Origin of the sequence: Clostridium zeae (assembly GCF_017312485.1) — a bacterium.
GTDB classification, from domain to species: Bacteria; Bacillota; Clostridia; order Clostridiales; family Clostridiaceae; genus Clostridium_AR; species Clostridium_AR zeae.
In genome coordinates this window covers 346,029-403,699 of sequence record NZ_BMBA01000001.1, presented here as the reverse complement: position 1 = coordinate 403,699, position 57,671 = coordinate 346,029, and the positions used below count along the sequence as shown (strand labels likewise).

Annotated in this window: 57 protein-coding genes, 1 riboswitch and 2 other annotated features (2 of these 60 cut by a window edge); of the genes, 41 read left to right on the top strand and 16 right to left on the bottom strand. The window is 29.9% G+C overall.

Translation table 11 applies throughout. The features are described 5' to 3' along the window. Window positions 1-208, top strand: partial view of an SDR family NAD(P)-dependent oxidoreductase gene (locus J3477_RS01875; RefSeq protein WP_206867859.1) — the end only. It extends 671 nt beyond the left edge of the window; the window shows 208 of its 879 coding nt (coding positions 672-879); the start codon falls outside the window, past its left edge; the stop codon is at window positions 206-208. A gap of 104 nt (window positions 209-312) precedes the next feature. Continuing rightward, window positions 313-1,299 (top strand): HD-GYP domain-containing protein, encoded by a 987-nt coding sequence (locus J3477_RS01870; protein ID WP_206867858.1) that lies wholly within the window; start codon window positions 313-315, stop codon window positions 1,297-1,299. A 78-nt stretch (window positions 1,300-1,377) separates the two neighbouring features. On the opposite strand, the gene J3477_RS01865 is transcribed toward J3477_RS01870, so the two are convergent. Then, on the bottom strand, window positions 1,378-1,614 hold the full coding sequence (locus tag J3477_RS01865) for a TIGR04540 family protein (protein WP_206867857.1): 237 nt from the start codon (window positions 1,612-1,614) through the stop codon (window positions 1,378-1,380). A gap of 373 nt (window positions 1,615-1,987) precedes the next feature. Then, window positions 1,988-2,071, top strand: a riboswitch (cyclic di-GMP riboswitch). Window positions 2,072-2,219: 148 nt separating this feature from the next. Between J3477_RS01865 and J3477_RS01860 the strand changes: the two genes are divergently transcribed. The 5 genes from J3477_RS01860 to J3477_RS01840 all read left to right on the top strand — a co-directional run bounded on the left by J3477_RS01860 (window position 2,220) and on the right by J3477_RS01840 (window position 8,536). After that, window positions 2,220-4,193 (top strand): LPXTG cell wall anchor domain-containing protein, encoded by a 1,974-nt coding sequence (locus J3477_RS01860; protein ID WP_206867856.1) that lies wholly within the window; start codon window positions 2,220-2,222, stop codon window positions 4,191-4,193. Window positions 4,194-4,418: 225 nt separating this feature from the next. Beyond that, complete coding sequence (locus J3477_RS01855) at window positions 4,419-6,032, top strand: spore germination protein (RefSeq protein WP_206867855.1); 1,614 nt, start codon at window positions 4,419-4,421, stop codon at window positions 6,030-6,032. Further along, on the top strand, window positions 6,016-7,209 hold the full coding sequence (locus tag J3477_RS01850; protein WP_206867854.1) for a Ger(x)C family spore germination protein: 1,194 nt from the start codon (window positions 6,016-6,018) through the stop codon (window positions 7,207-7,209). Before J3477_RS01855 ends, J3477_RS01850 begins: the two co-directional genes overlap by 17 nt. After that, a complete protein-coding gene (locus J3477_RS01845; protein ID WP_206867853.1) occupies window positions 7,206-7,424 on the top strand; it encodes a hypothetical protein in 219 nt (72 codons plus the stop codon). The genes J3477_RS01850 and J3477_RS01845 overlap by 4 nt, the downstream gene beginning before the upstream one ends. A gap of 23 nt (window positions 7,425-7,447) precedes the next feature. Continuing rightward, on the top strand, window positions 7,448-8,536 hold the full coding sequence (locus J3477_RS01840) for a GerAB/ArcD/ProY family transporter (RefSeq protein WP_206867852.1): 1,089 nt from the start codon (window positions 7,448-7,450) through the stop codon (window positions 8,534-8,536). Here J3477_RS01840 and J3477_RS01835 read toward each other — a convergent pair. The 3 genes from J3477_RS01835 to J3477_RS01825 form a co-directional block, all read right to left on the bottom strand. Then, window positions 8,533-8,697: a hypothetical protein gene (locus J3477_RS01835; protein WP_206867851.1), complete on the bottom strand. Its 165-nt coding sequence runs from the start codon at window positions 8,695-8,697 to the stop codon at window positions 8,533-8,535. The two genes, J3477_RS01840 and J3477_RS01835, sit on opposite strands and share 4 nt — an antisense overlap. A 183-nt stretch (window positions 8,698-8,880) precedes the next feature. Continuing rightward, complete coding sequence (locus J3477_RS26035; protein WP_228731181.1) at window positions 8,881-9,579, bottom strand: YsnF/AvaK domain-containing protein; 699 nt, start codon at window positions 9,577-9,579, stop codon at window positions 8,881-8,883. Between the two features lie 68 nt (window positions 9,580-9,647). Further along, window positions 9,648-10,127 (bottom strand): YsnF/AvaK domain-containing protein, encoded by a 480-nt coding sequence (locus J3477_RS01825; protein WP_206867850.1) that lies wholly within the window; start codon window positions 10,125-10,127, stop codon window positions 9,648-9,650. A gap of 221 nt (window positions 10,128-10,348) precedes the next feature. Between J3477_RS01825 and J3477_RS01820 the strand changes: the two genes are divergently transcribed. The 4 genes from J3477_RS01820 to J3477_RS01805 all read left to right on the top strand — a co-directional run bounded on the left by J3477_RS01820 (window position 10,349) and on the right by J3477_RS01805 (window position 12,876). Continuing rightward, complete coding sequence (locus J3477_RS01820; protein ID WP_228731180.1) at window positions 10,349-11,551, top strand: MFS transporter; 1,203 nt, start codon at window positions 10,349-10,351, stop codon at window positions 11,549-11,551. Then, a complete protein-coding gene (locus J3477_RS01815; RefSeq protein ID WP_206867849.1) occupies window positions 11,544-12,185 on the top strand; it encodes a TetR/AcrR family transcriptional regulator in 642 nt (213 codons plus the stop codon). Before J3477_RS01820 ends, J3477_RS01815 begins: the two co-directional genes overlap by 8 nt. A gap of 76 nt (window positions 12,186-12,261) precedes the next feature. Then, the gene (locus J3477_RS01810) at window positions 12,262-12,447 is read left to right on the top strand and encodes a PspC domain-containing protein (protein WP_206867848.1); all 186 of its coding nucleotides are present in this window, start codon (window positions 12,262-12,264) and stop codon (window positions 12,445-12,447) included. 114 nt (window positions 12,448-12,561) lie between these two features. Then, window positions 12,562-12,876 (top strand): nucleotide pyrophosphohydrolase, encoded by a 315-nt coding sequence (locus tag J3477_RS01805; RefSeq protein ID WP_206867847.1) that lies wholly within the window; start codon window positions 12,562-12,564, stop codon window positions 12,874-12,876. Window positions 12,877-12,993: 117 nt separating this feature from the next. Here the strand turns inward: J3477_RS01805 and J3477_RS01800 are convergent, their stop codons facing one another. Then, a complete protein-coding gene (locus J3477_RS01800; protein ID WP_206867846.1) occupies window positions 12,994-13,926 on the bottom strand; it encodes a DMT family transporter in 933 nt (310 codons plus the stop codon). A 342-nt stretch (window positions 13,927-14,268) separates the two neighbouring features. Further along, window positions 14,269-14,448: an H-type small acid-soluble spore protein gene (locus tag J3477_RS01795; protein WP_206867845.1), complete on the bottom strand. Its 180-nt coding sequence runs from the start codon at window positions 14,446-14,448 to the stop codon at window positions 14,269-14,271. A 425-nt stretch (window positions 14,449-14,873) separates the two neighbouring features. Here J3477_RS01795 and J3477_RS01790 point away from each other — a divergent pair, with 425 nt between their 5' ends. The 10 genes from J3477_RS01790 (at window position 14,874) to J3477_RS01745 (ending at window position 29,300) form a co-directional block, all read left to right on the top strand. Continuing rightward, window positions 14,874-15,851: an ABC transporter ATP-binding protein gene (locus J3477_RS01790; RefSeq protein ID WP_206867844.1), complete on the top strand. Its 978-nt coding sequence runs from the start codon at window positions 14,874-14,876 to the stop codon at window positions 15,849-15,851. After that, entirely contained in the window at window positions 15,851-17,365 is a 1,515-nt protein-coding gene (locus J3477_RS01785) for an ABC transporter permease/substrate-binding protein (protein WP_206867843.1), read from the top strand. The genes J3477_RS01790 and J3477_RS01785 overlap by 1 nt, the downstream gene beginning before the upstream one ends. A gap of 501 nt (window positions 17,366-17,866) precedes the next feature. Then, window positions 17,867-20,029: a chitobiase/beta-hexosaminidase C-terminal domain-containing protein gene (locus J3477_RS01780; protein ID WP_206867842.1), complete on the top strand. Its 2,163-nt coding sequence runs from the start codon at window positions 17,867-17,869 to the stop codon at window positions 20,027-20,029. Between the two features lie 426 nt (window positions 20,030-20,455). Beyond that, complete coding sequence (locus J3477_RS01775; RefSeq protein WP_206867841.1) at window positions 20,456-21,085, top strand: non-canonical purine NTP pyrophosphatase; 630 nt, start codon at window positions 20,456-20,458, stop codon at window positions 21,083-21,085. A gap of 29 nt (window positions 21,086-21,114) precedes the next feature. Next, window positions 21,115-23,373: a glycoside hydrolase family 3 protein gene (locus J3477_RS01770; RefSeq protein ID WP_206867840.1), complete on the top strand. Its 2,259-nt coding sequence runs from the start codon at window positions 21,115-21,117 to the stop codon at window positions 23,371-23,373. A 120-nt stretch (window positions 23,374-23,493) separates the two neighbouring features. Then, window positions 23,494-24,105, top strand: coding sequence for a YkgJ family cysteine cluster protein (locus tag J3477_RS01765; protein ID WP_206867839.1), 612 nt, complete (start codon window positions 23,494-23,496; stop codon window positions 24,103-24,105). A 150-nt stretch (window positions 24,106-24,255) separates the two neighbouring features. Beyond that, window positions 24,256-24,462: a binding site (T-box leader), on the top strand. Between the two features lie 294 nt (window positions 24,463-24,756). After that, entirely contained in the window at window positions 24,757-26,034 is a 1,278-nt protein-coding gene (serS, locus tag J3477_RS01760) for a serine--tRNA ligase (RefSeq protein ID WP_206867838.1), read from the top strand. A 268-nt stretch (window positions 26,035-26,302) separates the two neighbouring features. Next, window positions 26,303-26,716, top strand: a complete 414-nt coding sequence (locus tag J3477_RS01755; RefSeq protein ID WP_206867837.1) for a hypothetical protein — start codon at window positions 26,303-26,305, stop codon at window positions 26,714-26,716. 148 nt (window positions 26,717-26,864) lie between these two features. Further along, window positions 26,865-28,610 (top strand): sensor histidine kinase, encoded by a 1,746-nt coding sequence (locus J3477_RS01750; RefSeq protein ID WP_206867836.1) that lies wholly within the window; start codon window positions 26,865-26,867, stop codon window positions 28,608-28,610. Window positions 28,611-28,862: 252 nt separating this feature from the next. Beyond that, complete coding sequence (locus J3477_RS01745) at window positions 28,863-29,300, top strand: MarR family winged helix-turn-helix transcriptional regulator (RefSeq protein ID WP_206867835.1); 438 nt, start codon at window positions 28,863-28,865, stop codon at window positions 29,298-29,300. A 155-nt stretch (window positions 29,301-29,455) separates the two neighbouring features. Here the strand turns inward: J3477_RS01745 and J3477_RS01740 are convergent, their stop codons facing one another. Further along, entirely contained in the window at window positions 29,456-30,775 is a 1,320-nt protein-coding gene (locus J3477_RS01740; RefSeq protein WP_206867834.1) for an FAD-binding oxidoreductase, read from the bottom strand. Between the two features lie 259 nt (window positions 30,776-31,034). Beyond that, entirely contained in the window at window positions 31,035-32,018 is a 984-nt protein-coding gene (guaC, locus tag J3477_RS01735; RefSeq protein ID WP_206867833.1) for a GMP reductase, read from the bottom strand. Window positions 32,019-32,345: 327 nt separating this feature from the next. Between guaC and J3477_RS01730 the strand changes: the two genes are divergently transcribed. After that, window positions 32,346-32,897 (top strand): GNAT family N-acetyltransferase, encoded by a 552-nt coding sequence (locus J3477_RS01730; protein ID WP_206867832.1) that lies wholly within the window; start codon window positions 32,346-32,348, stop codon window positions 32,895-32,897. Between the two features lie 76 nt (window positions 32,898-32,973). Here the strand turns inward: J3477_RS01730 and hflX are convergent, their stop codons facing one another. Further along, window positions 32,974-34,770 carry a GTPase HflX gene (gene hflX, locus J3477_RS01725; RefSeq protein ID WP_206867831.1) on the bottom strand — a complete coding sequence of 599 codons (1,797 nt, stop codon included), beginning with the start codon at window positions 34,768-34,770 and terminating at the stop codon, window positions 32,974-32,976. A gap of 792 nt (window positions 34,771-35,562) precedes the next feature. Between hflX and J3477_RS01720 the strand changes: the two genes are divergently transcribed. Beyond that, window positions 35,563-36,474: a hypothetical protein gene (locus J3477_RS01720; protein WP_206867830.1), complete on the top strand. Its 912-nt coding sequence runs from the start codon at window positions 35,563-35,565 to the stop codon at window positions 36,472-36,474. Between the two features lie 235 nt (window positions 36,475-36,709). Here the strand turns inward: J3477_RS01720 and J3477_RS01715 are convergent, their stop codons facing one another. After that, entirely contained in the window at window positions 36,710-37,162 is a 453-nt protein-coding gene (locus J3477_RS01715) for a hypothetical protein (protein ID WP_206867829.1), read from the bottom strand. A 144-nt stretch (window positions 37,163-37,306) separates the two neighbouring features. Further along, on the bottom strand, window positions 37,307-38,233 hold the full coding sequence (locus J3477_RS01710) for an AEC family transporter (RefSeq protein ID WP_206867828.1): 927 nt from the start codon (window positions 38,231-38,233) through the stop codon (window positions 37,307-37,309). 563 nt (window positions 38,234-38,796) lie between these two features. On the opposite strand from J3477_RS01710, the gene J3477_RS01705 reads away from it, so the two are divergent. From J3477_RS01705 to J3477_RS01690, 4 genes are all read left to right on the top strand, one after another. Next, window positions 38,797-39,237, top strand: coding sequence for a YiiD C-terminal domain-containing protein (locus J3477_RS01705; RefSeq protein ID WP_206867827.1), 441 nt, complete (start codon window positions 38,797-38,799; stop codon window positions 39,235-39,237). Between the two features lie 190 nt (window positions 39,238-39,427). After that, entirely contained in the window at window positions 39,428-39,730 is a 303-nt protein-coding gene (locus tag J3477_RS01700; RefSeq protein WP_206867826.1) for a DUF3795 domain-containing protein, read from the top strand. A gap of 298 nt (window positions 39,731-40,028) precedes the next feature. Beyond that, window positions 40,029-40,280, top strand: a binding site (T-box leader). Window positions 40,281-40,405: 125 nt separating this feature from the next. Beyond that, the gene (lysS, locus tag J3477_RS01695) at window positions 40,406-41,926 is read left to right on the top strand and encodes a lysine--tRNA ligase (RefSeq protein WP_206867825.1); all 1,521 of its coding nucleotides are present in this window, start codon (window positions 40,406-40,408) and stop codon (window positions 41,924-41,926) included. 86 nt (window positions 41,927-42,012) lie between these two features. Further along, window positions 42,013-42,570 (top strand): beta-class carbonic anhydrase, encoded by a 558-nt coding sequence (locus tag J3477_RS01690; RefSeq protein ID WP_206867824.1) that lies wholly within the window; start codon window positions 42,013-42,015, stop codon window positions 42,568-42,570. A 176-nt stretch (window positions 42,571-42,746) separates the two neighbouring features. On the opposite strand, the gene J3477_RS01685 is transcribed toward J3477_RS01690, so the two are convergent. After that, on the bottom strand, window positions 42,747-43,349 hold the full coding sequence (locus J3477_RS01685) for a hypothetical protein (protein WP_206867823.1): 603 nt from the start codon (window positions 43,347-43,349) through the stop codon (window positions 42,747-42,749). A gap of 262 nt (window positions 43,350-43,611) precedes the next feature. Between J3477_RS01685 and J3477_RS01680 the strand changes: the two genes are divergently transcribed. Continuing rightward, complete coding sequence (locus J3477_RS01680; protein WP_206867822.1) at window positions 43,612-44,118, top strand: hypothetical protein; 507 nt, start codon at window positions 43,612-43,614, stop codon at window positions 44,116-44,118. Between the two features lie 115 nt (window positions 44,119-44,233). Here J3477_RS01680 and J3477_RS01675 read toward each other — a convergent pair whose 3' ends face one another. After that, window positions 44,234-44,923: a GntR family transcriptional regulator gene (locus J3477_RS01675; protein WP_206867821.1), complete on the bottom strand. Its 690-nt coding sequence runs from the start codon at window positions 44,921-44,923 to the stop codon at window positions 44,234-44,236. Between the two features lie 251 nt (window positions 44,924-45,174). Between J3477_RS01675 and J3477_RS01670 the strand changes: the two genes are divergently transcribed. The 7 genes from J3477_RS01670 to J3477_RS01640 all read left to right on the top strand — a co-directional run bounded on the left by J3477_RS01670 (window position 45,175) and on the right by J3477_RS01640 (window position 51,676). Next, the gene (locus J3477_RS01670; protein ID WP_206867820.1) at window positions 45,175-46,575 is read left to right on the top strand and encodes a glycoside hydrolase family 1 protein; all 1,401 of its coding nucleotides are present in this window, start codon (window positions 45,175-45,177) and stop codon (window positions 46,573-46,575) included. 406 nt (window positions 46,576-46,981) lie between these two features. Next, window positions 46,982-47,524, top strand: coding sequence for a GNAT family N-acetyltransferase (locus J3477_RS01665; RefSeq protein ID WP_206867819.1), 543 nt, complete (start codon window positions 46,982-46,984; stop codon window positions 47,522-47,524). 191 nt (window positions 47,525-47,715) lie between these two features. Next, window positions 47,716-48,417 carry an HAD family hydrolase gene (locus J3477_RS01660; RefSeq protein WP_206867818.1) on the top strand — a complete coding sequence of 234 codons (702 nt, stop codon included), beginning with the start codon at window positions 47,716-47,718 and terminating at the stop codon, window positions 48,415-48,417. 209 nt (window positions 48,418-48,626) lie between these two features. Continuing rightward, window positions 48,627-49,094, top strand: a complete 468-nt coding sequence (locus tag J3477_RS01655) for a GNAT family N-acetyltransferase (RefSeq protein WP_206867817.1) — start codon at window positions 48,627-48,629, stop codon at window positions 49,092-49,094. Window positions 49,095-49,261: 167 nt separating this feature from the next. Further along, window positions 49,262-49,834 (top strand): NUDIX hydrolase, encoded by a 573-nt coding sequence (locus tag J3477_RS01650; protein WP_206867816.1) that lies wholly within the window; start codon window positions 49,262-49,264, stop codon window positions 49,832-49,834. Between the two features lie 172 nt (window positions 49,835-50,006). Then, the gene (locus tag J3477_RS01645; protein WP_206867815.1) at window positions 50,007-50,549 is read left to right on the top strand and encodes a hypothetical protein; all 543 of its coding nucleotides are present in this window, start codon (window positions 50,007-50,009) and stop codon (window positions 50,547-50,549) included. A gap of 185 nt (window positions 50,550-50,734) precedes the next feature. Beyond that, the gene (locus tag J3477_RS01640) at window positions 50,735-51,676 is read left to right on the top strand and encodes a DUF5808 domain-containing protein (protein WP_206867814.1); all 942 of its coding nucleotides are present in this window, start codon (window positions 50,735-50,737) and stop codon (window positions 51,674-51,676) included. A gap of 123 nt (window positions 51,677-51,799) precedes the next feature. Here J3477_RS01640 and J3477_RS01635 read toward each other — a convergent pair whose 3' ends face one another. Further along, complete coding sequence (locus J3477_RS01635; protein WP_206867813.1) at window positions 51,800-52,645, bottom strand: class I SAM-dependent methyltransferase; 846 nt, start codon at window positions 52,643-52,645, stop codon at window positions 51,800-51,802. Window positions 52,646-53,012: 367 nt separating this feature from the next. Between J3477_RS01635 and J3477_RS01630 the strand changes: the two genes are divergently transcribed. Further along, window positions 53,013-53,984: an alpha/beta fold hydrolase gene (locus tag J3477_RS01630; RefSeq protein WP_206867812.1), complete on the top strand. Its 972-nt coding sequence runs from the start codon at window positions 53,013-53,015 to the stop codon at window positions 53,982-53,984. Between the two features lie 226 nt (window positions 53,985-54,210). Next, window positions 54,211-55,290, top strand: coding sequence for an acyltransferase family protein (locus J3477_RS01625; protein ID WP_206867811.1), 1,080 nt, complete (start codon window positions 54,211-54,213; stop codon window positions 55,288-55,290). A 19-nt stretch (window positions 55,291-55,309) separates the two neighbouring features. On the opposite strand, the gene J3477_RS01620 is transcribed toward J3477_RS01625, so the two are convergent. Beyond that, window positions 55,310-55,654 carry a hypothetical protein gene (locus J3477_RS01620; protein ID WP_206867810.1) on the bottom strand — a complete coding sequence of 115 codons (345 nt, stop codon included), beginning with the start codon at window positions 55,652-55,654 and terminating at the stop codon, window positions 55,310-55,312. 158 nt (window positions 55,655-55,812) lie between these two features. Between J3477_RS01620 and J3477_RS01615 the strand changes: the two genes are divergently transcribed. The 4 genes from J3477_RS01615 to J3477_RS01600 are packed head-to-tail and all read left to right on the top strand — an operon-like array spanning window position 55,813 to window position 57,571. Then, window positions 55,813-56,235, top strand: coding sequence for a GNAT family N-acetyltransferase (locus J3477_RS01615; protein ID WP_206867809.1), 423 nt, complete (start codon window positions 55,813-55,815; stop codon window positions 56,233-56,235). 40 nt (window positions 56,236-56,275) lie between these two features. Further along, a complete protein-coding gene (locus J3477_RS01610; protein WP_206867808.1) occupies window positions 56,276-56,584 on the top strand; it encodes a hypothetical protein in 309 nt (102 codons plus the stop codon). 2 nt (window positions 56,585-56,586) lie between these two features. Then, window positions 56,587-57,105 carry an NUDIX domain-containing protein gene (locus J3477_RS01605; RefSeq protein WP_206867807.1) on the top strand — a complete coding sequence of 173 codons (519 nt, stop codon included), beginning with the start codon at window positions 56,587-56,589 and terminating at the stop codon, window positions 57,103-57,105. A 43-nt stretch (window positions 57,106-57,148) separates the two neighbouring features. After that, the gene (locus J3477_RS01600) at window positions 57,149-57,571 is read left to right on the top strand and encodes a GNAT family N-acetyltransferase (RefSeq protein WP_206867806.1); all 423 of its coding nucleotides are present in this window, start codon (window positions 57,149-57,151) and stop codon (window positions 57,569-57,571) included. A 53-nt stretch (window positions 57,572-57,624) separates the two neighbouring features. Here J3477_RS01600 and J3477_RS01595 read toward each other — a convergent pair whose 3' ends face one another. Next, window positions 57,625-57,671: the end of a sigma-70 family RNA polymerase sigma factor gene (locus J3477_RS01595; protein ID WP_206867805.1), read on the bottom strand. Its footprint extends 550 nt past the window's final position; 47 of the gene's 597 nt are visible here — the last part of the coding sequence; its start codon lies off the right edge, out of view — the gene reads right to left on this strand; the stop codon is at window positions 57,625-57,627.

Below are 57,671 nucleotides of genomic sequence, written 5' to 3'. Positions count from 1 at the left end.
ACACATAGGAGATCCACATAGAGGGGCAGACATAATTGTTAGATTAGCTACAGACACTAAATATAAAGAGGTTACTGGAGGATATTTTAATGTAGGTACTGGAAAAGCTATTAATCCTAGCTATCCTTGTGGAGATGAGGGGTTGGAAAACAAGCTTTGGACTTATACAAAAGAAATATTTAAATTAAGAGGAATATTGCAAAAGTAAAATTTTACATATGGACCAAGAAAAAATTTTAATATAATTCACAAATGCACTGAATTTTATGGTATCTTAATAAATACATGGATAGTATTTAAAGAGGTGATAAAATGAAGCTAGTTTTAGCCAGTGATAAATTATTAGGTGAGGTTTTGGCCAATCCTATATATACCGAAAGCGGCATAATGTATTTAAATAAAGGTAATAAGATAACTTCTCGTGCTATTTCTATGCTGAAAAAAACAGGGGTTGCTACTGTATATATAGAAGATGGAAATGATGAATTCGATTTACAGGAAGTACTGGCTACTCCCGCAAAGTTTGAAGCGGTAAAAGCTTTAAAGGAAATATATGATGAAGCAAAGAGTAGAGAATACATAAATGAACTGAAGGTGTCTCAAGTTGTTAAAGAAATTATGGAAAATATGAACTTATCAGAAAATGCTGCGTTGATAAGCAATCTAGTTCCAAATGATGAAATTTCAAAGTTAGCAATTCATTCGTTAGATGTTGCGACCCTATGCCTAATGGTTGGGATTAGAAAAAAATATGATGAGAAAAAGATATTAAAGCTTGGAATTGCAGCGTTGCTTCATGATATAGGTAAGTTATTTACAAGTGATAAGCATCATGTAAAAAAGGCACAAGAGATATTAAAAAGAAATCCATCCATAATGTCAACCACATATATGGCCATCTATTATATGTACGAAAGAGAAGATGGGTCAGGTCTTTTTGGAGCAATTGGAGAGAAGATTCATGAGTTTGCTAAGATACTTGGCATATGTAATGATTATATAAACTATATAAGTGGAGAAAACCCAATGCTTCCGCATGTAGCTATAGAAAAGATTACAACTGAAGCAGTAACTAAATATAGTGAAGAGATTTATAAGGATTTTTTAAACTCTATATATTGTTATCCAAATGGTCTGCAGGTTAGGCTAAATAATGGACTTTCAGGTTTAGTAGTTATGCAAAATAAAGGTGCAACCACTAGACCGATATTAATAGTTAAAAATGCTGAAGGATATAGATTCTGTAATTTAATTGAAGCAGAAAATCTTACACTTTTTATTGAAGAGGTTATTATATAAAGATGAACAACTTCAATCTGTAAACATAAATTTAAATAAAGGGAAGTAAATTTTAAATTTACCTCCCTCGAAAAAATCCTACTTATCTAATTTGTTTGCCACTTCATCGATAAGTGCTTTTCTATCTTCACCTAAAAAGTTAGCTAATTTTGTAGGCATAAATCCATTCTTGTATATTCTGTCCTCATTCTTTTCTATTAGAGTAAGAATAGTACTTTCAAACTTCTCATAAGTAGTTAAGCCCTCTCTGTACGAATCAACTACATCTAATAACTTTGTTGCTAATTCTTTAGGGTTTTTGTATACAGCTTTCATTGTTATACTCCTTCTTGTATAGATTATGTATTTGCTGATAACAGTCTTATAATAAATATAAGATTATTATCGCACTACATATTCTTAAATATTACATAAATATGATACATTGTTTATCTGTTTATTGCAAATAAAATCAAAATTAATTTAGAGAAATTTAAAAAGATTAAAATAACCGTAAGTCTTTTAATAAAGAAATATAAAGATTGAATCGTAAATAAATATTATTAAAAAGAGATGAGAATCACAATAGAATAATTTTTTGAACTTGAAATATTAACCGTATTGTAATATTTTCTTCACAGTTTTGTCATATTATGATATAATTTTACATACTGCATAAAATATAACAACTAATGTAAGTATAATATACCATAGATAAAGGCAAATCTACCGAAAGATAGAGACGCAAAGCTACGGGCCTAAGGTTATTAACTAAGGCAGCCGGGTTACCTAAATTGTATAGCTATATGCTTTTAATAAAAGCTCACTTTTTATAGAGTAAGCAGTCTATATCTATGGAATTGTTTGGGGGGGGTTAACTTCAAAAAATAATATCATAGATTTTTTATTTTGGCTTATTTTTAATGTAAGGAGAGTTTGAAATGAAAAAAAGAAAAAAATTAAGCGTAGCTATTGTAGTTATGTTTTTAGTGCAATTAATTTTTGGTGTAGGGGCATCAAAAGTTGCAAGAGCAGAAGATGTTAATTCATCTGTTCCTCAATTTTTAGATAGGAGAAAAGAAACTGTAGATTTTGTTTATCAATATAAAGATAAAACTATTGTTAACAATGCGGTTATAATTGACTACAATATAAAATTTTTTGTTGAAGAAAATGGGAAAAAACATATAATATCAGATGACTTTAATCTTTTAAGGTATCTAAGCTTTAAAGGCGTTTATAACGATAATGCTTATGTAGTTTCAGATAAAGATGAGAAAAGATCAATATATAAAGTTGATTTAAATACTTACAAAATGGAGTATGTAAAAGAAGTTCCAAAGTACAAAGATGAACAAGCCTACGTAAATAAAATAGTCATAGATTCAAATGGTGTGTTTTGGTATGAGGCTAGTGAGCACAATATTCCGATATATGATTCTAATGGGAGAATATTAGATAATAGTACAAAAGATATAATATACAATGACAAAGGATTTTCGTATGAAACTATCAAGCTACAGAAAGGTGAACAAACCTATGATAGTTTTGGACATCTTGAGGAAAGTATAGATGGTAGCCTATGGTTTAATAAAACACTTAAGTCAGGTACTGATAATAAAGTTTATAAAATTTCAAAGGATAATTCGGTAAAAGAGTACTCAATTAATAATACTCAGCCTATGGTTATATATAATGTATATCCTAGTAATGATAGTTCAGTGATTTTAATTGGAAAACAATTGGTAACAGGCTCCGATGGGCGTTCTACTGAAGGAGAAGTAATAGTACAGAAGTATAAAATTAACGGCGATACTCTTGAACTAACAAAGGAGTTCAAATTTCCAAATACCTATTTCTATTCATCTCTTGATGTTAACGGAAACGTGTGGATCAATCAAAGCGGAGTTATTTCAAAGCTGGAAGGTAATGAATTTATAAAGAAGTATATCGTTGATAGTGGATTAAAAGCTCTAGAGGTTTATGATGATAAAAACTTAGTTGCTTGTGGCATAGTAGGCTTTGGATATACACCTATAGCTATTGCAGATCCAGCTGAAAAACCATTAGATAACAATATTGATAATAACGCAAATAATACTACAAATACAAATATAAATAACAATACTAGCAAGAATAGTGAAAGTGCTTCTAATAATAGCAGTACTAATGCAAATAATACTTCAGTTCAGCAAGTTATTAATAAAGAAAAGTTCAATGTGGATGTTAATGGTGCAAATGCTGTACTAACATTAGATTCTAAACAGATATCTAAAGACTCCGAAAATACAGTAGTTCCAACACTATCAAATAGTGTGCAAACTGTAGAAACAAGGTTTGATGCTGTAACTACTAATGGGGGAAAAGGTAGTGTAAAGGTTAATGCAAATAATGTTAGTTTAGTACTTCCATTTTCAACTATAGACTATAATGGGGTAAACAATGGGGATTATATTAAGTTAAGAGAGGCAATTGTAAAAAATGATGATTCTTTAAGTTCAATCAAGGATATTGGAAAGCTATTTGATTTTAGTCTTGAAATGTACAAAAATGATGGAACGAAGTTAAAAGATATTCACAGCTTTAAGAATGGGAATGCAACTATATCAGTAAAACTTACAAATGTCGAGGTTAAAAATTTAGATATAAATAAACTTTCTGCTTTCTATTACAATGAGAATACTAAATCATGGGAAAATGTAGGAGGAAGTTATAATAAAGGAACTATGACATTTACTTTTCAAACAAGTCACTTTAGTAAATATACTATAGCTCAAATAAACGGAACTCTCCCTCAAACTGGTGTAATAATGGACTCCACCAGTATAATGCTAGTTGCATTAATACTTATATTAATGGGAAGTATTGTTTTAATGAAAAAAAACATAACAAGAATAAAAACATCGAATAGATAAAATATTTAGTTAAGTATCTTAGAATGAGAGTATTAAAAATACTCTCATTTTCTTTTAGGGGGATGGGCATAGATATATGAGATGTTAGCTATGACAATAAAAATATGTTTAAAACTGTTACATTATTTTGAGTAAGTGACCAAAATATGCCAGATTTATTAGGGGATATTATTACTAATAATACACAAAATATCTTTAAATTCTAAGTATCGAGGTGTTTTTGATGTGAGCACTTTTTCAAAAGATAATAATAATTCAAAACCTCAAAGTAATGAAAATAAAGATGAGAAAATAGAGCAAAAGCCATTGAGTAAATCTCTTTCAGATAATTTAAATGAAGTAAGACTGTTGTTTTCAAATTGCAGTGACGTAGTGTATAGAGAGTTTGTTATAGATTCAATTAAACTACCTGTAGCGCTGATTTTTATAAATGAACTTGTGGATACACAGTTAATTAATGAAGCTACAATAACTTCAATAATGAATATGAGACCGATGACATCGCTATATTCAGCCTCTGGTAATATAGTGGATACAATTAGAACTCGTTTTTTGAATACTGCAAATGTGAGTGAAATTGTAAATGTTCATGAAGTTGAAGAAAGCTTACTAAATGGTAGTGCAGTATTATTAGTAGATAAAGAAGATAAGGCCTTAAAAATTGCAATTCCTGGATTTAGAGGAAGAGATATATCTGAACCAACTATTGAAAAAGTTATAAGAGGACCAAAAGAGGGGTTTACAGAGAATATTAGTGTAAATACTGCGATGCTTAGAAAAAAAATAAAATCTTCTAAACTAAAGTTTGAGAACTCGGTTATTGGGAGGCAGACAAAGACCAATATTCATATTACATATTTAGAAGGTATTGTTGATGAAAAGGTGCTTAAAGAACTTAGAAATAGACTTGGCAAAATAGATGTTGATGCTATTCTGGAGAGTGGATATATAGAACAATTTATACAAGATACTACAAAAACCATTTTTCCACAAATTCTTCATACTGAAAGACCAGATAGAGTAGCAGGAGCTATTTTGGAAGGTAGAATAGCAATACTTATAGATGGAACACCCTTTGCGTTGATTATTCCTTCAACTATGGTTCTATTTTTACAAACTAGCGAAGATTATGCAGAAAGATATATAATAGCATCCTTTGTAAGAATAGTAAGGTTTATATTCTTTATCGTTTCATTATTACTGCCTGGTTTGTATGTAGCGATAATTTCTTATCACAAAGAAATGGTTCCTACTGCATTACTTATTAGCATAATGGAATCTGCTAAAAGAGTTCCATTTCCCGTAATTGTTGAAGCATTAATTATGGAAGCGACCTTTGAGGCGCTAAGAGAATCAGGGATAAGACTTCCTATACCTGCAAATCAAACTGTGGGAATAGTTGGAGCGCTTGTAATCGGAGATGCCGCTGTTAAAGCTGGTATTATTTCTTCAATAATGGTTATCATTGTTTCCATAACAGCAGTAGCCTCCTTCGGAATTCCTTCTTATGACATGGGCTATTCCATTAGAGTTTTAAGATTTATATTGATATTTCTTGGAGGGTTGTTTGGTTTATACGGAATTTTACTTGGACTTCTTATAATATTTATTCATCTAGTATCTTTAAGATCTTTTGGAGTAAATTATCTTTCACCAATCGCACCGTTGAACATAAATGAACTAAAGGATTCTTTTATTAGATTTCCTAGGTGGGCAATGATTAAGAGACCAGCTTCTGCAAATGAAAAAAATCGTCAAAGGCAGAGTGAAGACTTAAAACCGGGACCATCTAATGAGGATGATGAGGGGTTGAGCAAAAAAGATGAAAGCCAGAAATAAGTTTGTATTAGTTAACGCATTAATTTTTATGTGCTCTACTATATTAACCGGCTGCATAGATAAAACTGAGCTAAATGAAATTGCACTTGTTATTGGAATAGGAATTGATAAGGATAAAGACGGGGAATCTCTTCTAGTAACATTAGAACTTACTAATCCGAATACAAATAAAGAATCTCAAGATTCACCTGGAAAAGCAAATAGTTCAATTTTAGAAACAAGTAAAGGAAAAAATCTTTCTGATGCTTTACAAAACTTTACTCAAATAAGTACATTGGCTATAGACTTTACACACATACAAGTTATTGTTATGTCGAAATCTTTGTGTGTTGAAGGAATTGATGGAGTTATAGATTATGTTTCAAGAGATCGACAATTTAGAAATTTGAACTGGATTCTTATGGCAGAGGATAGTGCTAGAGATGTTTTAAAAACTAAGATACCAAGTGATGATATTACTTCCTTAGGTTTATCAAACATGATGAATAAATTAAGAAAGAATGGGTCTATATTGCCGGTGGATTTGAACAGATTCATTATTGGGTTTAAAAGTCAGGTAAGAGCAAGCTTGGCACCTGTAGTACGAGTAGAAAAAACTGAGGATGAACCAAAAGGAAGGATAAAAATTGAGAAAACAGCCGTATTTAAAAATGACCGATTAGTTGGTGTACTGACCACAGAGGAATCTAAATATTTAGCATGGTTTCATAGGAGAATAAAAGGAAATTTAGTTGTGTCACCAATTAAATCAGCTTCCAAAAATGAAAATATAGTTGTTCAGATTTTCAAGGAAGATACTAAAATAAATACAAATATAAAGGATGATGGGGTTAGTTTTGAAATTAAGTGTATAGCAACTGCTGAAATAAAAGAATTAACTAATCTAAAGTTAAACTCTGCTGTAATAAATAGAATAGAAACTAATACTGAACAGATACTAGAAGTACAGCTCAGTGAACTTATCAACAAATGTCAAACTAATCTTAATGCTGATATAATTGGATTTGCTGAAATCATATATAACAACAATCCAGAAAAATGGGGAAGTATGAAGGAAAATTGGGATGAAATATTTCCTAATACCAAGTATAAAGTTAGTTTTGATGTTACCTTAAAAAAATTAGGAATGATTAAAGATTCTCCTATAGAAAATGAGGAGGAGGGGAAAAGCCAGTGATAATATTTGTCACTTTTTTAGCAGTTATGATTGGATTATTAGAGTGTATTCCTCTTTTTAAGAGAAATATGAAAAAAGAGATGTATGTGGTAGTATTTATGTTATTATTTGCGATAATTTTTCAAGTTAGTAGCAAGTTTAAGTTTTTCACACTAAAGAGTTTAATAGAAAGTGTACTTGGTCCAATTGGAAGAGCTCTTTTTAAAGAAGTGTAAATTTAGAATGGAGGTGTAAAAGCTTGGAGGAAAAGGGGATTATAAATACCAATCAATTTATTTGGTTACTTTTTTGCATAATAACATCTTTCACTGTTTTGCATACCCCTGGAATATTAATTATTCAATCAGGGAGGGATGCAGGGCTTGCTATAATTTTAGCATGGATACTAGATGTGCTTTTAGCAGTAGTATATGCGTATATGGGAGTTAGATTTCCAGGCCAGAATATGGCGCAGTACAGTATGACTATCTTAGGGAACAAATTAGGAAAAGCTGTAGGAATGATGTTTCCACTTTTCTTTTTTTTAGTTTCAGTTTTATTACAAAGTGGCTTTGCTATTTTGATTCATATTGCATTTTTTCCCAAGACATCTATTGAAGTAATTCTTCTTTGCTCTTCTCTTACAGTAGCTTATGCTGTGCTTAAAGGAGTTGAGGTAATGGGAAGAGTATGTGAGTTTTTTGGACCAATATTTTTAATAAGTTTAGTTTTATTATTTGCGCTTGTCATTCCAGACTTGCATTTAGAAAATCTTAAACCACAGCTTGAACATGGATTATATCCTGCTATTTCTGGAGCAATTTTAATTATATCCTTTATTGGAATATGCATCATTATGGGAGTGTATATACCGATTTGTGATCATCCAGAAAATGGATTTTTTGCGAAATTTTCCGCTGTTAGTATGGGGGGAATTACAATATTCTTAATAGTTGTAGCAAGTATAGGGGCTTTTAGTATATCTCAAGCTAAGAATATGTTCAGCCCTAGTCTTAGATTGGCTAGGTATGTACATATAACTTCATTCGTTCAAAGACTGGAGGTTATTTGGTTAATGATTGCAATTGGTGCATTAATTATATCTGCTGGTGAAATGATATGGGCATTTTCTTTGCAAACTGCACAAGTGATTGGTTTAAAAAGTTATAAACCTCTCATTCTACCGGCTATATTGGTTTCTTTTGTTTTATCAACTACTTCCTTCAGAAATAGTATAGATTTATTTGATTTTATTAACTATAGTTATCCGATAATCGCTATGTTTGTTGAAACCGGTTTAGAAATGTCTCTATTTTTTATTGCATTAATTTTGAAAAAAAGAGGTTAATTTTGGTTAGTGGGATCATCCTTATTTATAGTATTTCTAACTTTATTTTTGTATTTACTGAAAAGGTGCTTTTGAAAAAGATAAGCAGTTGTACAACCAAGTATAATTATTGTTACACTAATTATTCGTGATATTAAGTTAAGTATTCCGATTTTATGCATATAAATCCTCCTAATATTGTTTAATAATATAATGTTATAATTTCCGTTATATATTATTTTTATTAATATAAAAATAAGCAAGCTAAAAGGTTTTATTATTTAGCCTGCTTATCTTATAGTGAAACGATTTTCTTTGATTAATCAAATATTACTAACATACTTTTCAGTTAGCTATTTCAGTGCTTATGAACGTTTAGAATGTGATTTTTCTATAACTTTTGGTGAACCAGTTATTTTTACCATAGGTTTTTCTTTCTTTAGTGTCTCTTCAAAATGTTTAATTTCTTCTATATGTTCTCTGTGGATTGAAACATCCTCAAGAGAAACCCTTTGCTTAGTGAAATCAACTTTTTCTTCATTTAAAGTTATTTTTATTATTTCTGGTGGTGCGTTTTTTTTCTTCCCTAAAGAGGAATCAAATGTTCTTTTTTCAATTACAAGAACTTCACGTTCAATAGGAATAGTAAAGGTCTTATACATGGTTATTGTTTCTCTATGGGTTTTTACATCACCAGTTTTTAGCCAGGTTTTAGCAATATTAAGCTGTTCTTCTTTAAGTTGTAGAGTTTCAGTTCCTAAATCTTTATATGTCATATTTTTTGATACTGTTATCCCATCATTATATGAACTCGTTTTTTGATTTGAAATAAATTCAATAAAGTCTCCTGTTAGTCCTCCAAGAACAACTCCTAATAATAACCCAGTAATAATCTCATTCAGTGGAATAAATGCAAAGGTAGAGTTTAGAGCTGATATAATTAAGAGTCCTGACATATCTAAAAAACCAAGTATTATTCCACATAAACCTCCAATTACCATGCCTACAGTAATTCCATTATATACTTGCATATTGTCATGGTTTGTTGATGGTTTCTTTTCCATACCTTTCCCTCCAGTTGGTTAAAAGCACCTTCAATTATAAATATAATTTGAAGGTGCTTCATAAATTGTTATTGTTGATTGTCTCTATTATCTATAATATCAAGGTCACCTAATTTATTTATAGTGGCCTCTTCGTGTTTAAGAGTTTCATCTATATGTCTTGTTTGTTGTACTTCACGTTTATGGGCAGTAACTTCTCCGGTTACTACTGTATTTTTAGTAACATCAACTCTTTCTTCACTTACAGGAATTCTTATTGATTGTTGCTCCTTAATAGGAGTGTTACATGTTTGATTGTTTAAAGATTTTCTGTCAATAACAACCTCTTCATGTGATACCGGAACATCTATAGATTTATGCTCTTCAACAATCTCTTTACCGAGTTCAACTTCTCCCTTTTGTACTTTGTTTTTAGATACATTAAGTTCTTCTTTACGAAGTTCAAGTCTTGCGTCATTTTTTCGTTGCTTTGTATCTCTATTATCACTGCTTGTAACCTTGCTTGAGGTATTGTCGTCATCTCCAAACAATCCGCTAAATATTCCCATGATAGACACCTCCAATAAGTTTTTATATTTGATACGTTAATATATTTTCCTCATAGCATATTTATTATCCTGTTCGAATGTTGGAAAATAAGAAAGAAATAGTTTAATAAAATAATAGTTATAGTTTACAGATAAATGAAATCCTTGTATAATTGTTTACTGTGAGTAAAAGGTTTACTTTGTGTAAACAATTATTTTCTAAAATTTTTGGAGGTGCAACATTGAAAAAAGAGTATGGTTATAAAAAATTTCCTTTATTTATACTTATGATTAATCTTTTTATAGCATTGTTAGGACAAGGCATGGTTATTCCTATACTGCCCGATTATCTGAAGCAATTTAACGCTGCTGGTTCAGCAGCTGGATACTTGGTGGCAGCCTTTGGAGCGGCACAATTCTTGTTTTCTCCTATAGGTGGAAGACTTTCAGATATGTATGGTAGAAAAAAACTTATATTAGCTGGTCTGTTTCTTACTGTAATATCAGATTTTATATTCGCAATATCTCATATGCTAATTGAGCTATATGTAGCAAGGTTTATTGGTGGAATAGGACTAGGAATAATGGTTCCATCAGTTCTCGCTTATGTAGCAGATGTCACTACAAAAGAAACTAGAGCAAAAGGCATGGGATATTTAAGTGCATCAATGAATCTTGGAATGGTAATCGGGCCTGGTATAGGTGGTGTTATTGCACAATTTGGCATAAGAGTTCCTTACTTTTTTGCATCAGGATTAGGACTTGTAGCAACTTTTTTAACAATTGTGTTGCCGGAAACACTTTCTGTAGAGAAAAGAAGTACCTTAAAATCAAAAGAAAAGCAGGAGTCCATTGTTAAACAGCTTAAACAATCTGTACATACTCCATATTTTAAATATCTATTATTAATATTTGTAATGACTTTTGGATTGGTAAACTATGAAACAGTATATTCCTTATATGTACAACAGAGGTACGGTTTTGCAGCAGATAAAATATCTATTTTGATAACCTTAGGGGCTATTATTGGAATTATTACTCAAGTAGGACTAATAGATAAAGCTATTAAGTTTTTTGGAGAATATAGACTTATAAGATTTTCGCTATTTATATCAGCGGTAGCATTGCTATTAATGCTTATAAAAGTCAATTTTATATACCTGTTAGGGATTTCTTCAATATTTTTCGCCTTTAATTCTTTCTTGAGACCAACGGTAAATACTTTGTTAGCTAATGAAGCAGGTGATCAGCAAGGATTTGTTTCGGGACTTAATACAACCTATACAAGTATAGGAAATGTTGTTGGACCAATAATGGCTGGAAACTTATTTGACAGTCATATAAATTTACCATATACTGTGGGTAGTTTCATCCTTATTGGAGCCATATTTTTGACTAAAAATAATAAGAAAATTGATATAAATGAGGTAGTTAAAAATGAGTGAGTCCTGGCACAAGAATTTAAAAAATAAGAATCGTGCTGACATAATAACAGCCGGCAGAGAGCTTTTTCTAAAGAATAATTTTATAAATGTAAATATTAAAGATGTATGTATACAAGCAGGAGTGAGTAGAGTAACTTTTTATAAACATTTTAAGTCCATAGACGAGCTAATATTTGAAGTGCAAATAGATATCTTAGAATGTATGACTGACACTGTATCAAAAGCAGGTAGAGTTGGAATTAATGGAATAGAAAAACTTAAAAACATGCTTTATGCATGGACAGATTTTGCCAGGGAAAATAAAGATCAAATGAAGTTTATTACCTTATTCGATCTTTATTATGAAGCTTATGATTCAAACGAAGAATTAAAAATTAAATATGAAAATTTTACTAAATTAAAAGACAACAATTTTTTGGATAATATAATACATAGTGGTATTAAAGATGGGTCTTTCAAAAAAGACATAAATATAGTGAAAACAGGATTTTATATATTTCAAACTATGATGGGAGTATTGCAGAGAGTGAGTTATACAAAAATACCTGTTGATTGCGAAGGAATAACTTCAGATGATATAGTGTTATCAATTGTTGATATGATTATAAGTTCTGTAGAAAATGAAGAAAAATGATTGGAAAAAGGTTTATTTTGATATTGATTACTAACTTTACATATAATCTTATAATAATTAAAACTAGGAGGAGTTTATGAATAAAAAGTTATACAAATCAAATTCTAATCGTATGCTTGCAGGGGTTTGTGGCGGAATAGCTGAGTTCTTTGATATCGATGCTACAATTGTACGTGTGCTATGGGTAATATTTGGATTAGCAGCAGGAAGTGGACTTTTAGCATATATACTTTGTGCTTTTATAATTCCAAGTGAAGATTAATTTACGGAAGGTCTTTTGAGAAATATAAAGCTCAGAAGACTTTTCAATTTTATTAAATGGTTTTGATTTTATAAAATAAAACATGTATTTATATAAAGTTAAGGAGCTTAACAGATGAATGATGTAATTGAAAGAATAAGAAAGTTTAGAAATGATAGAGATTGGTCACAATTTCATACTCCTGAAAATTTGGCCAAAGCCATAAACATAGAAGCAGGGGAGCTTTTAGAACATTTTCTTTGGGATAATGATTATAATAAAGAAGAGGTATGTGACGAGCTTGCAGACGTATTGGTCTATTGTATACATATGGCGGATGCTTTAAATGTAAATATTGAAGATATAATAAATAAGAAAATGAATAAAAATGAAGAGAAATATCCAGTGGAAAAAGCTAAAGGGAATAGCAAAAAATACACTGAACTATGAAGTGGTTCACCTATATCGATACATAAAAGAACTCTGTAAATTAAGCTTTTTACAGAGTTCTTGTTATATTAAAACATTATAAATTCTTATTTAATTTATTAGTGATTACAGACGAATCTATAAGGAAACCTCGGTGTTCTCATTGGTCTGTTTTGGAACCTTTTTAGTTAAAGATAAATATATTATTCCAAATATGATACATCCAGTTCCAATCCATTGAATAAATCCTAGATTAACATTTAACCAAAATATAGATAAAATAGCTGCAGATAGGGGTTCAATTGAGGAAAGTATACTCACTTCGATTGGCTTTATATATTTTAAACTCTCCAAATAGCAGCAAAAGGCAATAAGAGTTCCAAATAGTACTACAAATATAACAGCTAAAATTGAACTTGTGGACCATTGACCTGTACTTATCCAAGGTTTTTGAATAAAGCTAAAGCCTATTCCTCCAATCAGCATTCCCCAACCAACTACAGTTATTGAATCAAATCTAGTTAGAAGATAAGCTGGTTGCAAGGTATAAAAGGCAGCAGCAAAAGCTGAAGTTACACCCCAGAACAATGCTAGCTTAGAAATTGATAAAGTGCTAACATTTCCTTTTGTTATTATGAGAAAGGTGCCAACTATGGTTAAACTGATTACTATAGCTTCTCTTAAGCTTGGAGCTCTTTTGGTTTTGATAGTCATATAGAAGGTGATTATAACTGGATATAAATATTGAAGGATTGTAGCTGTTGCTGCATTACCATATTTTATTGCGGCAAAATAGGTGTATTGTACACCTAACATCCCAATAATCCCAAAACATATAAGATTAAATATTGAATATTTTGAACTCCAGATCTTTCTCACATTCTTGTTGCCTCTAAAAGTTGCAAAGGACAATAAAACAATTCCTGAGATTAATAGACGGATAACAACAAGCCATTCAGGACTGAAACCTTTCTGTTGAAACAAGTATTGTGCCACAGTACCAGATACTCCCCACATCATTGTTGAAAAAATTACAAGGGCAAATCCTTTTATCCTAGGTTGAGACTTCATTATATTTTCACTCCTTATGTATTGTTAAATATAATATTATAAAGTTATGTTAAGTTTAAGTAATTTGTTAAAATCAAACAAGCTAAAAATATTTTGAATTTTAATAGTTGTCCAAATTTTACGTTAAATTTATAAAAATTTTTAGCTAAATATATTTTAAATTCAAAGCTGAAGAATACCTTCAAATAACTAGTATACACAAATAAAGTTCTTTACTCAAATAAATATTTATTAAAGTACTGCTATTCTGATAAGATTATCTTTTAATACGAATCTAAAAATTAATAAAGCAAATGCTGTTATTCGGGTGAAGTTCATAATTATAACAGCATTTGCTTTATTTTATTGTTCTTGAAGTGAACCTAGTGGCACCTCTTTTGATCCTGTAGGTTGATTAAGTGGATGTACATAAGCGATTTCTTTAGTGTCATCTATTTTTTCAATATAGATCTGTTCACCTTTATATGTTACATTTATAACATCAGGTGAGGAAAGAATTTCTTCTGCCCGTTTTCTATCCATAAATAAAACCTCCTTTAAAAATAAATTACAAAGGTAGCATTTACTTATGAATGATTAAATATTCTTTACCAATGGGAAAATCCCTTTAGTTACTTTTAGGTAACTAACAAACTTAAAAGTACATGCTTGCAAATGTATGTTCGCTAGATTATTATATAAATATAAGTTCAATTTGCAATACGCATTTTATTACGAAATAGTATATATAGGGGCCTTACGAAAACTTAATTTATATTTGTTCAAAAATCACGCACCTATGACTTTTAGCATGTATAAATTAATAGTTGAAGTTGAATCGTATATTATCATAAAGTGATAATGTAATTTGTAAATTCGTTTAATCAGCAAATGTAAAATTTTAAAAATAAAGCTAAATTTAAACATAAGAATTTATATAGTAGGTGAAAGTATAAGGAGTAAATTAGATGATTAAATTTGAAAATGTATCTAAGTATTATGATAGTGGAAATAAAGCAGTTGATTCTTTAAATCTAACTATTAATGAAGGTGAATTTTTTGTACTTATTGGGCCAAGTGGATGCGGAAAAACGACTACACTTAAGATGATTAATCGTTTGATAGATTTAAGTGAAGGAACGATTTATCTAGATCACAAGAAAATAAGTGAATACAATATTCATGAGCTTAGATGGAATATAGGATATGTATTACAACAAATAGCACTATTTCCACATATGACTATTGAAGAAAACATAGCAATAGTTCCAGAATTGAAGAAATGGGACAAGAAAAAAATTAAAGATAAGATAACTGATCTTTTAGAGAGCGTGGGCCTAGAACCAGAAAAGTATCGGAATAGAAAACCATCAGAGCTTTCAGGTGGTGAACAACAGAGAGTAGGAGTGGTTCGTGCCTTAGCAGCAGATCCAAATATTATATTGATGGACGAACCATTTAGTGCTTTAGATCCTATTAGTCGCAAAAAGTTGCAGCAGGATATGGGAATGCTTAAGAAGAAAATAAATAAAACAATTGTATTTGTAACTCATGATATGCAAGAAGCCTTAGCCCTTGGAGATAGGATTTGTATAATGCAAGAAGGAAAGATAGTTCAATGTGATACTCCAGATGAGATAATTAAAAATCCTAAAAATGATTTCGTAAGAAACTTCTTCAAATCTGGAAATGTATATAGAACACCTCTTTTTGAATCAGATTATAAGGTGAAGGATTTAGTAGTTGAAGGGCTATATGAGAATGTTGAAAACAATGAAGTTATTACTTGTGTCAATACTGAAGAGTCACTTGAAAATTTATTTTCTATACTTACAAAAGAAAAAAATATTAAAATAGAACAGAATGGAAAAATTATAGGAAGTTTAAATATGGAACATTTAATTAAGTTTGTAGCTAATAGGCTTGAAAAGGATGGTGAAATATAATGAATACATTTTTTTCAACGCTTTTAGAACGAAAAGGACAGTTAGGTACGGCATTACTTCAACATATGCAAATTTCATTTATAGCTATATTTATCGCCGTAATCATAGCGGTACCACTTGGAATATATATAACAAAACATAAGCGTTTTGGTGAGATAATTATACAAATAGCAGCTATTTTTCAGACAATACCTTCTCTTGCACTGCTCGGAGTTCTTATTCCATTAGTAGGTATTGGAAAAGTTCCCGCAGTAATTGCTCTAGTAATTTATGCTATTTTACCTATACTTAGAAATACTTATACTGGGATTAAAGAAATCAATCCTGCGCTAATTGAAGCTGCTGATGCTATGGGGATGAATAGTAGTAAAAAACTCTTTAAAGTTCAAATACCATTGGCAATGCCTGTTATAATGGCAGGTATAAGAACTTCAATGGTAATGATAATTGGAACAGCAACACTAGCTGCACTAATAGGAGCAGGTGGCCTTGGAGATTTAATTCTTCTTGGAATCGATCGTAATAATAATAGCCTCATTCTAATTGGAGCAATTCCAGCGGCCTTGCTTGCAATTTTATTTGACGTAGTACTACGTTATCTTGAAAAAGCTACACTAAAAAAATCCATTGTAGCAGTTGGAGTGGCTATTATTATGACTTTAACTATAATTTTAGTTCCATATCTAAGCACACAAAAAAATGAGATTGTAATCGCTGGAAAGTTAGGTTCAGAGCCAGAAATTTTGATTAATATGTACAAACTAATGCTTGAAGATGAAACTAATTTACATGTTACCTTAAAGCCTGGCATGGGAAAAACTAGCTTTTTATTTAACGCACTTAAATCAGGTGATATAGATATATACCCTGAATTTACAGGTACAGCTCTTGAAACCTTTGTAAAGGAAAATGCAAAAAGCCATGATCCAGAAGAGGTTTATGAGCAGGCTCGTGTTGGTATGGAAAAGAATTTTAATATGGAACTTCTAAAGCCTATGAAGTACAATAATACCTACGCTATTGCAGTATCTCCAGAGCTTGCAAAAGAGTATAAACTAAATAAAGTATCTGACTTAAAAAATATAGAAAATCAGCTTAAGGTAGGATTTACTCTTGAGTTTTCTGATAGAGATGATGGATATAAAGGACTTCAAAAAGTATATTCAGTAAACTTTAATAATTTAAAAACAATGGAACCAAAATTAAGATATAGTGCAATAAAATCAGGAGATATCAATCTTTTAGACGCGTATTCTACTGATAGTGAAATTGTTCAGTATAATCTAAAGGTATTAGAAGATGATAAAAAGTTTTTCCCTCCATATCAAGGGGCACCGCTTATGCTTGAAAGTACGCTTGAAAAGCATCCTGAGATAAGCACTGTTCTTAATAAATTATCAGGTAAGATAACTGATGATGAAATGGCTAAAATGAATTATGAAGTGAATGTAGGAGGAAAAACAGCGCAAGAAGTTGCAAAAAACTATCTACAAAAAGAAGGACTGCTTAAATAAATTTTAGAATTAGATGCTGTTAGAGCATCATCTTGAAATTATGTGGTTTGGCAGCCTATAATCTTTAACTGAACCATCTAACACTAAAACTGTTTATAAAGTTATGTATCTTTAAAGGATTCGCTTATTAAAGTGAATCCTTTTTTGCAGTAAAGAAAAGATAGATTTTTATGTTTGATAAACCAAGATATTTTGATGGATTTAGAAGCTTTTTATGGCTGTACAGTTAAAAATTAATCTTATTTAGGTGTTTTGCCAAGAAATATATAAATTTTAATGCAAAAATTATTTAAATTCAACAAATATATTAAAATTGGATTAAAAATCACTTTTAAAGGTCAAACAATGTAGAATACATTTATAGATTAAGTTATAATCAAGTTAAAAGAAAAATCTGCTTTACTATTTAAAAGGAGAATGAGAGGTTCTACTTAAACTTTAATGTAGGAACTGTTTATTTCTAGCTATATTGAACACAGCAAAAGTAAGGAGGATAGGAAAATGAAATCAAGAAAAATAAGCGGTATCTTCATTGCAACTATAGTTATTGCTTCATCTTTTAGTTGGACAACCTATGCAAGTACAACTACTACAGATACCACCTCTAAGCGTTATATAGTTAAGTTCAAAACTAAAGGCGTTGACAGAGGTAAGCTAATTTCAAATTATAGTGGAAAAGTTAAGCGTCAGTTTAAGAATGTGGACGCTGCTGTGGCTGAAATAACCCCACAAAATGCTACAAAGCTTTTAAAAGACTCAAATGTTGCTTACGTTGAAGTAGATAATGTGGTAAAGGTAGCTGATACTACATTTTCAAACTGGGGAGTAAGCGATATAAATGCCCAAGCTTCATGGCAATCTGGATTTACTGGAAAAGGTGTAAAGGTTGCTGTTATTGATACAGGAGCTGCAACACATTCAGACTTATCCATAACTGGTGGTACAAATGTGATAAGTGGTTCAACTACTGCATCTTTTTCTGATGATAATGGTCACGGAACTCATGTTGCTGGAATAATTGGAGCAAAAGGTGTAAGTGGTGGCGTTAAAGGAGTGGCTCCGGACGCTTCGATTTATGCAGTAAAAGCCCTTGATTCATCAGGTAGTGGATATACCTCAGACGTAATTTCAGGTATAGATTGGGCTATTGAAAATAAGATGGATATTATATCCATGAGTCTTGGATCAAGCCAATCAGATACTTCATTGCAGAATGCTGTGGATACAGCGTACAATAGCGGAATATTAGTTGTTGCTGCGGCAGGAAATGATGGAAATGCTGATGGTACTGGGACAAATGTTGAATATCCTGCTAACTACTCATCAGTAATTGCAGTTGGAGCAGTTGACTCTACGAATAAGAGAGCTTATTTTTCTTCTACAGGAAGCAAAGTAGAAGTGAGTGCACCAGGAGTTAACATAACCAGTACTTATTTAAATGGAAGTTATGCTCAAATGAGTGGTACATCTATGGCTACACCTTTTGTGGCAGGAGATTTAGCATTACTTAAACAAAAGTATCCAAGCTATACTAATGTTCAATTGAGAAATTTATTAGATAGCAATATAGTTGATTTAGGTGTTAGTGGAAGAGATTCTTCTTATGGATTTGGTTTGATACAAGCACCAAGCAATACATTAGCAGTTATTGCGCCAAGTAAGCCAGTGGCGAGTATCCCAGGTGGATCTTATAATTCGAGTCAGGTAATAGGATTAAGTGATGCAACATCAGGTGTGTCGATATATTATACTGTTGATGGGACAACTCCAACTGCACAAAGTAATTTATATAATACACCAATAACAATAGGGTCAACTACAACACTAAAGGCTGTGGCAATAGATGCTGCTGGGAATTCCTCAGAAGTGCTTAGCAATACTTATACTATAACTTCACCAGTTGTATTGCCAGCTAAACCAACAGCAAATGTGCCGGCTGGAAACTATAGTACAAGCCAAGCAGTAACTTTAAGTGATAAAACAGCTGGAGTATCAATATATTATACCCTTGATGGAACAATACCTACTTCGAATAGTACTTTATACTCAGGGGCTATAACTATAAGTTCAACAAAGATACTTAAAGCAATTGCCATAAATGCTAATGGTAAGTCTTCTGAAGTCATGAGTAACACTTATGTTATAAATGGACCTGTAGCTATACCTACACCTACAGCAAGTGTTCCTTCAGGCACATATAAAGCACCTTTATTTATTAAACTTTTTGATATGTATTCAAAGCCACTAAGAGCTTTTTATACATTAGATGGAAGTACTCCAACAACTAAGAGTTTACCTTACATGGGTTACATTAATATAGCAGCCTCTTGTACTTTAAAGGTTATAGCAGTTGATTACAATGGAAATGTATCAGGAGTATTGAGCAATCAATATACTATAATAAAACCTCCGGCAGATCCAATTGCGAGTGTTAGAGGTGGTATATATAACAAACCTCAGACTATAACATTAAGTGATACCACACCAGGAGTAACAATTTACTATACTCTTGATGGATCTAAACCTACAACAAATAGTTCTGCTTATAAAGGTGGTATAACTATAAGTAAGACAGCGATTCTTAGAGCAATTGCGGTAGATAGCTTAGGAAATACTTCAAATGTAACTTCTTCACTTTATATTATTCTTGGAAGTTATAGATAGACCAACTGTCAATAAAGTCTAACTAAGTAAATTAGTTTTTATATCTGGAAATGAGATTTCTATATGGACAAACAATAAAATCATATTATAGAAAAAATAATTCTTTGTAATAAAAAGATAAGCTTATGATTAATTAACTATCATTGGCTTATTTTTTTCTTGTATAGGTATGTATAAAGTTTTTATGCTGGTTAAACTAGAACTTTCAATACTTTTAGAAATTTTTTATGCCTAAACAGTAAAAATAAAGCTTATTCACCTACTAAATTTTCCTCATATGTATTCGCAAAGACAGATGCGTTAAAAAAGTTTTAACTGCAATTTTTCAAAAATAGAAAATTATCATTTTATAATTCAAAGAATCACTTGGCATTATATGATATAATTACAAATAATTAATAGATTAGAAGAATGAAGGGATATTTAATGAAGTTAATATATGGTACATATAATCCATCAAAGCTCACTAGCATGATTAAAATGCTTGATGGACTCAATATCGAAATTACTGGCATTGGCAGTGTTGATTTCAAACTAAGTCAATCTGAAGAAACGGGAAAAGATCCATTGGCTAATGCTATAGAAAAAGCCACAACATATTACGAACAGCTTAAGATACCTGTATTTTCATGTGATACTGGATTGTTCTTTGAAGGGGTAGAGGAAGAAGATCAACCTGGTGTACTAGTAAAAAGGCTTCATGGAGAAGATTTGTCTTATAGAGAAATGGTTGACTACTATAGTAATTTAGCAGCAAAGTATGGAGGGAAATTAACTGCATATTATAAAAATGGTATATGTTTATATATAGATAATGATCATATTTATAAGTATGACGGTGAAGATATATGTTCTGAGAAGTTTTATATTGTAGACAAGCCTCACGAAAAATATAGAGAAGGATTTCCATTGGATACTTTATCTGTAGATATGGAAACTATGAAGTACTATTATGATTTAGAAAGTGAAAAAAGTGAAAGCTTAGGAGTTATTTCTGGATTTAGAGAGTTTTTTATTAGAAGTCTTGATGATTATTTACATAGAAAAAATATATAGTATTTAACAAAGTCAATGGAGGGGGATTTATGATGAATTTGAGACAAATTAATAAAGGCGACTATGTAATTATTATAAATGAAAGTGGAAAAAATGTTGCCTATTCAAAGAATTCAGGTATTAAAATAATTGAGCAAGATGGCTTTGCTTTTAAAAACTTAAGCAAAAGTGGAAAACTTGAAAAATATGAGGATTGGAGACTTCCAGCTAAAGAAAGAGCTAAGGATTTAGCTAGTAAGCTTAGTATAAAACAAATAGCAGGTCTTATGCTCTACAGTGGACATCAAGCGGTTTTTAGTAAAAAAGATAGTTTTTCAAAAGCTTTTGATGGAACCTATAATGGTAAAACTTTTGATGAGACTGATGTGAAAATTACTGATTTAACAGATCAACAAAAAAAGTTTCTTGAAGATGATAATTTAAGACATGTACTTGTAACAGCAGTGGATGATGCTAAAACATCAGCACTCTGGAATAATAATTTGCAAGCATTTGTTGAAGGATTTGGTTTTGGAATACCTGTAAATATAAGTAGTGATCCAAGGCATACAACTAGTGCTAATGCTGAGTTTAATGCTGGTGCAGGAGGAGACATATCTAAATGGCCAGAGCCATTAGGACTTGCAGCAACTTTTAGTAGTGAAGAAGTTAGTAAGTTTGGATTTATTGCATCTAAGGAGTACAGGGCATTAGGTATAGCAACTGCATTATCACCTCAGGTAGATATAGCAACAGATCCTAGGTGGATGAGATTTAGTGGAACTTTAGGTGAAGATCCAATTTTGGCACGAGATTTAGCTGAAGCATATTGTAATGGATTTCAAACCTCTGTTGGAGAAAGTGAAACAGAAGATGGTTGGGGATATGAAAGTGTAAATGCTATGGTTAAACATTGGCCAGGTGGAGGAAGCTGTGAAAGCGGTAGAGATGCTCATTTTGCTTACGGTAAGTATGCTGTTTATCCAGGCAATAACTTTAATGATCACTTAATACCTTTTACAGAAGGAGCTTTTAAGCTATCTGGTAAGACTAAGAAAGCGTCAGCAGTTATGCCTTATTATACTATATCTTATGATATTGATAAAAAGTATGGCGAAAACGTAGGAAATTCTTTTAGTAAATATATAATTAAGGACTTACTTAGAGAAAAGTATGATTATGATGGAGTTGTTTGTACTGATTGGGGTATAACTAAGGGAAATAATGTAATTGATGGCTTTATATCTGGAAAAAGTTGGGGAGTTGAAAAATTATCTGAGAGCGAAAGACACTTTAAAGTGCTAATGGCTGGAGTAGACCAATTTGGGGGGAACAATGAAGTTTTACCAATTATTGATGCCTATGAGATGGGAGTAAAAGAATTTGGTGAAAAATATATGAGAGAAAGATTTGAAAAATCAGCTGTAAGATTATTGTTAAATATATTTAGAACTGGTTTATTCGAGAATCCATATGTAGATCCAGAAGACTCTGATAAAATAGTTGGCAATGCTGAATATATGAAAGCTGGGTATGAATGTCAGCTTAAATCTTTAGTGATGTTAAAAAATAAAAATCAAATACTTCCAATAAAAGAAAGAAAAAATGTGTATATACCAAATAGAAGATTAAAGGAAAGTAAAGATTGGTTCGGAAACGTAATCCCAGCTAGAGAAATAGAACCTGTAAATAAAGCTATTATTGAAAAATATTTTAATGTAGTGGAGAAAGCCGAGGAAGCAGATTTTTCTATAGTTTTTATAGAGTCTCCTAAGACTGTAGGATATTCGAAGGAAGAGGGATATGTACCTATAAGCTTGCAATACAGACCATATAAAGCTATAAACAGTAGAAAAGTAAGTTTAGCAGGAGGAGACCCATTAGAAAAGTCAAAAAACAGAGCTTACTATGGTAAAACAAATTATGCTACAAATGAAGAAGATTTAGATATAATCTTAGAAACTAAGAACCTAATGGCACAAAAACCAGTAGTAGTTTCTATAAACATGGCAAATCCAACAGTACTTAATGAGTTTGAGAACAAAGTTGATGCAATAGTGGTTGATTTTGGTGTACAAGTTCAAGTAATACTTGATGTGATAAGCGGAAAGCATAATCCAAGTGGCTTACTACCATTTAATATGCCGAAGGACATGACTACTGTTGAAGAACAATTTGAGGATGTGCCACATGATATGAAGTGCTATAGTGATGAACTAGGTAATAAATATAGTTTTGCTTATGGACTTAACTTCAATGGTGTCATAAACGATGAGAGAGTAAGGAAGTATAATGTGGTAAAATTATAGCAGGAGATTTTTATGAAAATAATTATCTAAAAAAACATCAACTTTTGTACTAGCTGAAAAGTTCAAAGAAAACTATGATTCGATTTGTAGCTAATACATAAAAGCATAAGGAGAAATGACATGGAATTATTATTTGACTCAGAAGGTAAAGTGAATTATGACAAAATTGATAAAGATACAACTGTGGAGGATATATTAAAAGCAATTGATATATTTTTAGATAAAAACCCTCTACCTTGTGATGATTGCGGGGAAAGCTGTTGTAAAAAGGCTTGGTCAGTTGAAATGGACAATATATGTGTTAACAGAATAAGCAACTGGAATGAGGATTCTGCATCAGATTTTGTAAGACAGAGGCTTGTAATAAAGAGAAATTACTATAGAGAGTTTGATCAATATGTATTAGATAAAGAAAAGAACTGTCATTTCATTACCGAAGAGAACTATTGCACAATTTACGAGCAAAGACCAATAATATGCAGATTGTATATATGCATTGATAAAAGCTACAGATATAATGTAGTTAGAGAACTTATAGGGAGCACTTATTTGCAGGCCTTGATATTTGAAGATGAGATGAGAAATAATGTGCTTTCGGCAGACTCAATTGAAAAATATAGAAGAAATCCTGCTGTATTCGCAAAGGGCTATGACATAGCTTTGAAGGATATATTTAGTTATGCTGAAGAAGAAGGCTGGTTATATGATGATGAAAGAGATGAATTATATTAATAACTCTTTTTAGCAATTTAATATTGTAAAAAATATGCGATTTATAGAGAAAAAAACACATTTATTAGCAATTTAAGTGAAAAATACTTATTCTCACTTGAAAACTTGTATAATATTATATATAATTGATACATAATAATAACATATACAAAAACAGTGATTATAAAAGCTACGATTTTTGAATTTCTTCAGAGAGCCGATGGTTGGTGCAAATCGGTGAAAGGCAAAATCTTTCCACTTTTGGAGCTGTCGATGATAAATCGAAAGGCTAGTAACCTTTAAAATACTTTTTCGAGTGGCTGATTTTTTATTATTTCAGCAATTTGGGTGGCAACGCGGAGTACTTCCGTCCCATTTATATATTTGGGATGGGAGTTTTTTTACTGTAAAGAAAAGTATAAAAATTCTAAGTTGACTAAATACGGAAATTTAAATGGCTTTGCAAGTAGTACTAAACTTTATTTGTTATTATATGTTTAAATTCAGTGATACTTTTAAACCTGAATTTTTATATTGGATATAGTATTCAAAGATAGCATTGTAAATTATTGATTATTATCTTACAATGTAAAAGTAACCATTTAGGAAAATGCTTATATTAATATGCTTTTAAAATATTATAAATAGATAAATGTATCAGGAGGGTAAATTATGTTAGATTTAAAATTTGTAAGGGAAAACCCTGAAATAGTAAAACAAAACATAAAAAATAAGTTTCAAGATAATAAGTTAGGGTTAGTTGATGAAGTTATAGCTTTAGATGCTGAACTAAGAAATGCAAAGCAGGAAGCTGATTCTTTAAGAGCAAATAGAAATAAGATTTCAAAGAGCATTGGTGCATTAATGGCTCAAGGAAAAAAAGAAGAAGCAGAAGATATGAAAAAACAAGTTGCTGCAAACTCTGCACGTTTGGCAGAATTAGAAGTTAAAGAAGGCGAACTTGAGAAAAAAGTTAAGGATATAATGATGATAATTCCAAATATCCTCGATCCAAGTGTTCCAATAGGTAAGGATGATAGCGAAAATGTGGAAGTTGAACGTTTCGGTGAACCAGTGGTACCTGACTTTGAGATTCCATATCACACTGAAATCATGGAAAAACTTAGCGGTATTGATTTAGACAGTGCAAGAAAGGTTGCTGGAAATGGTTTTTACTATCTAATGGGAAACATAGCAAGACTTCACTCTTCAGTTATATCATATGCTAGAGATTTTATGATAAATCGTGGATTTACATATTGCATTCCACCTTTCATGATTCGTAGTGAAGTTGTAACAGGTGTTATGAGTTTTGCTGAAATGGATGCTATGATGTATAAAATAGAAGGCGAAGATTTATATCTTATAGGAACAAGTGAGCATTCTATGATAGGTAAGTATATAGATACAATATTACCAGAAGCTTCACTTCCTCACACTTTAACTAGTTACTCACCATGCTTCAGAAAAGAAAAAGGTGCTCATGGTATAGAGGAAAGAGGAGTTTATAGAATTCACCAATTTGAAAAACAAGAAATGATTGTTGTATGTAAACCAGAAGAAAGTATGGTTTGGTATAATAAACTTTGGAAAGATACAGTAGATTTATTCCGTTCACTTGACATACCAGTAAGAACTTTAGAATGTTGTTCAGGTGATTTAGCTGATCTTAAAGTAAAATCAGTAGACGTAGAAGCTTGGTCTCCAAGACAAAAGAAATACTTTGAAGTAGGAAGCTGTTCAAATCTAGGAGATGCTCAAGCACGTCGTTTAAAAATACGTGTAGATGGTGAAAACGGTAAATACTTTGCACATACATTAAATAATACAGTAGTAGCTCCTCCAAGAATGTTAATTGCTTTCTTAGAGAACAACTTAAATGAAGATGGATCAATAAACATTCCAGTAGCGCTACAACCTTATATGGGTGGAATGTCAGTAATTAAATAGTATAAATAATATAGATGTAATAAGGTAATATGTTTATGAAGTGCCTTGGATAGCTTTTAAGAAGCTGATTTAATCAAATTACATCAATAGTTGCAGCATATTCAATGGAAAATTTGGTATGCTGCATTTTTTTACACAAACAATCACCTTAATTTTACTTTTTAATCGGTAATGGCATTATGAATATGTATTTGCAAAATATTGGAAGGTATATTATAATTTGTACAATAATAAAGTCTCAAAGCAATTGTTTAGTGTAGGAGGCAAGATGAAAACAAAAAAGTATATCATAATAAAGTCAATATTTTTAAGCATCTGTACATTAATCTATCTGTTAGACTTCTTTTTTTATGGAGTATTTTCATCCGCAGTAGATCCTGGATTTAAAGAAAATCCTATTGGTGATTTAGTTACTTTAGTGGTAATGGGAGTAATTAAGTTTGGTACCGTTTTTTTATATTTATCTATATTAAAAAAACTTAAAGTTTCCAGTGTAAATAGTTCTATATATCTACTTGCTCTAACTTTTGGCTATACAGGATTTATGATTCAATGGGTATTCCATGAAAGAAGTTTGATAAATTTAAAAAGTCTTGTGATTTTATTGGTTAACTTTATAATTATTTTTAGGTTAGTTGCAGCTTTATATAAATATAAAAAAGAATTGAAGGTAGCTAGGTAGCTTAATATTTAGGCTATGTTAAGAAAATTGTTGAAATTAAGTGGTTATGCAGGAGATTCTCATTAAAGCATCGGATGACTAAGCACTTAATTTCAATATGGTGATTTAATATCGACTATATTCAATATATTTTTAAAAGGGGTAAGGTATGGGAAAGATTAATTTTTCTGAGGTGTTTAATATTGATTCCTTTAAAAAAATGTCTGAAAGCCTTTATGAGGCATCTGGAATTCCTGTGGGACTTATTGATGTAGATGGGACAATATATATAAAAACTGGATGGCAGGATATTTGTACAAAATTTCACAGAATTCATCCAACCACTTGTAGCCGATGCTTTATTAGCGATAAATATATAAATGACCATCTAAAAGATGGTAGATACATAGAATACAAATGCCTAAATAATATGTGGGATATAGGAGTGCCCATTATCATATATGGACAACATGTTGCAACGATTTTTATGGGTCAATTTTTTTATGATGATGAGGTAGTTGATGTTGATTTTTTTAAAAGACAAGCTCGTGAATTCAATTTTGATGAAGAGAATTATATTGCTGCACTTAGTAAGGTTCCAAGGTGGACAAGGAGTAAGGTCAGAAGTATCTTAGATTATTACTTAGGACTTGTAACCACTTTAGCTGAAAGCGGACTAAGACAGCTAGAATATGAAAGTTCCCAAAAAGAACTTGCTAAAAATCAAAAGTACCTTGATACTATTTTCAACTCAGTAAATGACGCAATATTTATTAATGACTTTTACGGAAACATAGTAGATTCAAACCGAAGGTCTTATTTTATGTTTAATTATTCTGAAGAACAATTAAAAAAAATGAATATAATAGACATGGTATCTTTAAAGTCGGGGATAACAAAAGAAAAAATGCTTCAAACCTTTAATAAAGCTACAAATTCTAGACCTATCGTATTAGAATGTATTTGTAAAACAAAGAATAATGATGAGTTTTGGGCTGAATTAAATATTAGTGCAATTAAGGTTGACGAGAAAGAAGAGATTGTAGTAAGTATCCGTGATATTACGGATAGAAAATTAAGTGAACTAGCTTTACAAGAAGAAGCTTATGAATTAGAAAATTTAAGAACTGAATTCTTCGCAAATATTTCGCATGAGTTGAGAACTCCTCTAAACATAATATTTGGTGCTATACAAGTAATTGGAGCAGAAATTGAAAAAAAGGAAAAGCCTATTGATAAGGTAAAGATAATAAATAATTTAAGTGTTGAAAAGCAAAATTGTTTTAGATTATTACGACTTATAAATAATTTAATTGACTCTACTAAACTTGATTCAGGCTATTTTGAATTAAATATGGTCAATTGTAATATTGTAAATATTGTTGAAGAAATTACTTTGTCAGTAGCAGATTATATTAATAATAATAATTTAGAGCTTATTTTTGATACTGAAATAGAAGAAAAGATAATGGCTTGTGATTTAGATAAGATTGAAAGAATAATGCTTAACCTTTTATCAAATGCGGTAAAATTTACCCCTGATGGAGGGAAAATCTTTGTGAATATTATTGATGGTGAAGAATACATAACAATTACAGTGGAAGACACGGGAATAGGAATACCAAGTCAAAAACTAAATATAATATTTGACAGGTTTAGACAAGTAGATAAAACATTTATAAGAAGACATGAGGGTAGTGGAATAGGCTTATCACTAGTGAAATCATTAGTTGATATGCATAATGGAACTATTTATGCAGAAAGTAAATATGGTTTAGGGACTAAGTTCTCGGTTAAACTGCCAGTTAAGATGCTAAGTGATGGAAGTTTAGGTCAGTGGGATGAGAATCAGACGAGTAATAAGGAAAACTATGTTGAGAGAATTAAAATTGAGTTTTCGGATATTTATAAATAATATTTAAATGAACATACAACAAAGCAATAATCTAAGAGTTATTAACTACATAATATTATTAAGCACTTGTCTTAAAGAGACGGGTGCTTTAATTTTCCTAAAGAACCATTAGTATTATAGAACTTGAAAGTTTACTATTAAGGATTATTTTATTAGTAGTTGAGCTAGTAGATTTCAATTAATATTGACAATAATATAATGAATGTATATTATAATGATGGTGTAGATACACTAAAGTGAGAAGGTGATAATATGGATATAAAAGTTTATGATAAAAAACCATCGCAATGTAATTGTCTCAATTTGCGAAGAGCATCTCATGCTATAACTGAAGTTTATGACGATTTTCTTGCTCCAAGTGGTTTGAAATTAGGGCAGTTTTCGTTACTAAAGCATATAGATGCTTTAGGACCTGTAAGTGTGAGTAATTTGGCAATTAGCATAAGATTGGATAGAACTACTCTTGTAAGAAATCTTAAACCTCTTGAAGAAAGAGGGTACATCAATGATATAGCAATAGAAGGAACTAGAAATAGACAATTGAAGTTAACAGATAAAGGGAAAGAAGTTTATAAATCAGCAGAGTTACTTTGGCTAAAGGCGCAAAACTATTTAGACGATTATCTAGGTAAGGATAACTTAGAAGTTTTTACAACATTACTTTCAAAAATTGAGGCATTAGTGCCTTAATTATATTTATGTTCTGTTTACATTATTATAGAAATTAAGGTGTCGCTACTTGAGATACTTTATTTATTAGTTGCAAAGCTTACTAAAGTTTCTGAAGAGTGACACCTTAATTTCTACATGATGCTTAAAACACTGCCTTTATTTTAAGTTGGTATTCAATAAGGTCTTATTGATTGCTGGAACTTAAAGAAGTTAGTTGGATCGTATAATTTTTTAACTTCTTTAAGAAGATAATAATTTTTGCCATAGTATTCATAACCATAATCAGCTAATTCAGCATAAGGGAAGTTGACATAAGAACCATTAGTAAGAGGCTTAACAAATCTAAAAACTTTTTCAACCCAATTTTTATATTCATTTGCCTCATTATCTTCTTTCCAATCAGCAGTTATACCTAGTATATATTCTGCTTTTCTATAGTAATATGCTGTATGGTTGTTTGGAATTTCATCTATAGCTCCACCTAGAGAATACAATCTTATAAAACACTCATCTGTACCAGGGCTGTTGTCTATATATTGAACCAATTTTCTAATATCTTTTCTAGATAGTGGTTTATATACAAATCTACCAGTTGCCTTAAACTTATTTGGTGGATCATAGAAGGCACCGATAGCCTTTATGGCATCGATAAAAGCAACATATTCAATATAGGAATTTTCTAATAAATTAGGCAGTAATAAAAAGTCCTTCAATATCAATTTAGCTTCAGCTTCTGTGCCATAAAAAAAGCCGTTTAAATATATACCTTCTTTGTTAAAACCAGCAAAACAGCTGATTCTTTTATCAGCAGTTTTAAGCCAATATTGCCATAATTCTACAAAGTCTTCTCTTGATTCATTATCCCATCTCAGTTCTATAACTGTAACTTTATTTACTTTTTGAGCTTTAAAGATATATGAAGTTGCAACACCAAAGTTTCCACCGCCAGCTCCACGACAAGCCCAGAATAGCTTTGGGTTTTCATGATTGTTAGCGGTGATTTTAGCTCCCTTGGCGTTTATCATTTCTAGTTCTAAGAGGTTGTCAGTAGTTAAACCAAAATTTCTGCAAGACAGTCCTATTCCTCCTCCAAGAGTTAAACCGGATATACCAACGGTTGGGCATGTCCCTCCTGCGAAAGCATAGCCTTTTTTAGCAAGTTCTGAATATACTTTACCTAATCTAGCACCAGCTTGGATTTTTACTACATCGTTTTTTTCATCGATTTCAATATTATTCATATAGGTTGTATCCACCACTAAAGCACCATTACTTGTGGAATATCCTTCGTAATTATGCCCACCTGTCCGAATACGTAGAGATATATCATTTTTTCTGCACCATTTTATTGCATTTGACACATCTGTATTGTTATAGCAATAAACAATAGCAAGAGGAAATTTATTAATGTCACGATTATATTCAAGTCTTAAAAATTGATATTCTTTATCTGAAGGGGTTATAACTTTACCTGTTAACCCTTGAAAATCCACGTTCTCACCTCGAAAAAATTAATAATTATATTAAAAATGCTGCTTTATTTATATGTCTTTATATAAAATATGAAAATGTATAAAACTACGTGTCAAATTTTGAAATAAATATAGGAAATTTAAAAGAATAATAGAGAAAGCTAGCAGCGAAAGATAAGATAGAATAAAATAAAAAGCACTTACATATTGCGCATTTCACAATATATAAGTGCTTAATTGAAGGGTTATGTTTAAATAATAAAAAATACATCTAATAATATTAGTAAACTTTATCACCATTGAATATTGAGTTTTTAACTATTACATAATCAACGTTTCTAATTGCATCTAACTTATTTCCGCCTGCATAGGAGATAGAGGATTGAAGATCTTGTTCCATTTCGATTAAAGTATCTTTTAAAGGTCCTTTGTAATCAACGAACATTTTCTTCCCTTCAACATTTTTTCTCTCACCTTTTTGATATTCTGAAGCTGATCCGAAGTATTCCTTATATAACTTACCATCTTTTTCGATAGTTATTCCAGGAGATTCTTCATGTCCTGCAAATAATGAACCAATCATTACCATAGTTGCACCAAATCTAATTGATTTAGCGATATCCCCATGAGTACGGATACCTCCATCAGCAATAACTGGTTTGCTTGCTGCTTTAGCGCACCAGCGAAGTGCTGCTAATTGCCATCCACCAGTTCCGAAGCCAGTTTTAATTTTAGTTATACAAACCTTGCCAGGTCCAATGCCAACCTTTGTTGCATCTGCACCAGCATTTTCAAGTTCTCTTACTGCTTCTGGAGTACCGACATTTCCAGCAATAACAAAGCTATCTGGTAAGTGCTTCTTTATATGTTGGATCATTGAAATAACTGCATTTGAATGTCCATGTGCGATATCTATAGTTATGTACTCAGGTACAAGATTTTCAGATGCCAATTGTTCTATAAAGCTATATTCATCTTCCTTTACACCAACACTGATTGAAGAAAATAATCCACGTGACGTCATATCTTTAATAAAAGCAATTCTCTTTTCTGGTTCAAAACGGTGCATTATATAAAAATAACCATTTTCAGCTAAATATATTGAAATCTTTTCATCAATGATAGTTTGCATATTTGCAGGAACTACAGGTAACTTAAATGAACGACCACCTAATTCTACAGTAGTATCACATTCAGATCTGCTGTTTACTATACATTTTGCAGGGATTAATTGAATATCTTCATAATCAAAAACATTTTCCATTAGTTACACCTCTAAATACGAATATTATTATTAAATTAAACAAAAATATTTGCCTAAATGTAGTTTACAATGTTTTTATTAATATGTCAAAAAAACTGTATTTATTTAACATATTAGAGAGCTGGTTGCCTTTATAGGACGATATTTGTTATAATTTGATAAGTAGAGTGCAATTTCTAAATTAAAATTAGAAATTTAAAAGTACATCGTTAGTATTATCAAAATATTATATATTTATATAAACCCAATAAAATAAAAATAGTATTCTATTTAGTTAATATTTTTATTTGATAATATTCGTAAATTTTAATTTAAGGGGTGGAGTAGATGCAAAAACTTTATGAAACTGAGAGATTAATTTTAAAGATTTTAGATGAAACAGATGCTGGACAAGTATTGGATTATTATATGAGAAATAGAGATTTCCTCGAAGAATGGGAAGCAACTAAAGACGAAGAGTTTTATAAAAAGGAAACTCATGAAACCCAATTAAAGAATGATTTTGAAAATATATCAAAAGAAAATATGTTAAGGCTATGGATTTATACGAAAGAAGATGAAAATAAGGTTATAGGAACATTGGCTTTTAGTAACATCGTGAGAGGAGCCTTTTGGTCTTGTTTTTTAGGTTATAAACTTGATGAGGCAGAGATAAACAAAGGATATATGACAGAAGCTCTAAGAAATGGTATTAATATAATGTTCAATGAATTTAAGCTCCATAGGATTGAAGCTAATATAATGCCTAAAAATAAGAGATCTTTAAGAGTTATCGAAAAATTAGGATTTTATAATGAAGGCCTAGCATATAAATATCTTAAGATCAATGGTAGATGGGAAGATCATATTCATATGGTTTTATTGAATGATAAAGTATGATTTTAATAAAATTAAAGGGCAACCAACTTGTGGTTACCCATTTTAAATATTTCTTTTAGATATGGCTTTATTATAGTTAAGATATTGCTAAAACTTCGAAAGCAATGCACTTTTTATAAATTTCTTCATGGACTAAAGCTTTTATTTTAGTGCCTTCTTCAAGATGATCTTCATGAAGAATCTTAGAGTTATCATGAAGTATTGATACGAATTTTTGTTGAGTATATGGAATAATGAACTGTTTCTCCATAAGTTTAACTGGGATTTCTTTACCTATATAATCAAGTAGCAGTGATAGATTTATTTCTTTTATAGCACTGACTTCAATTGTCTTTTGGTTTTTTAGAAAATCTCGTACTAGCTTTAAGTTTTCTTCTGAAGCCTTATCTACTTTATTTAGAACAACAATAGTATTCTTATCTAGTGCATTTAGCTCTTCAAGAACTAAGTTAACAGATTTGATTTGGTTTAAAACTTCTTCATTTGAGGCATCTATTACATGTAATAATAAATCAGCATCTATTACCTCTTCTAAGGTTGATTTAAAGGCTTCAACTAGATCATGAGGAAGTTTACTTATAAAACCAACAGTATCTGACAAAGCTATTCTTCTGTTATCACTTAAGGTAACAGCTCTAACTGTAGTATCTAAGGTTGCAAAGAGCATATCGGCCTCTAGAACTCCATCTTTATCAATTTTATTGGAAGCTGAAATTTCGCATAACTTATTCCTAAGAGTTGACTTTCCAGCGTTTGTATACCCAACAATAGCAACTTGGCTTATGCTGCTTTTATTTCTTTTAACCTTTTGAATGACTCTTTGTTCTGTAGCTCTATTAAGTTCATTTCTTATTTCCTCAATTCTGCGTTCTATATGTCTTCTATCAGTTTCTAGTTTTTTCTCACCAGGACCTTTTGAACCAACACCACCTCTAATTCTAGAAAGGTTAGCATTCGAATTTCTTAGTCTTGGAATCTTATGATTAAGCATAGCCAGTTCAACCTGAAGCATACCTTCTTTACTTTTTGCTCGTCTTGCGAATATATCAAGAATAAGAGTGGTTCTATCTATAACCTTACATTTTAAAGTTTCCTCAAGGTTTCTAAGCTGTGAGCCAGATAATTCATCATCAAATATGACCACATTAGCATTCTTAATCTGCTTTAAATAACTCAATTCTTCAATTTTTCCTTGACCTGCATAATATGCAGTATTAATTTTGTTTTTCTTTTGAAAAACCTTAAATACAGGAACTACATCACAAGCTTCAGCAAGACCACAAAGTTCCTCAAGACTCTCTTCGCTGTCATTTCCAAATAAAATGGCTCTTTCAATACCATCATCTTGCTGTTTAATGTCAGTAATTATTTTTTCAACATAAGATATTTTTTCTCTAAGATTTAAATGTAGAGCAGCTGATAAAGTTAAATTTCTAACTTCTTTAAAAGCTAGGCTATTATCATATACATCACAAAATGCAATGTTTACTTTTACGTTTTCTACATTTTCATTAACACCGATTGCAACCATAGCATCAAGCTTTAACTCCATTAAAGCTGAAGTATCCATAGAGGATAAAGTGCTATCTCCTGAAGGATGAGTATGGATTACTCTATAACCACTTAGTCTTTTGGTTGCTCCATCTATATAAGGTATCTCTGCGTTATTTAAACTTCCTATTGATATATCAGTTATTTTTCCTCTTCTATTTATAACTACACACAGTTCTTTCTTTATAATTCTGCTAATATCATTCATTTCAGAAACTAATTCATAAGAAAAAACACTGCTGTTATCTATATCTAATTCATATAAGCCTTCAAGTCTTTCCAGTATTAACTTTTTAATTCCATCTATATTTCCTGTTATCATACAATTTCCTCCGATCAAATTTAAGATATAGTTTCTATTCTCTGTTACCGTCTCAAGTTCCAAATTGAGATTTACGGTCAAATATATATAAAGTATTAGATTATAAAAATTTAAATTATAAAAGTCTTAGCCACATTTTCTTTTGCCTCCCGATTTAAATATTTAGCATTTAATTGGCAATTTACAGAATTGTGCTCATTTTAAACTCCTCCTAGGATGATTTTAAAAGAAAAGCCGCATAACAATGTGACCTTAATAGGACACATTGTACTGCGGCTTATTAAAAAATAAAAACCACAGATTTTCTCTGCGGTTATATTTAATCATCTTTATGTGCTAAAACTGAATCTTAAAGATTTAGGAAGTAGAACATATTAAAATGATTACTAAAGGTTTTTCAACTTATATTGTAAAACCGCAGATAGTAGGTCTGCGGTCAAAATTTACATATTAAATATCAAAAATATTAAAAGGTAAATAATATTTTTAAACACTGACAGCAGACTGCATATTTATTATTTGATTTATTATTGATTTTATCTTCAAAATTAACATTTTACAGTCTCCTTTCTTGCAATTGGTAAGCTTATTGTAAAACATATTTTTTTAATTGTAAAGAGTTTTCTTGGAATAAGTTTCTAAAGGTTTTACTAATTCTAATTTATTTACTTCATTTATACTTGTTTGCATAATATTTCCTCAAGGGCTATAATAGTTTTGGATGGAAAGTAGTGGTGAATTTTCTTTTTGTATAAGTATTTAGGCTTAAATTTTATATCGTGGAGGTTATATATGTTTGATTTGTTTAAGAAAAAGAATAAAAAGAAAGAGGAGTTAGTTGAGAATATAGTACAAGAATTCGCTAGTGATGAAGTTAAGTTGGTGGAAGAAAAAGAGTCACCTTTTGCATTATACTTATTATTTTCTAAGCAGTTTGTTTTAAGAAAAGATGAGGTTGAGAGAAGAATTAAAGGAATAAATAATGATATTGTAACTGTAGGAACAGTTGCTGACTTTGATGGAAAAGATGCTTTATATTTTTATGCTGAAATAAATGAGCATAGATTTAAGCTTATAGGAATAGAAACACCAATTCCAGATGAAATAGCTTCGTACACAATCAACTGTTCATATGGAAATGAAATAGAACTTAGAAAAATGAAAGAGCATAGTTACCATGTAATTGCTTTTTATGAAGGAAAATGTACAGATAAAAATAAGGTGTTTAATGCTTATTCAAAGTTAGCATATGGACTTTTAGAACATGGTTTATTAGGCATGGCAAACCCATATAGCTGGAATTGTATAATCCCATCCTTAATAAAGGGCATGGTGGAAGATGAAAGTGCAAAGATTTTAGCTACTATGCCAGCAATGATGGTATGGAGAAATTTTATAAAAATGCCATATAAAGATGGAGTTTGGTTTGTCACGAAAGGTAATAATCTTTATGACATATATGAATATGCCTATTTTGGAGTCTTTGAAGATTCTAATGAAGTATATGAAATTTTTGAGAGTATCTTTAACTATGTATATGATACAAAATCAGCTATATTATCTGGACATACTATGCAGATAGATAAGGATGTTTATTTAAGATTCAGAGAGGTATATGAGCTTGAAAATGACCTTCAAGGTGAGGGTATTGGCACATTGGTAATTGAGAAAATCCGTAGTAATGAAATAAATATGATTAATTAACAGACAGCAAGACTTGTATGGAAAATGATATATATACTTGAAAATTAGTAAAAAATTATATATAAAAAATTAAGTTATACTTTTTAACAATCATAGCTATGGATGTATCACTTCGTAATAAAATTTATATTTTTAAATTCTTTCACAAGAACCAGTGAGAGTTTTAAAAATAGATTTGGGATTGAAGTGGTACATCTTTATTATGATTACGAAAAAGTATAACCTAATAGCTAAATTATAGAATAGTTATTTGTGCTTGTTCCTGTTCTCTTTGAATTGCTCCTACTGTCTTTAATAAGCTTGCAATTATCGAAAATGAAAAACCAGCTGTTATGTTCACATTTGGGGTAGTAGTAAGATTACTCTGACCAGAAGCTATAGAATTTTCTACCTCTAATAATCTAGTCTGGGCTATATTACGAAATATTAAGTTTGTATAAAGACCTAAAATGTTTGAAATTATAACTAAGCGAGTAGGATGCAAAAATTTAGTAGCATCTATGCCTCTTTGTCTTTGAAGTATGATATACCTGTCTTGATACCCTGATATTATTACAATAATATAGGCTATAATGACAACTAGTGAAGTCGATATTTCTGTTTGTATCAATTGTAAGTCTAATTGATCATTTCCAGTAGAACGTATAGTTATGTTATTAGCACTGTTAGTAGCCCTGGTATTCTCCATAAATTTACCTTAAAAATTGATATAATCTATTATATGCTAAAGTAAATTAATGTTCTTTTTATTTTTAGAAAACACTTTTTACAGTATTCAATATAAATGAAAACCCTCCATAGCTTCAAAACTATGGAGGGTATAAACTTATTTTTAAGTTAAAAAAACAGCAACAATCAGTGGAATTGTAAATACGGATATTAAAGTAGTAATAAACACAGATTTTGCAGCAAGCTCTACATCGCCATCATATTTATTTGCGAATAACACGGCACTATTACCTACAGGCATAGCTAAGTTAATTAAAGCAACACCTAAAACTAATGGGCTAGTTATAAAATATTTTAAAAGTGGATATGCAATAAAAGGAATCAATATCTGTTTGATTATTGTGTAAGGATAAATTCTTAGTTCTGTAAAAACTTCTTTAATGTTTAAATTAGCTAGAGTAGAACCAATAAGCATCATCGCTACAGGGGTAGTGATATTACCAACCATATCAAAAGTAGATTTTAATACAGGATGTACAGGTATCTTTAAAAAGTAAATAACTATAGCAAGTAAGGATGATATTATCCCAGGGGATAATAGGTTTTTGAAACTTAGCTTAATTTTATTATTGGTGCCATAATTTATTAGAACTATACCTAAAGTAAATACCCAAATATTAAAAATCATATTGAAAATAGATGTATAAAATACTGCTTCATTGCCAAAAATCGCCTTCATTACTGGGAATCCCATAAAGCCTATGTTAGAAAAAACCGTCATAAACATGTAAATTCCTCGTTGATGTCTCGGAATTCTAATAATTCTAACTAACATATAACTTAATAGTGGTAATAAAGTGAAAATGATTATAGCTACTAAAAATACAAATAGAGCTTCTTTAGTGTTATTGGTTTGTTTAATCGAACTTACAGAGGCCAATACCAATGAAGGTGTTGTAACATTGAGAAGTAACTTATTTAGTTTTTGATTTAATGTGTCATCAAAGATTTTTATCTTATTCAAAAAATAGCCCAGACCTAAAATAATAAATAACTGTAGCATTTGATTAATTACAATATTTATGTCCATAGTACCCCTCTTATCCCCAAATAACATTGATTATTATTTAATAATTTCATTTATACTTATAAAAAAATTTATATAAAATTATTTAATTTATATTTTAAAACATATTTTACTCAAACTAAAATTATTTGAATTTTCTTTTTTATTAAATTTCATATTAAATAAATACTTCACAAGTTATAGTATCACTTTTTTTAAGATATTTCTAATGTATTTCTATTTTTGAAACAATATTACTAATAATGCTATGGATTTAATACCAAGTCAAAATGAAAGAAACATAAAGTGAAGATGCAGAATTTTCTTATGGAGGAAGTATTGAAGTTTTTGAGTTATTTGTAAAAAAACTTGATTTTAATAATGTTAAAGTATAACCTTGATATTATTAAGGCCATTATTTAAATTAAAACCAATTTCAGAATATAAGAAAACTAAAAAGGATAATAAATCTGATGAACTAGTATCTTTGAGGTGATTTATTTTATTTGCAGAGATAAATACAATAAGAAAAAAGAAATGGATAAGATAGATATACAAGATTTACACTAAATAAAATGGAGGCACTTATGGAAAAACACGAATTTGAACAATTTTTATATGCTCATATACCCATAACAGAAAAGATGGGATTTACTATAGTTGAATTCACGAAGAATAAAGTGAAAGTTGCTGCGAAACTTGAACCAAATATCAACCACAAGCACACTGCTTTTGGAGGAAGTATAAATTCTTTGATGACTGTCTGTGGATGGGCTATGGTGTTCATCAATATAAAAGAAGTTGATCCAGAAGCTCATATTGTTATCAGAAAGAGTAATATAGAATACTTAGCTCCAATAGATAGTGATTTTATTGCTGAGTGTGAGCTTTTAGTAGAAGAAGACAGAAATAAGTTTTTTGAAATGTATAAGAAACATAAAAAAGGCAGATTAACTCTTAATGTTACATGCCATAAGGGTGATAAATTACTAGCTAAATATGAAGGCCAATATGTTGCGTTTAAGTAAGATTTACAAATATGTAGAAATCAATTAAAGATAAAACTTTCACCAGAAGCCCGATTTTAAAATTCTCATAGTTTAATGAGAAAATTTTACTAATATAGAGTTTATTGTGAAAATATATGGTTCTTAACTAGAATTGAGTGTATTATGATATTAGATAAAAATTATTTTAATGATTTAAAGGGGATAAAATATGGAGCAAAACTTAGTTGGTAGATGTGGTACATATTGTGCCACCTGTGATTGGAAAGAAAAGATGAATTGTCCAGGCTGTCAAAGTTGTCATGGGAAGCCATTCTGGGGAGAATGTGCTGTAGCGAATTGCTCAATTGAAAAAGGACATTGCCACTGTGGTCATTGTTCTAAGCTACCATGTGATAAATTGCAAGCAGCTTTTGATAATGAAGAGCACGGAGATAATGGTGAAAGATTAATAAATCTAAAAAATTGGGCAGAAGGTAAAGAGACTTATCTTAAAGTAAGAACTTTAGAATAATTATAATTTACATTTTGAAATACCAGTGAAGTAAGTTCTATGCTTAAGTATTAAAATACACTAAAAGGATGTATTAAATAAATGTTGGTGGAAGTAAGTTTGTCCATCAACATTTTTTTAATACATAGCTAAAGTCAATTTTAAGCGAACATTCAGAGCTTTCTTGATTACAAGAAATTATTCGTAAGATTTCTAAAAAGGAGTAACCTTAAAAGTTAATAGCTGCACATGATCAATAAGTTTTTATAAAAAATAGAAAAAAGTATTTACAATTTAAAAAAATAATAGATATAATATATTAAAGACTATGAAGAGAAGAGTATATAAACTTAGGACTGTACAGAGAGCTCTATATGGTGAAAATGAGCGAGTAATGGTTTATGGAAAAAGGTCTCAGAGTTTCGCACCGATTCTGGTTTTAGAGGTAGGCTGCGACGGGTTAGCCCGTTATAGGTATAGAGTATATTTAACTATGTACTTGAAGAGGTTTATATGGCAACATATAAATAAACTGAGGTGGTACCACGAATTTATAACTTTCGTCCTCAAGATTTATAATCTTGGAGGTGAGAGTTTTTTTATTTGCAAAAAATTATTTATTTAATGGGAAAAACATTCTATTCAGTTGCAATTAATATTAAAACTATTTTTAGAAATAAAAAGGTGGTAGCTAAAATGTACAAAGAATTTGAAGAAATGCATAATTTAGAAAGAATAATGATAGATTCTAACGAGTTTGTGGTTGAAAGAATTAAAAAACTAAATAAGTTATATGAAGCAGGCATAAATCCTTATCCATATAGGTACAAAGATATAACTCATACTTTAGACATACTGGATAACTTTGAAAGAATTGATGAAGCGAAAGAATTTACCTTAGCAGGTAGAGTAATGCTACTTAGAAGAATGGGCAATGCTACTTTTGCTAATATTATAGATGAAAAAGGTAGTATTCAGATATTCTTCAGTAAAAAGCTACTTGGAATTGAAGACTATAATATTTTAAAACTTATAGATTCTGGAGATATCATTGGGGTAGAAGGAACGGTATTTAAGACACAAACTGGTGAAATAACAATTAGAGCTATTAAATTTGAGCTTCTTTCAAAATCAGTAAGAACCCTTCCTGAAAAATATCATGGAATTCAAGACGCAGATTTAAGGCAACGCCATAGATCTTTAGATATGATAATGAACAATAACGTAAAACAAAGATTTATTAAACGTTCAAGAGCTATAACTGCTATTAGAGAATTTTTAAGTAATAAAGAATTTATTGAAGTAGATACGCCTATATTGGATACTAAGTATGGTGGAGGAGAAGCAAAACCTTTTACGACTTTCGTAAATGCTTTAGATTGTGAGGTATTTATGAATGTTTCTCCAGAGTTATATTTAAAGAGACTAATAGTTGGTGGAATTGAAAGAGTTTATACCTTTGCAAGAGCTTTTAGAAATGAAGGCATAGATAGAACCCATTATCCAGAATTTAGCTTATTCGAGTGTTATATGTCATACGCTGATTATAATGATATGATGGAACTGATGGAAAACATGTATGAGTACGTATTTAATAAAGTAAACGGAACAACTGAAATTACCTATGAAGGAGTAAAAATCGATTTTAAGGCACCATGGAAAAGAGCAAAAATGTGTGATCTTGTAAAGCATGATACTGAAATAGATGTTTATAATCTTACAAAAGAAGAAATAGTTGAAAAAATCACTATAAAAGGTCTTTTAGAAGAAAAACAAAAGGACGGTTTAGATGTTAAGAAGGCTTCAAAGGGAGAGCTTATAGTAACCTTATTTGAAGAATACTCAGAAAAAAAGTTAGTGCAACCAACATTTGTCATAGATTTTCCTAAAGAATCTTCACCGCTTTGTAAGGTTCATAGAGAAAATCCAGACTTAATAGAAAGGTTTGAGCCATATGCTTATGGTGTTGAACTTGGTAACGCATATTCTGAACTTAATGATCCTTTAAGACAAAGAATATTACTGCATGATCAAGCATCAAAACTTAGGGCAGGCCTTGAAACTGCCAGTCCTATGGATGAAGAATTTGCTGTTGCAATTGATACTGCAATGCCACCAACTGGAGGCTTAGGAATAGGAATTGATAGAATGATAATGTTCTTAACAGAGACTAGCACTATTAGAGATGTTATCGCTTTTCCATTAATTAAAAGGTAAGATACGTTTAGAAGTGATTATTGGATATGAATATAGTATTTGTGCTATAATTAGCTAATAGATTTTTAAGACTTGGGGGTGTGGTTTTGAGTAAACTACAAGAAATACTTGAATTTAATAAGGAATTTGTAGAAAATAAAGAATATGATAAATACAAAGCAACTAAAAACCCTAATAAAAAATTAGTAATACTATCATGTATGGATACTAGACTTACAGAACTTCTTCCTAAGGCACTTAATTTGAAAAATGGTGATGTTAAGCTAATTAAGAACGCAGGTGCATCTATAATGCATCCATTTGGAAGTATAGTAAGAAGTATTGTTGTTGCTGTATATGAATTTCAAACTGATGAGGTTTTAGTAATTGGACATCATGGCTGTGGGATGAGTAACTTAAATGTGGATAGTACTTTAGAAAAAGCTATGGAAAGAGGAATTTCTAAAGATGTAATAAATACCTTATGTAATGCAGGTATTGATGTAAAGAAATGGCTCCATGGTTTTAATTCTGTAGAAGAATCAGTTAAGGAAAGTGTTGAACTTATAAAGAATCATCCTTTAATTCCAAAGGATATAAAAGTACATGGTTTAATTATAGATCCTGAAACTGGAAAACTTGATGTTGTTGTAAATGGATATTAATATAATATCATAGTGAAAAAAGTCCCAATCTCTTAGCTTACGAGAGTTGGGGCTCTTTTTATATCTTGAAAGAGATAAGATATTATACTTTTGATTAAAATATCTTTAAATTTCATATAGTAATAGCCTTAAAATTTCACTAATATAAAAGCATATGAAATTTAGAAATAATGAAGTTATTGGATACTAACTGGATACCATTTTAAGTCTTCTAAATGTATAGAAGATGTATCTTTAGGGTTATATTGATATTTATAAACTGGATAATCGTTTTTATCAAAAGCAACAGGATTCAGATTGCTAGATTGAATCATTTTATCCCAGATGAATATAACCGTTTCGCCTGAAGAGATAGACTTGCTTTGAATATCTGAACCAGTACCAGCCTTAATAACTTTGACATTTGGGTCATTATTTTCGACGGCCAAAACAGTTATTTGTTTGTTGGTGTCGGAACTAAAGCTTTCCCATCCAACGGTTTTAACCAAATCATTTTTCATAGCGTCATCAAAGAAATAAGTGATTGAATTATAATGCCATAAAAGTCCTTGTTTCATAACTAAGGCGGTTTTCAAACCAGCTGGAGTTTTTAATAATAATACACTTCCCCAATCTCTTTTAACTTCCCCAAACTTATGTACATTACCGTTTATTCCTGGTGCAGTTTCAGCCGCTTTCATAGGTGAAAGTCTATAACCTTGAAGGTAGATAAATGATGAAGTGAAAAGTACAATTAGAAAAACTAAAATTATAGGCTTAAAGTAAGATGTTCTTTTCATACATAACTCCTTACATAGAATATTTAATTAAAATTAATAATATTACAACAGTGATTGATTAGAAAACTTATGTTAGGTTGTTAGAAAATTGTATAGATTAACCTTAAGATCATATAAGTTAATGGATAAAATTAGAAGTATATAAAAATAATACTATAGCATGTGACTTGTTGCAAATGAAAATGCTAAAAATGTAATAAGTTTAAGTTTTTTGGGAAATATAACTGTAGGCTATAAGAATTGGATATAATAGGAGGGAAACATGAAGAAGTTTATTAGTAGTTTTCTAATTTTATGTACACTTATGATAACCCAGCCTTACTTCCAAAGTGAAGTCAGTGCTAGACCTACAGAGGAATATCCTTCAGTACATTCAACTTTTCAGACATATGATCAAAATTCAATTCCAAGATTATTAAAGGCAGAACAAATTTCAGCTAACCAAATCAAGATAACTTACGATAGAGATGTTGATAAAAACTTAGCAGTACAGCCTGCAAATTATTGGATAAAAGATTTGAAAAATGAAGAACCTGAAGGAATAGCTACAGTTGGGCAAAATTGTGAGGCAGATAAAAACAATTCTCTTACAAGAGATATAGTTAAAATAGAATCTAAAAATGGACTTTTAAATGTATATATACTTACCTTTAAAAGTAAAATACCTAAAGGAGAGCAGTACAAACTTGTAATATGTAATATTACAGTAGAAGGTGCTCAACCATATCATGGTGATAATGGGGCAGGTATGTTTGCAGGAAAATTTTAATTGAAAATAAAAAAATCGCAAATATAAATTGTATTTGCGATTTTTTGCGTATCTACTTTTATGAATGTATGTGAGAAAAAGCAGTAGTAATAAATTTTTATTATCCTAAAATAAGCTATCTCCTACAGTAATAAGTTAATCTATTTTCTCTAGTTTTTGTAAAAGAGTATTCATAAACTCGTCCATTAGTTAAATAGCCAGTGTTGGTAACTTGCATAACTAAAGTATCTTTTTGCAGATCTAAGAGCTCGTACTCTTCATCATTCAGCTTTACACAACTAATATTTCTTATGCTATGACTTATTCTGAAGTCATACTGAGCTTCTATGTAAGTCAGCAGACTTGACTCACAATCTTTTACCGTAAGATTAGAAAAGATTGAATAGGGCATGTATATCTCCTCTAAATGATGTAAATTAGAATTTACATAGCGAACTCTAATGATATACCATGCTTTAGAGCCAGAATCTATATTAAGATAATCGCAAATATTGTCAGGCGCAGTCACTAGTTCGAATTTATGTACATCAGATTTTATATTTTTGGCTATATGATGATCAGACAATGAAGTGATAAATAGATTGTTATTATCATATGCTGTGAAATCCATAACATAAGTGAGTCCACTAGAATTTTTGGTTAGATAATTTCTTTCAATAAGATGATCAATAACCTTCCTTATTGTGTGTCTATTGCAATCATACTTAATGGATAATTGTGTTTCGGAAGGAATTTTAGAAGAAGCAGGCATTTCACCTGATATAATCTTACTAATTAAGTCATCAATAATTTCCTTACTTTTCAAGCTAATCCCCCTAGTCTATGTTTATCTATAGTAATTAGTTGTTATACTAAAGCTTATTTAATATAATCAGCATACTGAATATGATATTGTTCATAATAAAATTATAACACAATTTAAACTTTAAGAAAAAAATTCTTGTATAGACAATCTATCAATAGAATAATATCAGTTGATAAAATTGACTTAAGACATTTGGAATATTTAATTAATAAACATAGGTATAAATATTGAGGAGAGAGGTGCAGATTAATATGGCAAATTATAAACTACCAAAAGATTTCTTTTTCGGAGCAGCTATGTCAGGACCACAAACAGAAGGCGCACATAATAAGGATGGGAAGTTACCATCAGTTTGGGATAATTGGTCTGATTTAGAGATAAATGCATTCCACAATAATGTAGGATCTTATGTAGGTAATGATTTCTATAATAAATATGAAGAAGATATAAAAATATTAAAGAGTTTAAATTTTAAATCATATAGAACATCTATTCAATGGTCAAGACTTCTTGATAAAGATGGAAATTTAAATCCAAAAGGAGTTGAATTCTATCACAAAGTAATTGATTGTTCATTAGAAAATGGTATTGATGTATTTATGAATCTTCATCATTTTGATTTACCACAATATCTTCAAGATAGAGGTGGTTGGTTAAACAGAGAAGTGGTTGAGGCATATGGTAATTTTGCAAAGCTTGCATTCAAGGAATTTGGTTCAAAAGTTAAACATTGGTTTACATTTAATGAACCTATAGTTGTTTCAATGCAAATGTATATGAGTGGAGCATGGTACCCATATGAAGTTAATTACAAAAAAGGTATGCTCGGACAATATCACATTACATTAGCCCACTGTTTGGCAGTAAGAGAATTTAATAAATTAAAAGCAGAAGGAGCTATTCCCGATAGCTGTGATATAGGACTTATTAATAATTTTGCACCACCTTATACTAAAGAAAATCCTTCAAAGGAAGACTTAGAAGCAGTTAGAATGACTGATGGTATACATAACAGATGGTGGCTTGATGTATGTAGTAAAGGAACCTTACCTAAGGATATATTAGATACATTAAAGGAATTAGACCTTCTTCCAGACTTAAGAGAAGGTGATGAAGGAATCTTATCTTGTGGCAAAGTGGATTGGTTAGGCTTCAACTACTATCAACCAGCAAGAGTTCAGGCTCCAGCAGAGAAGTTTTACGAGTATGGAAATCCTAAGTTCTCAGATCCTTATATCTGGCCGGAAAGAAAGATGAATGTTTATAGAGGCTGGGAGATATATCCTAAAGGAATCTATGACTTTGCAATGAAGATAACTAAAGAATGTCCAGGGCTTCCATTCTTTATATCAGAAAATGGTATGGGGGTAGAAGGCGAAGAAAAATACAGGAATGCTGATGGATTAATCGAAGATGATTACAGAATTGATTTTGTTAAAGAGCATTTAGAATGGGTAGCAAGAGCAATAGAAGATGGAGCTGATTGTAGAGGATATCACTATTGGGGAGCTATTGATAACTGGTCATGGAACAATGCCTTCAAAAACAGATATGGTTTTGTAAGTGTTGATTTAGCTAATAAATATGTTAGAGTTAGAAAAAAATCAGCTGCTTGGATAACAGCTGTAGCTGAAACTAATGAAATAATATAATAAATTTGAGAAAATGATAAAAGGGTTAGGATAATTATGAATTTGTATAATGGTCCTAACCCTGATTTTATCTATATATTTATATGATTATTTAAATATATGAGTATAGAAATTGTGCTGTTTTATTTTCTAAATTTAGTTAAAATAATTTTAATTTAGGGTTATTTGGTAGAAATGGGATGTCTATTTATCTATAATTAAGAATGAAAGGTTAAAGCGTTATAAAATAAGAATTGTAAATTTTAAAATTAGAGTTAATAAAGAAAGCTAATTTAATAAGTTATGAATGTGCCACTTCGTAATAAAACTTATTATTTTTAAATTCTCTCAGCAGAAGCCGCAAGGGTTTTAAAAATAGATTTCGGTTTGAACTGGTACATTTTTAGCTAGGAAGATGAAGGTAAATATGAATGGGGTAATTTATAAATCTAAAATTATAACTTTAAGATATACTGAAGAAAAGGATTTGAAATTTGTAATTAATGCTGAGAGAGCTTCAGATAATGCTAAATTTGTTGGGCAATGGTCAGAAACTCAGCATCTAAATTCATTAAAGGATGAGGATGTCATGCACATAATTGTTGAATCTTCGGACACAAATCAACTTATTGGCTATGTTATTCTTGCAGGACTTCAAAATATAAATCATAACATTGAATTTAGAAGGTTTGTAATTTGTCATAAAGGAAAGGGATTTGGTAGAAAAACCTTGAAGCAGATAAAACAAATAGCTTTTGAAAAATTGAATGCGCATAGACTATGGCTTGATGTAAGAATAAATAATTCAAATGCACAAAAACTCTATAAGTCAGAGAGTTTCATTGAGGAAGGGATACTTAGAGAATGTATCTTAAATGGTGATATGTATGAATCTTTAATCGTAATGTCAATATTAAAAAACGAATATGAAGCAGAAGATAAAAATGCAGAAAAGCACAAGCAGCAGTAAGTTCACTAGCTAGTAGTTTAAAATTTAAATAAAAAAGGCGTTAGGAAAGTAATAAACACAATATTATTTGAAATATTTTCCAGGAAATAGCGAGTTGTTTTATTACTTGATTTGTTAGTTTTAAGTTAAGTTCCAGATATATTAAGATTTAGTTATAACCTAGAGAATGTATTGTGAAAGAGGAGTATATCATGAATCATAATATAAAAGTGGCTTTTTTTGATTTGTTTTTTACGCTGATAACCCCAAGATATAACAGTTTAAAAAATGAATATGATGTGTTAAACATAACAAAAGAACAATGGGAAGAATATGCAGAAGACATAAAACTATATACAGTTAGGGCTACTGGAAAAGAAAAAAATCCTTATATTATAATTAAAAATATAATGAAGAATATAGGACAAAATGAGAATCATCAAGCATGTGAAGAAATTCTAAAGTTAAGAGAAGATAGATTTAGACAATCTTTAATTGAGATTGATCCAAAGATAATAAGTGTGCTTCAACATATAAAGGAAAGTGGAATTAAACTGTGTCTAATTAGTAATGTAGATATTATTGATGTCATGCATTGGGATAAATCACCTTTAAAAAGCTTATTTCATAAAGTTATTTTTTCCTATGAAGTTGGTTTTCTTAAACCTAATAGAGAGATATACGAATTAGCATTAGAAGAAATGGAAGTTAATTCATCAGAGTGTATTTTTATTGGTGATGGAGGCTCGGATGAGCTTAAAGGGGCTAAAGAACTAGGAATTACAACAGTACTTGCAACTCATTTTTTAAGGCGAGAAACTAGTGAACATGAAAAGATGAAAATATTTGCCGATTTCTGCATAGAAGATTTTGATGAAATTATTGAAATATTGTTTAAAGATGAAACATTTTAATCCGAAATCTATTTTAAAAACTCCTATAGGTGCTGAGATGAGAATTTGAAAATATAAATTTAATTATGAAGTGATTCATCAATATAGATAAATTGTTTTTTTGAATAGTTAATAAAATAATAAATTTCATATTAGATCTTTTGAGTTTTTACTATGATGTAAGAAGCTGAAGAGAAGTTACTTAAGAATAATGTTAAGGAGATGGCTTTGTGGATATAGAAATTAAGAAGGGTGATGTAAATCACTCAGATGATTGTTACGAAGCACTAATAAAGTCAGAGATAGGTGAAGCTTATTTTAAAAGTTTCGATGCTAAAAAGATATTGTTAGGTGGATTGAAGAATAAAGAAATAGATGTAGCACTAGATATTGAGGGGAATTGTTTAGGGTTTATTTGGTACGAAAGATATGGTGCTTTTGGAATACACACATATCTACATATAATTGCAGTTAAGCAAGAATTTAGAGGTAAAGGAATTGGGAGAAAGTTAATAGAACAATTTGAAGAAAATACATTCAATAAGGATAGCATGATATTTCTAATGGTGGCAGACTTTAATAAAGATGCAAAGAAGCTGTATGAAAAAATAGGATATGAGCAAGTTGGTATTATACCGAGCTTTTATAGAAAAGGCATAAATGAGCATTTGATGATGAAAACTAAGCCTGAGAAATAAAATGTCTGTATTACTATAATATTTTACACAAAAAGTCATATAGAGAATTACGACTATGGATTAAAGGAAAAGCATATTAATGGTTATTTATAAATATTTGAAAAATGAAGCTTTCATGTATATAATTGGTATATAAATATTGAACGTATTTGATGGAGGCAGTAGATATGGATTTTATAGAGCAAATTAATAGATATATTCCTAAAAATGAACAAGAAGAAGAAGACAAAAGAGTAATTCTTGAATATATAAAGCAGTACCCCCACAATATTTTAATTAGAGATAATGAATTTGCGCATATTACAAGTTCGGGTTTTATAATGAATAAGAGTTTAGATAAAGCTCTTATGATTCATCATAATATAAGAAATACATGGGCGTGGACTGGAGGTCATGCAGATGGAGATGGTGATCTTCTTCATGTAGCGATTAAGGAGGCTAAAGAGGAAACCGGAATTTCTAATGTTGCTGAATTAAAAGGTGAAATAGCTTCTCTTGATATCTTACCAGTTTATGGTCATTATAAAAATGGAAAGTATGTAAGTGCACATTTACATCTTTCAATATCCTATATATTGATTGCTGATGAAACTGAAACTCTTATAGTTAAAGAGGATGAAAATAGTGCAGTTGATTGGTTTACTATAGATAAATTTACAAGTGAATATTTTGATGCTAATGATGTTTATTTATATAATAAGTTAATTGCTACAGCTAAAAAAATGAACAGTAAAATATAGTGAATTTATAAATATAGAAGCAGGAAGACATGAATTGTCCTCCTGCTTCTATATTTATTCCTATTTTCAGAATTCTGTATAGTTTTAAAAATAGATCTTTAAATTGATTGAATATATTTTATGAAAATTGGATATTTTATTTTCAGATAAAAGAATGATAGTAGGTGGTAATATGAGAAAACCAAGGAAAAAGTACTTATTTTTTCTACCCATTGCAGCTATATTAATTTTAATTTACTATTTTTCAATAACAGTAAATTTTGATAATGAAAAGTTGGCTAAAAAAGGGGTACGAAATTTAATAAATAAAAGTGCTAGTATCGAAGATGTTTTTATACTACAGTCTATAAATCTTGGGAAAGAAAAATATACATTAGTTGAAGTTAATAATAAGCTATTTTTATTACAGTTAGGAGATAAATTATTTAATAGATATAAAGTTACAAGTATAAATAGTTTCTTTGGAAGTGCACGAGCACAGGTTTTTCAAGCAAGTGATGGTAAGTATCTCATATACTATGGAAAAGTTGAAAATCCTTCAATAAAATATGTTATTGTAAATACTGTGGACAAAAAATATAGAATTAAGTTTTCAAATGCACGAAACATACTTGATTATTGCAAAGTTGAAGATTCAATCCCAACAGGTGACCTTGTAGCCACCTATGATTATTATGACAAAGATGGTAAGTTAATATTAAATGGTTCATTTTAATATGATTTAAAGTTGAAATCAAAATAATAAAATTAACCAGTAAAACTTAAATAATTTTAGTTAAATTGGTAAATATTAATATCTATAGCGATGTTGGAATAAATATTTTTTAAAAATCCACTTTTGATTTATAACCTTCATTAAGGCTGTAATATAGTGAAGGTGCGGGTTTCAGGAGGTAAAACATGAATAATACGTTTTTCATAGTTATATTATTTCTTCAAATATTATTTATTATTTTAAGCTTATATTCATTAAAAACGGCACTAAAAGCAGAGGAGAATATTATCCTTGGAGTAACCTTACCTAAGGATAAGTTAAATGATGAACAAGTAGAAAAAATAGAATTATTATATAACAAAAATATTAATACCTTAGCTTTAGTATTTGGACTGCTTTTTGTACCAGAATTACTGCTCAAAATTGATTTTGCAGGATATCCTTCCTTAGAAATTATATATTTCTTTGTGTGGATAGCGTTATTATTTATATACTCAAGAAGGATTGTCTATTTAGCAAACAAGAAAATGAGAGTATTGAAAAGTGAAAATAATTGGATAGAAACTAAGCTTGAAAGCAATGATAAAAGTAATAAAAAACTCACCTGTGATGATGAATTTTGGCCAAATGGTATTAACTATTATAATCCTAAAGATAATTCACTTATAGTTTCAAAGAGAATAGGAATGGGGCATACTGTTAATTTAGGCATTAAAAAAGGCAAAATTTTTACATTCAGCACATTAGCTGCTGTTATAACTATTGTAATGGGCTTATCAGTTTATTTACTTTTAACTGATTTTTATACTCCATCAATATACATAGATGGTGATAAAATAAAAGTTAGTGACTTAGATTATAGCACTGCATTTAGTACATCAGAAATACAAGACGTTAAATTAATTGATGAGGTGCCAATAGTAAATAAAATTAATGGAGCTTTAACATCTATCTATGCAAGAGGTAAATTTGACGTTAATTCTTATGGGACTGGAAAAATATTTATATTTAAAAAGAGCTCACCTTATATAATGATAAAGCTTCGAGACTCATATATAATTTATAATGAGGAAAATAAAATAAAAACAAACGACTTATACGAAGAATTGAAGGCACGTGTAAAGTAGTATATGCAGAACTAAAAATTGCTACAGAGAAATATCTTTGTAGCAATTTTTTTAGACATACAATTTTATAATGAAAACATGAATAAAGGTCAAAATATAAATATTTTCGAAAATCCTTGGAAACTATTCTGCAATTAATGCAAAAGTAGATAGTGGCTCAATATTATTATGTTTGATATAATATTTTAATAAGTCTATTTCAGACTTAATCAAATTAGCTAATTTGGTGGAGGTAGCTTTTAGGTTTTCTAATTCTACTGAATAGTTATGCAAAACCATATCAATTTCCCACTTACCATCATGAAGTGTAGGAGAATGAATAATATGCTCGTTAGTAATATTCCAGCCTGAGGCTATAACAATTTCTTTGATATCCTTTGATGTAAATAAAGTACGAACATTGGAAATACTATTTTCTTTGAAACATTCATATTGAGATTGTATAAGGACTGCCAATAAGTGAGGATATTGATCTTTAATATATAGGTTTGTATCCCACTCAGCAAAACAAAGTTTCTTTCCCCATTTTCTTACCTTTTTTAATATGGCCAAAAGTTCTTCTGATGATTTCAAGTACCAACTACAATGAGAAAGAATAATTGTGTCAAAGGCTCCTTCTTCAAATTTAACTGTAGGAGATAGTACGTCAACCTCCAAGTCTATTTTAATCTGTTTACCTAATGTGGAGTTTTTAAGATAATCAACTGAATCACCAACTGTTATTGGAGCACCATAGCTTGGTGACGCGATATCAATTCCTTGAACAAAACCATCTTGACCAACCATATATGCTAAAATCGCAGTTGTATCACCTTGACCGCAGCCTATCTCTAATACTTTTGAACCTTTCTTTATATCCCAGAATTCAGCCAATTTAACTCTATGCTTAGTCTGAATTCTTTGCATATGTGGCATGTTAACGCTTGTTGCCATGCAACCAAGAATAATATCTAAAGCTTCATTATTCATAAAATCACCTTACCTTTTATATTATTGTAAAACGGTTCAGCAGAACATAATTTTACATGCTAAAACTATATCTATAGTTAAAAACTTACCAATTCAATATATTAATGCAGTTGAATACTAATAAATAGTGAAAATGATGTTGATATATTTTTAAAGCATGGAAGTGGTATATATTACATACGTAATTATAATCTATAAAGAAACAATTTTACATAAATCTATTATAGGTTAATAATATCCATTGTCTGTATACAGATATTATCTCATTAGGATACTAAAATAAAAAAGAAAAGTAAATATTTAAGAATAATTTAACTTTTAATACATATAGAAATATAAAGTAATCGAAAAAGGGAGAATTAATATTATGAGAAAAAAGCTAAATAAATTGATTTTTGTTGAGGAATATGTATATATCAACGGAATAGAGCAGTTTTTATTTCATAATGGAACAAGTTATGATAATCCAGTAATGTTGTATTTACATGGTGGACCAGGAAGTGCAGAATCATTGTTCACTGAAGGATTTCAAGGAAAATGGGAGGATTTATATACAGTAATCCATTGGGATCAAAGAGGAGCAGGGAAGACTCTTATTAAAAATCCACATAAATATCCTACTATAGATTTAGTACTAAAAGACTTATATGATATAGTTCAATATTTAAAGAAAAAATATAATAAAGATAAAATAGTCTTGCTTGGACATTCATGGGGCAGTGTTTTAGGAAGTACTTTTATAAAAAAATACCCAGAAGAAGTTTCTTATTATATCGGTGTTGGTCAAGTTGTCTCAATGTTAGATAATGAGAGAGTTGGCTATGAAAAGGTAAAGGAATTAATTCTTCAAAAAAAAGATATTAGATCACAAAAAAAACTTGATGCTATAGGTGAATATCCAGATGAAAAATATAGTGAAGAGTGGTTGAAAAAGTGTTTGAAATTGAGAAAGCTCCAAGAAAAGTACAAGTTAGCTGCAAGTATGGATTTATCAATATCACTTATTGCTTTTAAGAGTCCTATTTTTAAATTTTCTGATATTCTTGCATTGATGAAAGCCTTTAAATCAAATGAGAAATTAGTAGAATTCTTAGTGAATTTTAATTTGAAATTACAATCAAATGAATATAAGATACCAGTCTTTTATATAATGGGTGGAAATGATTGGCAAACTCCTTATAGTGAAGCTGAAGAATATTTTAATAAAATAAAAGCTCCCGTTAAAAAGTACTATTTAATACCAAATGCTGGGCATATGACAATGTTAGATCAGCCAGATCTTTTTTTTGAAGCGTTGAAAGAAATTGCTGAAAAACAAAAAGCAGCAAAATCAATTTAGAGTTATTTTAGTAGAATTATTTTATGGAAATTCAATGATTTTTTGGATATAATAGGGTTTGGACGAAAGGTGAAAAAATATATAGAATAAAACAGTAAATCACGTAAGCTTAATTTTAAATTTTGGCTATGTTAAAGAATGTTGTAAGATTATTAAAGTATCGAATGGATAACCACATAATTTCATTATGGTACTTTAACTTTGTTTAAAGTTTAAGGGGGATGTAATGAGAAAACATTATATAGATTGGTTAAGAAATATTTGTATACTTTTTTTATTTCCTTTCCATACAGCGAGAATATTTGACGGAAACGAGCCAAATTATGTACAAGGTACGCCTCATTTGTTTACAACAAATTTGATATTTCTTTCATTTTGGTTTATGCCGTTAATGTTTTTACTTGCTGGGATGTCTTGTAAATTTTCATTGACTAGTAGAACAAATAAACAGTATATAAAAGAAAGATTTTTACGGCTTTTTGTTCCACTATTTGTGGGAATACTAATTGTGATGCCACCTCAAGGTTATATTGCCATGAAATTTCATTACGGCTATAGCACTAGTTTTTTTAATTATTTAAAAAAGTTTTTTAGTGATTTTTCTGATTTAAGTGGATATTTTGGAAGTTTTACACCAGGTCCATTATGGTTTATAATTTTCTTGTTAGTAATATCTATTATTACCTTACCTATCATGAGGAAGATATCGAAATTTGATAAATTAAGAATTCAATTGATTAGGTTATTCAGTCATCCATTAAAAATAACTATAGTGGGTCTAGCTATTACAATAATGTCTATTCTTCCTAGTATTGGTGGAAAGAATATATTTGTATATGGATTGATTTTTATGGCAGGTTTTATTCTTACTTTGGATGAGAAAATATGCGAGATGATAGAAAAGTATAGATTATATTATCTAATCGTAACAATCATAGGTTCAATAACAATGTTGATTGAGATATATACAATAGGATGGTTAGAAGGATTTAGTTTGTTAGGTATTATATTTTCATTAATATATTATTTTACAATATGGATTTCTTTGTTGACATGGATAGGTTATGGCAAAAGATATCTTAATTTTAATTCAGGTTTTCTTTCATACTTTTCAAAAGCAGCTTTTCCTATATATGTAATGCATCAAACTTATCTTGTTGTTATAGGCTATTTTATTTTAAAATGGGTAAATATTTTTTTCTTACAATATATTTTAATAATTTTACTAACTTTTATGATTTGTTTGATTACTTATGAGATAATTAAAAGATTTAGATTAACAAGATTTTTATTAGGTATAAAATAGATATAGTAAAAGGGAGTTTTTAAAAAACTCCCTCAGCAAATTCTAATTTTATTAATGGTTTTCCACCTTTTGTTACACTATTATAAAATGGGAATCTATGAGTCTCTATTCCTTTCAAGGTTCCGTCCTTCTCTACACCATCTACATTTTCCGAACTAACTGTATTCCACGATATTATTTGGTATCCGAAGCCATAGTAAATTGTTGTTCCGCCATCCTTATAAACTTCTTTCTTAAATATAAACACAGGATTATTACCATTTTTTATTTCAGAATGATCTATTAAAAAAGTTATTTCGTGTACGGAAAGTAAAAAACATATAAAACATAATGTAAATATCAAGATTTTTTTGCTTTTTTTCATAATGCACCTCTAATTTAATATTTCCATTGTATTTTTATGAAAAACTTAGAATAAAGCTCTCTATTATATCTTTATATAATTATAGCTGATTAAAGGATATATTGGATTACAATAATATTAAAAATGCTGTAAAATAAAGTTATTAAAGGGGATTAAATATGATAGAAATAAAAAGAGGAATATTGACACCAGAAGCATTCATTGATTTGGTAGAAGCAGTTGGATGGGGACACCCATCCATAGAGCAAGTTGATTCAGCAATAAAAAATTCCTTATACAATGTTTGCGTAATTGATGAAGATAAAATAATAGCAATGGGGAGGCTTTTTGGAGATAGTAGTATGTCATATTTTATAAAAGATTTAGTGGTTTCTCCTAGTTATCAAGGTATGGGGATAGGTAAATTAATTGTTGATGATATAATAAGCTTTATAAAAGATAAAACTCCAAAGGGTTGGAAAGTATGTATAGAGTTAATGAGTGCATATGGAAAAGAAGGTTTCTATGAAAAGTCTGGATTTGAGAAAAGACCTAATAGTGATTGTGGAGCGGGGATGTCCTTGTTTATATATAATGAGTAATTATTTCATAATTAGTGTTTAACATTTTAGGAGATATTAAATGATTAAGATTTTAATTAGTATTATAATAATAGTTTTTGGTATGTTAATTATCGCAATATCAATTTTTAGCAAAGATAAGAGTATACGTAGGTATGATGATAATGCTTATAAGAGCTACATAAAATATCAGACATTAGCTGATGTATCATCAGGAATTCTTTTTATAATTCTAGGGTTAATGTCTTTATTTAATATTTTAAGTGGAGAAAATGTAGGCTTAATAAGTACAGTACTAGTATTAATAAATAGAGTTGTTGAAATAATAATTAGTAATAAATACAAAGAAATAATAAAAAGGATAAAATGAATATGCTTTTTGAATATAATATTGGAATTGAGGATTTTGATATAGCATTAATAAAAATAATTAATAGACAAGCGATTAGAGCTGTTATTTTATGTGAAAATAGGATTCTATTAGTGCATACTAACAAAGGTGATTATAAATTTCCAGGTGGAGGAGCTAATAAAGATGAAACTCATGAAGATACTTTAAAAAGGGAAGTTAGCGAAGAAACTGGATATATAGTGAGAATGGTAAATGAAAAAATCGGACAAATTGTACAAAGGAACTTAGACAAATACGAAGAAAACACTATTTTTGAGATGATTTCACATTATTATCTATGTGAAATTGAAGAGGAGAAGGTAAATCAACAATTAGATGATTATGAGAAAGATCTAGGTTTTTCGCCAATACTAATTGAATTAGATGAGGCTATTTCTATAAATGAAGCAATACTTGAAAAAGGTAATGATATAAATCCTTGGGTATATAGAGAAACTAAAGCCTTAAAGGCATTACAAGCATATTATGGACTTAGATAAAACTAAAAAATGAAAATAAAAAGTTTAAAAAGGAGTAATAACTATGGAAATAATATATAAAAATAATTGTTGTAATATAGATTGGGAAGTTGTACCAAAGATATTAAGTGCTGCTGGAATGTCATACTCAGATCCAGAAGTACATAAAAAAGCGTTTAACAATAGTTATATAACTGTTTTTGCTTTTGAAGATGGAAATTTAATTGGGTTTGGACGAGCAATTTCGGATGGAGTATATCAAGCGGCAATATATGATCTAGCAATTTTGCCTGAGTATCAGGGTAAAGGGGTAGGGAAAGAGCTTTTAAAGAAAATAACAGATACTATTCCAAATTGCAATTATATTTTATATGCAGCTCCAGGAAAAGAAGGTTTTTACGAGAAATCTAATTTTAAGAAGATGAGAACAGCAATGGCATTGTTTAATAATCCAGAAGAAAAGCGAAAAAAAGGATTTATTGAGTAGTCAGAGAAGATAATAAAACTCTGACTACTTATTATAATAATCCACTTAATTAGTTAATTTAACAATTTGTTGCAAGTTGAAGGAGTTTTTCTAGTTGAAG

Coding starts and splice junctions, on each gene's coding strand:
- J3477_RS01705 (WP_206867827.1), top strand. CDS start 38,797: ATGGAAAAACACGAATTTGAACAATTTTTATATGCTCATATACCCATA.
- J3477_RS01600 (WP_206867806.1), top strand. CDS start 57,149: ATGGAAATAATATATAAAAATAATTGTTGTAATATAGATTGGGAAGTT.
- J3477_RS01765 (WP_206867839.1), top strand. CDS start 23,494: ATGGAATTATTATTTGACTCAGAAGGTAAAGTGAATTATGACAAAATT.
- J3477_RS01720 (WP_206867830.1), top strand. CDS start 35,563: ATGTTTGATTTGTTTAAGAAAAAGAATAAAAAGAAAGAGGAGTTAGTT.
- J3477_RS01770 (WP_206867840.1), top strand. CDS start 21,115: ATGATGAATTTGAGACAAATTAATAAAGGCGACTATGTAATTATTATA.
- J3477_RS01715 (WP_206867829.1), bottom strand. CDS start 37,162: ATGGAGAATACCAGGGCTACTAACAGTGCTAATAACATAACTATACGT.
- J3477_RS01785 (WP_206867843.1), top strand. CDS start 15,851: ATGAATACATTTTTTTCAACGCTTTTAGAACGAAAAGGACAGTTAGGT.
- J3477_RS01685 (WP_206867823.1), bottom strand. CDS start 43,349: ATGAAAAGAACATCTTACTTTAAGCCTATAATTTTAGTTTTTCTAATT.
- J3477_RS01850 (WP_206867854.1), top strand. CDS start 6,016: ATGAAAGCCAGAAATAAGTTTGTATTAGTTAACGCATTAATTTTTATG.
- J3477_RS01775 (WP_206867841.1), top strand. CDS start 20,456: ATGAAGTTAATATATGGTACATATAATCCATCAAAGCTCACTAGCATG.
- J3477_RS01755 (WP_206867837.1), top strand. CDS start 26,303: ATGAAAACAAAAAAGTATATCATAATAAAGTCAATATTTTTAAGCATC.
- J3477_RS01835 (WP_206867851.1), bottom strand. CDS start 8,697: ATGCATAAAATCGGAATACTTAACTTAATATCACGAATAATTAGTGTA.
- J3477_RS01645 (WP_206867815.1), top strand. CDS start 50,007: ATGAGAAAACCAAGGAAAAAGTACTTATTTTTTCTACCCATTGCAGCT.
- J3477_RS01810 (WP_206867848.1), top strand. CDS start 12,262: ATGAATAAAAAGTTATACAAATCAAATTCTAATCGTATGCTTGCAGGG.
- J3477_RS01610 (WP_206867808.1), top strand. CDS start 56,276: ATGATTAAGATTTTAATTAGTATTATAATAATAGTTTTTGGTATGTTA.
- J3477_RS01625 (WP_206867811.1), top strand. CDS start 54,211: ATGAGAAAACATTATATAGATTGGTTAAGAAATATTTGTATACTTTTT.
- J3477_RS01860 (WP_206867856.1), top strand. CDS start 2,220: ATGAAAAAAAGAAAAAAATTAAGCGTAGCTATTGTAGTTATGTTTTTA.
- J3477_RS01650 (WP_206867816.1), top strand. CDS start 49,262: ATGGATTTTATAGAGCAAATTAATAGATATATTCCTAAAAATGAACAA.
- J3477_RS01665 (WP_206867819.1), top strand. CDS start 46,982: ATGAATGGGGTAATTTATAAATCTAAAATTATAACTTTAAGATATACT.
- J3477_RS01825 (WP_206867850.1), bottom strand. CDS start 10,127: ATGGGAATATTTAGCGGATTGTTTGGAGATGACGACAATACCTCAAGC.
- J3477_RS01605 (WP_206867807.1), top strand. CDS start 56,587: ATGCTTTTTGAATATAATATTGGAATTGAGGATTTTGATATAGCATTA.
- J3477_RS01790 (WP_206867844.1), top strand. CDS start 14,874: ATGATTAAATTTGAAAATGTATCTAAGTATTATGATAGTGGAAATAAA.
- J3477_RS01710 (WP_206867828.1), bottom strand. CDS start 38,233: ATGGACATAAATATTGTAATTAATCAAATGCTACAGTTATTTATTATT.
- J3477_RS01700 (WP_206867826.1), top strand. CDS start 39,428: ATGGAGCAAAACTTAGTTGGTAGATGTGGTACATATTGTGCCACCTGT.
- guaC (WP_206867833.1), bottom strand. CDS start 32,018: ATGGAAAATGTTTTTGATTATGAAGATATTCAATTAATCCCTGCAAAA.
- J3477_RS01865 (WP_206867857.1), bottom strand. CDS start 1,614: ATGAAAGCTGTATACAAAAACCCTAAAGAATTAGCAACAAAGTTATTA.
- J3477_RS01805 (WP_206867847.1), top strand. CDS start 12,562: ATGAATGATGTAATTGAAAGAATAAGAAAGTTTAGAAATGATAGAGAT.
- J3477_RS01745 (WP_206867835.1), top strand. CDS start 28,863: ATGGATATAAAAGTTTATGATAAAAAACCATCGCAATGTAATTGTCTC.
- J3477_RS01750 (WP_206867836.1), top strand. CDS start 26,865: ATGGGAAAGATTAATTTTTCTGAGGTGTTTAATATTGATTCCTTTAAA.
- hflX (WP_206867831.1), bottom strand. CDS start 34,770: ATGATAACAGGAAATATAGATGGAATTAAAAAGTTAATACTGGAAAGA.
- J3477_RS01615 (WP_206867809.1), top strand. CDS start 55,813: ATGATAGAAATAAAAAGAGGAATATTGACACCAGAAGCATTCATTGAT.
- J3477_RS01780 (WP_206867842.1), top strand. CDS start 17,867: ATGAAATCAAGAAAAATAAGCGGTATCTTCATTGCAACTATAGTTATT.
- J3477_RS01870 (WP_206867858.1), top strand. CDS start 313: ATGAAGCTAGTTTTAGCCAGTGATAAATTATTAGGTGAGGTTTTGGCC.
- J3477_RS01680 (WP_206867822.1), top strand. CDS start 43,612: ATGAAGAAGTTTATTAGTAGTTTTCTAATTTTATGTACACTTATGATA.
- J3477_RS01795 (WP_206867845.1), bottom strand. CDS start 14,448: ATGGATAGAAAACGGGCAGAAGAAATTCTTTCCTCACCTGATGTTATA.
- J3477_RS01670 (WP_206867820.1), top strand. CDS start 45,175: ATGGCAAATTATAAACTACCAAAAGATTTCTTTTTCGGAGCAGCTATG.
- J3477_RS01730 (WP_206867832.1), top strand. CDS start 32,346: ATGCAAAAACTTTATGAAACTGAGAGATTAATTTTAAAGATTTTAGAT.
- lysS (WP_206867825.1), top strand. CDS start 40,406: ATGTACAAAGAATTTGAAGAAATGCATAATTTAGAAAGAATAATGATA.
- J3477_RS01640 (WP_206867814.1), top strand. CDS start 50,735: ATGAATAATACGTTTTTCATAGTTATATTATTTCTTCAAATATTATTT.
- J3477_RS01660 (WP_206867818.1), top strand. CDS start 47,716: ATGAATCATAATATAAAAGTGGCTTTTTTTGATTTGTTTTTTACGCTG.
- J3477_RS01630 (WP_206867812.1), top strand. CDS start 53,013: ATGAGAAAAAAGCTAAATAAATTGATTTTTGTTGAGGAATATGTATAT.
- J3477_RS01815 (WP_206867849.1), top strand. CDS start 11,544: ATGAGTGAGTCCTGGCACAAGAATTTAAAAAATAAGAATCGTGCTGAC.
- J3477_RS01800 (WP_206867846.1), bottom strand. CDS start 13,926: ATGAAGTCTCAACCTAGGATAAAAGGATTTGCCCTTGTAATTTTTTCA.
- J3477_RS26035 (WP_228731181.1), bottom strand. CDS start 9,579: ATGGAAAAGAAACCATCAACAAACCATGACAATATGCAAGTATATAAT.
- J3477_RS01620 (WP_206867810.1), bottom strand. CDS start 55,654: ATGAAAAAAAGCAAAAAAATCTTGATATTTACATTATGTTTTATATGT.
- serS (WP_206867838.1), top strand. CDS start 24,757: ATGTTAGATTTAAAATTTGTAAGGGAAAACCCTGAAATAGTAAAACAA.
- J3477_RS01635 (WP_206867813.1), bottom strand. CDS start 52,645: ATGAATAATGAAGCTTTAGATATTATTCTTGGTTGCATGGCAACAAGC.